This is a genomic window from Gilliamella sp. Pas-s95 (assembly GCF_009795795.1).
GTDB lineage: Bacteria > Pseudomonadota > Gammaproteobacteria > Enterobacterales > Orbaceae > Gilliamella > Gilliamella bombicola.
Genome location: NZ_WTFC01000002.1, coordinates 1 through 57671 on the forward strand (window position 1 = coordinate 1; position 57671 = coordinate 57671).

Consider the following 57671-nt stretch of genomic DNA (forward strand, 5'->3'; position numbering starts at 1 on the left):
CAAAAACGAGCAACATGAACAACTACGCTGATGCGGGCTTCGTCAACAACAACTACTGGACGAGTGACGCAACAGGTAGCAATGGCTTCAATGTCAACTCGAACAACGGCAACGTTAACAGCAACAGCGCTTCCAACAGTAATTACGCTGTTTGCACCGAGGCCTTATTACAGTGTGCTCTGCTATGAGTGAATTGGAGTTAATAGATGTAAACGGTTTTCTGTTTTGTAGGACAATTATGCACAATAAATTACCTAACTTTACTCAATCAACTTTTGTTCAACCTAAAATATTTAATGATTTAGTGACATTATACCAATGCTATTGGCAAACGCATTGCCACTTACCAAAGTCCTTTAAATTTACCACTGGCGAAGCGATATTGACCGAGCTAACTGAGGCAATTCGCTCTGCAGTATTATCTAATATAGTTGACCGAGATAACATCAAAGAATGCCAATCCGCCATTAAACAGTTACAACATATTCGCGCCTCGTTAGATGTTATCAAAGGGCTATTGTGTGTAGGTTGGAAAATGAAAATGATATCACACGGTGCTTTTGCTTCATTCAACCAATCTATCGACAACATCCAAAAGCAGACCACTGGTTGGCAACATTGGTTTATGGCGCAAGTGAATGATGAGGATTTAAGCTAAGGCTAAATCTAAAACAAAAACAAAATTAAAAAAGCGCATTAATTTAAACGTTTTTATTTCACAAAAAAACACCTTATTTACTCACAAAAAGCGGTCAGAAAAGGTATTGATTTTATTAAAGTTTTTCTGGCTGTTTTTTTAACAAAAACCGCCTAATAAAAACACAACAACCTTCCCAAAAACGATAGTTATGTTGTTTGTCCTATTCCGGCGTCAGAATGTGCCGACAACAGAGCGAGGTTAGCACGCCAAACAGGGATGTTTGGCGAGGCTATGCTTCGCCGGGAGCGAATCATAGCCGGTGCGTTAAGACCGAGCGGCGGCGGAGGGCAGCCGAAGGCCACATTCTGCAGCCAAAGCGTGGGTTGTTAGGGAATTCGCTTTAAATTCCCTAACTCGGACGTGGTCACTGTAGCTATTTTGTCCACCCAAGGTCAAAACGTCCGAAACCACCGCACCTAATTCATTCTATCCACAAACCCCAAAAGGCCTGATTTTCCGCTCAAAAATCGGTCAGAAAAGGTATTGATTTTATTAAAGTTTTTCTGGCTGTTTTTTAACAAAAACCGCCTAACAAAAACACAACAACCCATCCTTCAATATAAATATTTTTTATAACCTCAAAAAAAGATTGAAATCATTTGGTTGTTAAGTAACCATATGAACGTAATACCCATTTTTGCTAACGATAAAGCAAAACCAGATAAACTACATAATTGATGATAAGGATCCAACATGTTTAGTAACAAGATGGCTATTGCCGAGTACGATAAAGAACTGTGGGATGCGATAAAAGGTGAAGAACAGCGTCAAGAAGATCACCTTGAATTGATCGCATCAGAAAACTATACCAGCCCACGCGTAATGCAAGCACAAGGTTCACAATTAACCAATAAATATGCCGAGGGTTATCCCGGTAAGCGTTATTATGGTGGTTGTGAGTATGTTGATGTGGTCGAGCAGTTGGCAATTGATCGCGCTAAAACTTTATTTGGTGCTGATTATGCCAATGTACAACCTCATTCAGGTTCGCAGGCGAATTTTGCGGTTTATATGGCGCTTTTAAATACAGGCGATACTGTTTTGGGTATGAATTTGTCTGAAGGTGGTCATCTGACGCATGGTTCGCCGGTTAGCTTTTCTGGCAAGCTTTATCATATTGTGGATTATGGCGTTGATGATTCAGGACGTATTGATTATGACAAGTTAGCTAAAACAGCCCAAGAGTCTAAACCGAAAATGATTATTGGTGGTTTTTCGGCTTATTCTGGTGTGGTGGATTGGAAGCGTATGCGCGAGATCGCCGATAGTGTGGGTGCTTATTTATTTGTGGATATGGCGCATGTGGCTGGTTTGGTGGCCGCAGGTGTTTATCCAAACCCTGTTCCTTATGCTCACGTTGTGACTACAACCACCCATAAAACCCTTGGTGGCCCACGTGGGGGCTTGATTTTAGCTAAAGGTGGCAGTGAAGAATTATATAAAAAGTTAAATTCGGCTGTCTTTCCTGGGGCGCAAGGTGGGCCTTTAATGCATGTGATTGCCGCTAAAGCGGTGGCATTAAAAGAGGCAATGGAACCCGCTTATAAAGAATATCAACAGCAAGTGGTGAAAAATGCCAAAATGATGGTTGAAGTGATTATGCAGCGTGGTTATAAAGTGGTTTCTGGTGAAACACACAATCATTTGTTTTTAATTGATTTAGTCGATAAAAATATCACAGGTAAAGAAGCCGATGCGGCTTTGGGTAGTGCCAATATTACGGTTAATAAAAATAGTGTACCGAAAGATCCACAAAGCCCGTTTGTGACATCAGGCGTGCGGATTGGTACGCCGGCTATTACTCGCCGAGGCTTTAAAGAAGCCGAATCGCGAGATTTGGCTAATTGGATTTGTGATGTTTTAGATAATATCGATGACGAGCAAACTATTCAAGCTGTGAAAGAAAAGGTGCTTGCAATTTGCCGTCGTTTGCCGGTTTATCAGCATTAATGATCGTTTCATTTCGCCGACGATTGTCGGCGAAATGGTTTGTTGCTTTTATTTGCCAATATTGGCATTTGTGTCAGTTTTATTTTGGGTTTGTTGTTGTTTGTGCTGTTCTATATAGTGGTCAAGGTAACCTTCATGCCATAACCAGCCTCCTGTCGCTCCAATACCAAGTAAAATAGCTAACCAAAAAATGATAGCCAATTTGTGGTGGCGTTGTTTCATTGGATCTCGTAAGTTGCGTTTTGCATTGGCTGGAAGTTCTGCTTTGCTGGTGAGTAAGCTACCTAGCATTAAGTTGATTTTGACTTGTCCGTTAATTGCCCAACCTGATGCTTCTAGCAGTGGGCCAAGGGTTCTTCGACGCAATTTTAACCATGCCAAAATAACAGAAGGGCCAGAAATAATTAGGAATAATCCAATAAAAACCAAAGGCAATTGCCACCAAGCTAGCGCAAAAATAGCTTGGAATAGTGTGGCTAATGCCGTGCCGATTGCGCCAATGGCTAGGCCAATTGCGGCAAAAATACCTACGCTTTTGCCAATATCAAATTTATTGGCTGGGTTTTGCAATGCTTGTTCACTTGATTTTGCAACATCGGCATCTTTGCTGCTTGCCCATTTGTTTATCTGTTCGGTAATTACGCGCCCCATTCGTTGATAAGGTGCCCAGATTGCTTGTTGTATGCTGATAGGTTTGGTAATGATTTTGACGACATTGGCATCCCAGTCGTTGCCGTCGTTGTCAATAAATACGCCATTACGACCTTCAATCAGTAAATCACCTTTCCCCGCTGTCATAGCGGCAGCAATGAGTTGTTTTTGCCCGTGTCTGGTGCATTCACAATAGAGTAAGCAGAGTTCAGAGTAGTTTGCCATGGTGGCGTGTTTGGCAATATTATCAACTGCAACGCAAAGGGTTGCACAGCGTCCATCAATGTAGAGTTTGCCAAGCTGAAAGGCCGCTCGGGTTTTTAACGAAAAGAAGTCAGCAAAAGACACAAAGTTGACCAATAAGCGGTAAAGGTGTTTGTGGAATAGGACTAGCTTTTCTAATACGAGGACGTCGGATGAGGATATCGGGGTTTTGTTGTCTTGTTCAACCATTTGTGTAAATTCGTCCAGCAATTCACTGTTGGCTAAGTGGGCGATAGTGTTGCTTGGAATATCTTCTATGCTGGCAGATGGCGCGATTTCAACTTTTATTTGTGCTATTTCGGGTTTAGTGCTTATTAATGTGGTGTAAGTTTTTAAGCTGTGTTGGATGTTTTGCCATTCTTGCTCGGTTAGTAAGTCAGGATTGGCTAATGCTGGGGCGATGAGCGTTTTGAGTCGATTGACTTTGGCTTTCCATAATGGATTAAGCCCATTGACTAAGTCAAGTGCGTTGGTTGTGTCTATTTTTGATAGCGGTAATTGTGCTAAGGCGTCATCAGAAAGTAGCCCATTTTGGGTAGGGACGATGTACTTTTCGTCAACATTGAGGGCCGTTTGTGCTTGTGGAGCGTATTGTGCCAGTTCAACACGTAAAAAATAGTCGTCAATTTTGGGTTTGAGTTGTTGGATTAATTTCCATGTCTCGGCACTATTTTCACCAAATGGGGTTGGGGTCTTGCTTATTTGAGTTTGCCATTGTAGCCATGTTTTTAGGTTGTCGACAAAGGTGGTGGCTATATTTAGGTCAATGCCATCTTGTCCGCTCATGTCTTTTTGTGCACCGGTGGTGTTGATGGCGGTTTGGATGAATGTTTGCATGTCGGGCGATAATTCGCTTGATACAGGGAAGATTAAGTCACCGTTGTAAAGTTTGCTAGCGTTGATTTTTATTGATTGTTGAACGTCATCTTGCGTTAAGTAATTTACGTTGTTTTTATTTAAGCTAGCTAAGATGCTGTGAGCGGTGATCGATAGCTTTTCCCCTTGTGGGGTCGAGGTGTTTATTTGTGATAGTGACAGTGTTTCGCTTGAGCTTAAAATGCTGTCAAATGAGGTGATTTTGTCTTGTGTCCAGCTGATGGCATCAAGAATGTCAGGTATGCGAATTCGTCCATCTTTGTCTGAGTCGAGTAGTGCTAAGGTTCGCTCATCAAAATCTAGCCCTGTGGTCGGGCAACTTAAAGCTACCCATAATTTAGGGTCTAAATCAGGTAAATTAATAATGTCATTGGCATTTTTAAATACCACTTGATCTAATCCACCTACGCGCTGAAATGTCCACATGTGACTCATAGTTATCTCCACATCAAAATCTAAATAATATTTTGTACATTAATATAAACAGTATTTGTTTTTTTTGATAGAACAGAACAGTGATTTCTAATATTTGTGAGGCCTATTAACGTATCTTTGGTATTTGGTTTAGTTGCCTTGGGCAACTTTATGATAGAATAATGCCTTATTATTTAATATCAAAAAAAATCACTAATATGTCATTAATTAATCTTACCAATGCTTATCTTTCCTTTAGCGATGCGCCATTGCTTGATCATATCGATATGTCTATTGAACCAAACGAGCGTGTTTGTCTTGTTGGACGTAATGGTGCTGGCAAATCAACGTTACTTAAAGTGTTAAATAAAGAAGTGCCATTAGATGAAGGGCAAATTATTTATGAAAATAATGTGATTGTTTCACGCCTGCAGCAAGATCCCCCGCGCGATGTGCAAGGCAATGTGTTTGACTTTGTGGCAGAAGGATTACACGAACAAGCACAGTTACTACGAGATTATTACGATTTAGCTCATCGTGTTGAACACGATCCATGCGAAAGTAACTTGGCTAAATTAGCAAAAATGCAAGAGCAGTTAGATCATCAAAATGGCTGGCAATTAGATAGTCGTATTCGTAATGTTATTTCGTCGTTGTCACTTGATGGTGATGCCTTGTTATCTTCGCTATCTGGTGGCTGGCTTCGTAAAGCTGCATTAGCCAAAGCATTAGTTTGTCAACCATCGGTTTTATTGCTTGATGAACCAACAAACCATTTAGATATTCAAACCATAAAATGGTTGGAAGAGTTTTTGAAAAGCTTTAATGGCAGTATTGTGTTTATTTCTCATGACCGTTCATTTATTCGTCAAATGGCAACGCGTATTATTGATTTAGATCGGGGTAAAATTGCCTCTTGGAGCGGTAACTACGATAACTATTTACTTGGTAAAGAAGAAGCCTTGCGCGTTGAAGAGTTGCAAAATGCGGAATTTGATAAAAAATTAGCTCAAGAAGAGGTTTGGATTCGCCAAGGTATTAAAGCTCGCCGTACACGTAATGAAGGGCGAGTACGTGCATTAAAAGCAATGCGCCAAGAGTATAGCGAGCGTCGCCAAGTGATGGGCAGTGCCAAAATGCAAATTGAGGAGGCGTTACGTTCAGGAAAAATTGTTTTTGAGCTTGAAAATGTGACCTATCAGATTGAAGATAAGTTGCTAGTTAATGATTTTACTGTGCAAGTATTACGTGGCGATAAAATAGCTCTAATTGGTCCTAATGGTATTGGCAAAACGACGTTGTTAAAACTAATGTTAGGTAATTTAGCGCCAACATCAGGTAGCGTACATTGTGGTACAAAGCTTGAAGTGGCTTATTTTGATCAATATCGATTAGAGCTTGATCCTGAAAAAACCGTGATGGATAATTTAGCTGAAGGTAAACAAGAGGTGATGGTTAATGGACGATCACGTCATGTTCTTGGTTATCTGCAAGATTTTCTATTCCCGCCAAAACGCGCCCGAACACCTGTTCGTGCATTATCAGGTGGTGAGCGTAATCGTTTATTGTTGGCTAAACTATTTTTAAAACCTAGCAATTTATTAATACTTGATGAACCGACCAATGATCTTGATATTGAAACGCTGGAGTTGTTAGAAGAGTTGGTTAATGATTATCAGGGAACAGTTTTGTTAGTTAGCCATGATCGGCAGTTTGTTGATAACGTCGTTACCCAATGTTGGTTTTTTGAAGAAAAAGGACATATTGGTGTTTATGCTGGTGGTTATGCCGATGCTTTGCAACAACAGCAACAAGCACAACCGGTTAAGGTAGCGGCAGTTAATGATGTTAAACAGCCTAAAAAGGCGTTAAGCACGACGAATAACAAAAGCAATGATCAAGCCACTAAAAAGAAGGTTAAGCTGAGTTATAATGAGCAACGAGAGTTAACACAATTACCAAGCAAAATAGAGCAGTTAGAATTAGCCATTGCTGATTTACAAGCACAGATTGGTCAAAGTGACTTTTTTAATCAACCCCACGAGGTTACGGGACCAATCTTACAATCTTTAACCGATAAAGAAGCTGAATTAGAATCTGCTTTTGAACGCTGGGAACAGTTAGAGTCTTTAAGTAAATCATAATGTAAGGGTGTTATTTTTCAGCATTATTTATTGGGGTATATAATAAATAATGCTGTTTCTGAGCGTTAAGATTTTTATAAAATGGTTTTATTATTCCACAACTTTCTAGAACAAAGGCAGAAAAATAATAAGGCAATGATGACAAAAATTGCACCAACAAAACCAATATCTTCCTTTGATAGTAAAATTAATACTTTACTGCCTATAAAAGCGCCCCCGCCGATTCCAATATTGTAAATTCCTGAATAGACCGATGTAGCAATATCGGTTGCATCGGGCGCTGCATCAATCACTTTGCTTTGCATGACCATGCCAATAATGGTAATCGAAAGCCCCCAAATCAAACATTGAATGATTGCGGTATAAAGCGTGAATGAACAGACATAAAGCGATAATAAACAAATGATCAATGACAACATAGGCATCACTAATATGGCGGTTGGATTTTTTTCGGCATATCTTGCAAAAATAATACTGCCAATCATGCCTGAAAAACCGACTACTAACAATAAAGCGACGATAACATTTTGATTAAATCCGCCAACATCTTTCATAAATGGCGTGATATAAGTATAAGCAGTAAAGTGGCCAGCAATAATAATGGCTATTAATAGATAAATGTTAAGCAGTATTGGCCGTTTTAATACCGTTGGAATATCTTTGATAGAAATAATATCCATGCTTGGTACAGTAGGCAATAAGCGGAGCAGTAGTATCATCACGCAAAAAGCGATACCAGCAATACATAAAAAAGTCACGCGCCAGCCAACGAGTTGCCCTATGATGGTACCAATTGGGATCCCTAGGATGGTTGCCATCGATACGCCAATAACAATAAAGCCCATTGCTTTAGCTTTTTTACCATTAGGCGCTAATCGAACTGCAAGCGGTGTTGTAATTGCCCAAAATACCGCATGTGCACAAGCAATGCCAATTCTTGCTGCCATCAGACTGTAAAAATTCCACGCAAATCCGGCTAAAATATGGCTACCAATAAATAGGCAAAATAGAAAAATTAGTAGTTTTCTTCGCTCCATTTTTGACGTTAATACTGTGAGTGGCAATGATAATAACGAAACAGACCATGCATAAATGGTGAGTAATAATCCAGCATGAGCAACATCCATTGAGAAGCTTTCAGCAATATTAGGTAATAGTCCAACAGGTACAAATTCCGTTGTATTAAAAATAAATGCCGCAAATGCAAGGCAAAGAATTGATGACCAAATACGAGATCGGTTAATACTATTATTCATGATTAAGATTATGGAGGAGGTATGTTTTTATTGGATTATAACTGAATAATTTTGTCTATTAAATAGCTGCTATAAATAAATCTTAAAGTAAATCATCGCCACCACTGTTGGTAGAGGATGGCGATGTATTATTGCTTTAATTTATGCTAATGCTTTAGCCGCCGCTAGGGCTTTGTCATAATCGGGCTCCGAAGATGTTTCTTTAACATATTCGACATAAGCAATTTTGTCATTTTTATCAATGACAAATACAGCGCGGGAAAGTAAGCGTAGCTCTTCAATAACAGTGCCATATTTTAAACCAAAATCCAGATCTTTATGGTCAGAAGTGACTTTGACAGCATCAATGCCTTCAGCTGCACAATAGCGATTTAATGCAAAAGGTAAATCAACACTAATTGAAAATATCACGGTATCTTTTAGTTTTGCTGCTTCTACATTGAAACGGTGAACTTGGGCACTACATACGGAAGTATCAATGGATGGTACCGAATTAATAATCCTGATTTTACCTTTAAAATCGGATAATTTAATGGGTTTCATTGCTAAATCTTGCACGATAAAATCGGGTGCTATGTCACCAACGTTGATTTTGGGACCTAACAAAGTAATAGGGGCTCCACGCATAGTAACTTCATTGACTCTTTTTTGCATAACTGTTTCCTTTGGGGGATAATAATTGTGTTGTAATAAATTTAAGTGTTGATAGGATAACGACGTTCAATGCATTAAAGATTTTGCACCTATTGGCGTTGATTTAATATAGACCTAAATAGGCTACTGAGCAATAGCGCTATCATGTTTTTCGTGATGAATTAGCCAATTTCAACTATTGTTAATAATATTGTTTTTTTAATGTAATTAAATTATTTGTATTTTGTATGTTTATTAGACAATGGTATATAATGCCAACACCTTTCTTTACTCTTATATCAACATTATGAATCAATTATTTATTACTGTCTGTTTACTGACTTTTAGTAATATTTTTATGACTTTTGCGTGGTATGGGCATTTGCGGTTTTTACATAACCAAGTTTGGCTAGTGGCGGTGTTTGCTAGCTGGGGGATTGCGTTATTTGAGTATTTATTGCAAGTGCCTGCTAATCGCATTGGTTTTCAAGTTGCCAGCGCAGGTCAATTAAAGATTATTCAGGAAGTAATTAGTTTGTCTGTTTTTATCCCTTTTTCAATTTATATTTTAAAAGAGCCGTTTAAGACAGACTATATTTGGGCTGGTTTGTGTCTTTTAGGTGCGGTATTTTTTATGTTCCGCGATAAGATTTTTGCTTAAATTCATGCTAAAACCGTGATAAATGTTGAGCATATTTGTCATGGTAATGCTCTAAATTAGCCTTTCAAATATTCCACATATTGCGCGCCTGATTGTTGTGATGTTATGCCAAATTAATCATAAAATATCAATAGCATTGGCTGTTGTTGACAGCCAAGCTTATTCTTTAGTTATAGCGCCTTAAATGAAATATCCGGTAAAATTGCTTCGCCTTGCCAATATAGCTCACTGGCAATGCGCCCAGCAATTTGGCAATAAAGTTGGGTAAATTCGCTATCAGGGTGGCTAATAATAGTAGGTTGTCCTGTATCGAGATCTTGGCGTAACATTTTATGAAGTGGCATTTGTCCGAGCAATTTTGTTTGATATTGCTCAGCTAAACGCTGTGCTCCACCTTCGCCAAAAATAGCTTCGTGATGACCACAATTTTCGCAAATGTGGTAACTCATGTTTTCAATAATGCCTAGTGTTGGGATGTTGACTTTATTAAACATGGTCATGCCTTTTTTGGCATCAATTAATGCGATGTCTTGCGGTGTACTGACAATGATTGCTGCCGTTACTGGAATACTTTGCGCTAGGGTTAATTGGATATCCCCAGTTCCTGGAGGCATATCAATAACCAAATAATCAAGTTCAGGCCATAATGTATCTTGTAATATTTGTAGTAATGCCTTGCTTGCCATTGGTCCACGCCATACCATGGCGCTATCTGGATCAACTAAATAACCAATAGAGTTACTGGCTAATCCGTGTGCCATAATTGGGGTCATGTGTTTATTGTCAGGTGTTAAGGGTTGCTGCTTTTCTGTGCCCAACATGGTTGGAATTGAAGGTCCATAAATATCCGCATCTAAAATGCCTACTTTGGCGCCTTGTTTTTGTAAGGCTAGTGCAAGATTAACAGCTGTTGATGATTTGCCCACGCCACCTTTGCCTGAACTTATGGCGATAATATTTTTGACATTGTTAATGGCATGTTGGTCATTAGCGCGTTTTAATGTGGCAATTTTATAGTCAATGTGCCAATTAACGTCATTAATGCCGTTAAGCTTTAGTAATTTTGGGGTGGCTATTTTTTTTAACTCGTCAAAAGCGTTTTGCCAAGCGAAGGGCATGGTTAAATTAATGGATAAATGCTGATTAATTATTTCGCATTTAGTGACTGTGTTAAGTTCAAGTAAATTTTTTTGTAAGGTTGAATGAGTAAAATTCTCAAGAATCTTTTTTACTTCAATGTTCATTGCTGTTATCTCTTTATGCATTGATATTTATACTTGGTTCATTTTTAATACTCCCTCTTAAAGAGGGTGGAAAAATTATAATAATTTACATTCTTTAAAAAGGATTATTTGCCATTTGCAAAGTGAATAGAGTATAGAAATTTTATCAAATTATGGCATAAATCTAGCGATAATCCCACGATTGATGTACTATTTCTGCCATTATGTAATAAAAGGTAATAAATCAACATGACAACTCAACGCAAAATATTGGTGACTTGCGCACTGCCTTATGCCAATGGTGCAATTCACTTAGGTCATATGCTTGAACATATTCAAGCTGATGTATGGGTGCGTTATCAACGTATGCGTGGTAATGAGATCTATTTTATTTGTGCCGACGATGCACATGGCACGCCAATTATGCTTAAAGCGCAACAACTTGGCATTACGCCTGAACAGATGATTAGTGAAGTGAAAACTGAGCATCAGCGTGATTTTGCTGGATTTAATATTAGTTATGATAATTACCATTCAACTCATAGCTCAGAAAACCGTGAAATATCAGAGCAGATTTATAAGCGTTTAAAAGCCAATGGTTATATTAAAACCAAAGTCATTTCACAGCTATTTGATCCTGAAAAACAGATGTTTTTACCTGATCGCTTTGTAAAAGGCACTTGTCCACGATGTAAAGCACCAGATCAATATGGCGATAACTGTGAAGTGTGTAGTGCAACTTACAACCCGATTGATTTAATTAATCCGAAGTCTGTGGTTTCAGGGGCGACGCCAATTTTAAAAGAGTCAGAACATTTCTTTTTCGATCTGCCGGCTTTTTCAACTATGTTACAGGAGTGGATTCGCTCAGGGACACTGCAAGAGCAAGTCGCTAATAAAATGCAAGAGTGGTTTGAATCAGGCTTACAACCGTGGGATATTAGCCGTGATGCTCCTTATTTTGGTTTTGAAATCCCCGATGCACCAGGTAAATATTTTTATGTCTGGTTAGATGCACCAATTGGTTATATGGGCTCTTTTTTAAACTACTGCAATACACAAAATAAACCAATTTTTGATGAGTTTTGGAATAAAGATTCAAGCACTGAGCTTTATCACTTTATTGGTAAAGATATTGTTTACTTTCATAGTTTATTTTGGCCGGCAATGCTAGAGGGTAGCGAACATCGCAAACCATCGAATATTTTTGTGCATGGTTATGTAACTGTTGATGGCGCAAAAATGTCTAAGTCGCGAGGTACTTTTATTCAAGCAAGTACTTATCTAAAACACTTAGATCCTGATTGCTTACGCTATTATTATGCCGCTAAGCTGTCACCACATATTGATGATATTGATTTAAATTTAGAAGACTTTGTGCAACGTGTAAATAGCGATTTAGTTAACAAAGTTGTTAATATTGCTTCACGTTCGGCTGGGTTTATTTATAAACGCTTTGACGGTAAATTATCGGATAATGTAGCTGAACCAGCACTTTATGCGTATTTTGTTGAAAAGTCTCAAATCATTGCTGATTATTTTGAGCAACGTGAATCAGGTAAGGCGATTCGTGAAATTATGGCACTTGCTGACGAAGCTAACCGCTATATTGACGAAAAAGCGCCATGGGTGGTTGCTAAACAAGAAGGGCAAGATCAAACATTGCAAGATATTTGCTCAATGGGTATTCACCTATTTCGTATTTTAATGACCTATTTAAAACCAATAGTGCCTTCATTAGCTGAGCGAACAGAAGCATTTTTAAATAGCAAATTAGAATGGAATACTATTGCTAATGCGTTAACTGGTCATAAGATTAATCAGTTTAAAGCCCTATTTAATCGTATTGATATGGATAAAATTACAGCCATGATTGAAGAAACAAAAGAGCAAGCTGCCCTAGCAACACCAGCTAAAACAAATGTTGCTGAACCTATTGCTGATACGATTAATTTTGACGATTTTGCCAAAGTTGATATGCGTGTTGCTTTAATTAAACATGCTTGTTTTGTTGAAGGATCCGATAAGTTACTCCAGTTGACGCTCGATATTGGTGATGAAACTCGTAATGTATTTTCTGGCATCAAGCAGTTTTATCCTGATCCAGAAGTGCTAATTGGGCGTTTAACCATTATGATTGCCAACTTAGCGCCTCGTAAAATGCGTTTTGGTGTTTCAGAGGGTATGGTGCTTTGTGCCAGTGGTAAAGATGATGGTGACGGCGTGTACTTGTTATCGCCAGATAGTGGTGCTAAACCGGGAATGCGCATTTCGTAATTTTTATTCTTATCATGTAAAAAGTGCATCTTAACAAGTTAATGTGCTTGTTAAGATGTTTCAGGAAATTATGCATTTTATTATAAAATTTTCTGATTCGATGAATAATTGTAGCGTTAGTTTTTTTGGGGCTGTTTTTTTATTATAAATGTTTAGCTAACCAACTATCGTGCAACTATTTTTGAGTTTGCCTTTCTACTCTAAAAAATCCCATTGCACTTTGATAGGGTGCAATGAGTGTCAAAAAATAGAAACCATTATTTAAATCAAGACATTTTATGTTTATACCTGCTCAGGTTGAAGACGATACAACAACTATTTGTTATACTTTTCTTTTACGTTAAAACTAAGTTAAGTTCATTATTAAGCAATAATTTTTGATTTATCGGGTAATTAAATAAATCCCAGCTAACAAAACTGGAGGATTTGTGTTCTAGCCATTAATTAGCTTTATGATCTATTTTTAATATGGGTATTTTATTATTTTGCTTATCAATTGATGGCTTTATTAAGTTTATTATTGATAGGTTTTTATTAATATTTTAGTAAGCATTTTTTAGGATAAACATGATAAAACCGATATCTAATATTACATTAAAACCGCTACCTAAAGGTAAAAGAGGTAAAATTAGTTCGCTTGTTGAGGTTGATGGTGTTTGCTATGCTGAAAAACTAGAAGGCCGCTTTTTAGAAATGGCTTTTAGCTATGATGACTGTTATATTTTAATTTTTGTGACGCAAGATGGCGGTCCTTGGGAAGAGACTTTATTCATCTATCTACTTGATTCAAAAAATCAAAATATCATTGATAGTGCCAGAATTGGCGGTGGTGCATATGCTTGGCTTAGTGCTTGTGGTCTTTGTAATATTAAAATTTTATCTGACCATACGGTAAGTTTTGAATTTATGTCGTTTGAGGGTACTGATGGTTGGTTACTTAAACTGTTTAAAAATCCTATAAAAACCTTTCCGTTTACACTTAGAAACCTATTTCATATCTGGCGCCCAATTTCATTTAAACGCCATTTTTTGATCGAAGTAAATAAAACTTCACTTTAAATCAATATGCTATGATTCTCTTTTTATCCTGAAATTTGGCAATCAAAATAACGACTGCCAAAGTTCAATTTTGTTAAAAATCATATTTTGCTGTTTGATTTAACATTGCATGTAAATTCGCTATTGCATTATTTTTGATTTTCTGACGGATTTCCTGAATAAGGAAATATGCTGTCTTTTAGTGAAAAAGAGAAATCTTTTGTATTAATCTCACCAATAACTTTGTTGCTATCGTATAAAGCCAGTAAAAAATCGGCCATTTGCTTTGCTGTATGGTACTTGGTAAAACTTGCATCATAATTGTAGTTACTGACATTATTGGCTTTTTCACCAAATTCTGTTTTTGTTGCAGCCGGAGCTAACACTTTTGCGGTTAATTGGGCGTTAGCTTGCTTTAATTCCTGTGCTAGCCCTTCGGTAAAGGCATTGACATAGAATTTTGTTGCGCAATAGGTTACCGCATTAGGAACCAGCGTATATCCACCACGGGAGGATATGTTTATTAGTTGTGTCCCTGATTCATTTTGATATTTACGTACATACAGTGTTGAAAAAATTGTTAGGACTTCAATATTTAAATGAAGCATTGATTCAATTTTTTCTAAATCTTGATCGCTAACACTGCCGTAATGACCAAAACCGGCATTATTAATCCATGTTTCAATAAAATAGCTGTCTAAATCATTAAAAAGGGAATAAGCGTTGGTTGGTTGTGATAAATCACAAAGTTTTATAATTACTTCTAATGCTGGGGAAATTTTTGCAATTTCTTGTTGTAAAAGTGCCAAATTTTCTTGTCTTCTTGCAATAACAATAAGGTTTTTATTTCGTTTTGCAAAAGCAATAGCTGTTGCATAACCTATGCCTGAACTTGCGCCGGTTATGACGGTATATTTTTTATGTGTATTGGTCATTTTTATTTCCTCTAATATTTCAAATATCTGTATTTAATTAAAACCATTCAAACTATTAAATATATGATAAATATAACTTTATTCTACTGGAAGGTGGACTCATTTTGGTCTTTTATATTTTTTATTGGTTATTTGTTTGCCATGAATTATGTGGTACTTCAACTTCTTTAGAGGCTTGAGCTAAAGCATCATTCAATCCTTGACGGCTTAAAGGTATGCAATATGCAGGCTTTGCACGTTCAAACCGCCAACTGTTTGATAAAGCGCCTACATCAACATAATCATAACCAATACTTTCCAGAAGAGTGAAAACAATTTGTTTGGCAGCTAAGTCATCTCCAGCTATAGGAATTGCTCTTCTATCTGATTTATCATTAGGCTTTGCATCTTTAATAACATCTTTTGCGAGAATTGCATTAAAAACTTTAACTACTCTAGATTTATCAAGATGTTTAGCGACTAACTCGCTGGTTGTTGTTTCATGATTATCTAATTGTCCTAAATGACCATCGCGGGCAGGATAATAGTTAGTGGCATCAAGTACTATTTTTCCGCTGAGTAGCTCTGCTGGTAATTGTGTATAATTGATAAAAGGAATAGCAACGAGAATTATATCACCAAATTTAATGGCTTCTTCTTGGCTCCCAATTTGGCAGTTTAAGCGTGTGGCTACGCTAAATAACGTCTTTTTATCTCTAGAATTACTTAACATAACTTGATAACCTGCGCGCATAAATAATGTTGTGTAGGCTTGACTTACAAATCCTGCCCCTATAATGCCGATTTTTTTCATATATTTACTCTGTTTTTATTTGTTTACTGGATTTGCGTTATAATATTTATAAAATAAAAGATAGTAAATGGCTTTAAAATTGTTTTATTAACAACTGGAGATTGGTAATATGGATCTTTTTAGAAGTATGAAGGCTTTTGTATTGACTGTGAAGACAGGTTCATTTGCATCGGCATCTATCTCATTAAATACCTCTCCACAAATGGTTGCGAAATATATTCTTTTTTTAGAAACTCAATTAGGGTTAAAGTTACTTAATCGAACAACACGTTCACAAAATCTTACCGAATTTGGTAAGCAGTATTATGAGCGCTGTGTGAGTATTTTAGGTGAAGTTGAAGCCACTTCTATGCTTGCGCAACAGTTTTTAGATAAACCTAGTGGTACGCTTAGAATTAGTGCACCATTTACTTTTGGTAATTTTACTTTAGTGCCATTAATTAGTAGTTTTATGAAGTGTTATCCCCAAATTAGTGTCGATATACAGTTAAGTGATCGTTATGTCGATTTAATTAAGGACGGTTTTGATATTGCTTTTCGGATTGGTGATTTGAGTGATTCAGGGCTTATTGCTCGTAAACTTAATCCTCATCAACTTATTTTTGCTGCCTCACCAGATTATTTAGCGCAATATGGTGTTCCATCAATACCTGATGATTTGAAAAAGCATCAATGCTTGATTTACCAATATGTGAATCAGAATAAAAAAGATCATGTTTGGCCGTTTATGATTAATGGTGAAATAGTTAATATTCCTATATCAGGGACATTTCAAAGTAATCAGACTTCAGCGTTAGTGATAGCTGCGATTGAAGGATTAGGTATCACAATGTTGCCAGAATCTATGTTACAAGAGCCAATTAAGCAGAAAAAATTATTTCCCATATTACAAAAATTTTTACCACCTGCCAAGCCGCTTAATATGCTTTATACTGCTGATCGTCAGCAACCACCAAAATTAAAAGCATTTATTGAATTTGTGTTGAATGCAATATCGTAATAAGTGTATTTTTTTATACATAATAAAAAAGGCGAGCAAATCGCCTTTTTTAACAGTTGTAATAAAAGAACCAATGGTTATTTTATCGTCACTAAAGTACTCACTTCTTTACCTAACATATTGTTTAGATAAACTAAATCGTTAGCAGTTAAGGTTCCTACTGCATATTTTAATTGGAGTAAGCTAGTTAGATAATTATATTTTGCATCTGATAAATTTCGTTTAGAACTGTAAAGCTGAGTTGTTGCATTTAATACGTCAACGATTGTTCTTGTTCCAACTTGATAACCAGAATTAGTTGCTTCTAATGAGCTTTGTGCTGAAACAACTGCTTGTTGATAAGCTTTGATTGCGCTAATCGATGATGAAATATTGTTGTAGGATGAACGTACTTGGTTAATCACGCCACGATTAGTACTTTCTAGTTTTTCACTGAAACTTACGTAATTTTGTTGTGCTTGTTCAACTTTCGATACCGTTGCACCACCAGAAAAGATTGGTAGGTTTACACTGACACCAACATAGTTATTTCCTGAATACGATTTACCACTATGAGCACCTGCCGCTACGTTATTACCATATCTATCAGTTTTATTTAAATTAGTTGATGCATCTAAACTGGCCGTAGGTAAATGACCTGCTTGTGAGAGTTTGATCTGTTCACGTGCAATGTCTTGGTTCAATTTCATTGTTAATAAATTCAGATTAGATGATTCAGATTGTCTTAATAATGTGCTTATTTGTTCTGGCGATTCTGTTTTAAAGGTGTTAGTGTTAACGCTGGCTAAATTAGAATAAAAACGACCGCTTACTTGGCGTAAATCCTCGATTGCGTTGTTAAGATCGTTTAATGTGTTAACTTGTTGTGCAACTGTTAGGTCGTAATTTGCTTGCGCGTTTTGTACGTCAGTAATGGCGACTAAACCGACTTGGTGTTGTTGACGAGTCTGTTCTAACTGACGGCCAATAGCATTTTTTTGTGCATCAATAAAACTTAATGCATCTAGCGCTTTTAGCACATTAAAATAAGCGACAGAAGTATTTAAGATTAATGTTTGACCTTGGTATTGATAAGCAATATCGGCAATACTTGCTTGTTTTTTAGTAATATCTAAGGCCTTCCAATTTGAAAAATTAAAAATGCTTTGCGATACGGCTACTTGATATAAGTTTCCGCTTTTAGATTTTACTCCACTTGTATCACGTCGACCATGAGTTACACCATAAGAAGCACTTAAACCAACCTGCGGTAGCAAACTTGCTCGAGAACCAGAAATTGCCGCGTATGCTTTATTTTTTTCAGCTAATGAACTGCGTAGATCTGGATTGGTTTCTTTTGCTTGTTCATAGACTTGAATCAAATTTTCAGCAAATACAGATTGACTTAATGCTAAGCCAATTAAAAAGGTTAAAGTTTTTTTCATTAATCTTCTCTTTAAAAATCATTAAAATATAGTAGTATTTTTAATGGCGTAATTTTAACAGATTATTAGTATATAGTAAGCATAGTTTGTATGCCATTCGCACTTTTTATTCAAATTAAGTTTAACATCGAGATCTTATATGAAAATAAAACATAATCCGGTACATTTTGACAAAAATGATGTGTTTAATCTAACTAAACGAATTTTGTATAAAGGTTTTTTTTCTTTATTTGAATATCGTTTTCAATATCGTAAATTTGATGGTTCAATGAGCGAGGTTGTAACACGCGAAATTTTAGAACGTGGACATGCAGTTGTACTTTTAGCATATGATGCAAAACGTGATGAAGTTGTGCTAATTGAACAAATCCGGATTGCCGCTATTGAAACGCAAGATAGTCCTTGGATGCTAGAACTCATTGCAGGCATGATGGATCATGAAAATGAATCATTTGAAGAAGTAGCAAAACGTGAAGCAATGGAGGAAGCTGGAGTCGTTATTGGTCGATGTAAACCTATCATCAGTTATTTAGCATCACCCGGTGGGTTAACAGAACAATTGCATATTTTAGTGGGTGAAGTCGATTCATCAACAGCCAAAGGTATTCATGGTCTTGATGAAGAAAGCGAAGATATTAAAGTTCATGTTGTCAGTCGTAATCAAGCTTATCAATGGATCAAAGATGGAGTAATTAACAATGCTGCATCAATTATTGCACTGCAATGGTTAGAACTTAATCATCAGTTATTAAAGAAAGAGTGGGAATAACCTTTTTAGTATTCATATTTAATTATTTCTTTCATAAAAGTGTGATCTATTTTACACTTTTGTATAACGCTAAGATTTACAATAAAAATTGTATTTCCTGTCACAATGTCTATTTTATTGCTGACATTATTAACCATGATTATAGATTGATAAATAATTGGGGTGAATTTTGAGGTCATTGTTAAAACTTCCAATTCGTAATAAAAATTACGGTAAAATATTACATATAACTGATACTCATCTTTTTTCTGAGGACGATGGTTCATTGCTTGGTGTGAATTCTAATGCAAGTTTCCGATCTGTTATAAATGAAATTGGAAGTAGTAATAAGACGTTTGATTTGATTGTGGCAACGGGTGACTTTGTGCAAGATGGTTCTAAAAAAGCTTATGCTCGTTTTGCTGAGCAAATCAACAAGTTTAATACGCCTTGTGTGTGGTTGGCTGGCAACCATGATAATTATGAGAGTATGCAAGATGTGTTTGCAGATTATCAACTGGCCGATAATAAAATAGTGCAGTTAGGAGATAACTTGCTGATTGTTTTATTAAATAGCCAAGTTATTGGTCAAGCATATGGTTTTTTACCTAAATCTGAACTTGAATTTTTACATAATGCTTTAACCGAGCATTCTGATCGAAATGCATTAGTTTTTTTACACCACCATCCAATTAATTCTGGATGTCATTGGTTAGATCACCATATTTTAAAAAATAGTGATCAATTAGAGCAAATTATTCAAAAACATTCTAATGTAAAAGGGATAGGTTGGGGACACATTCATCAAAAACAAGATTATGTTTGGCATCATTGTCATGCGTTTTCAACCCCTTCAACATGTTTTCAATTTAAGCCTGAATGTTATGATTTTCAAGTATCAACTGAAGATGCGCCTGGTTGGCGAGAAATTACGCTTAATACTGATGGTTCTATCGAGAGCGAGGTTTATCGTTTAGCTGATAATCAGTTTTTACCCGATGTTTCTCAAAATGGTTATTAGCAAGCCGTAATATATTTGTTTGTAATCATAGTTAGCGTGAACTTAAAACTTGTTACAATAATTATAGTAAAGGTGCAAAAAAGTAAAACAGCCGTTCAACTATGCGTTGCCATATTGGACGTTGATTCCATTCTTCAGTTTTTATGCTATCTGAATTAGATAAATATTTTTGTAAGAGCACTGACAGCGATTTAGCAAATTCTACGTCATCAATTACAGTTGTAATTTCAAAATTAAGCCATAAGCTGCGCATATCCAAATTAACAGTACCAACAAGACTTAACTGGTTATCTATTAGGACGCTTTTGGTGTGTAATAAGTTATCATTGAATTGATAAAGTTTTACACCACCGTTTAATAATTCGGAAAAAAATGCTCGACTTGCCCATTTTACCATTAGTGAGTCATTATTTTTGGGAACGATAATGATGACTTCTACCCCCCTTTGAGCTGCGGTGCAGACAGCATGTAGAATATCATCACTTGGTACTAAATAAGGTGTCGTAAAAATAATTTGTTCTTGTGCTGAATAAATTGCCGTTAATAACACTTGGTGGATCATGTTTTCCATATAACCCGGTCCAGATGCTATTAGTTGCATTATGTGTTTTTTATCTTCTGGTGGTTCGGCAAAATCAGTAATTTTTGGTAGTGCTAAATGTTTGCCTGTTTCTAGTTCCCAATCACTAGCATATATAGCGCTCATAAGCGTTGTTACCGGTCCATTCATTCTGACCATGATATCAACCCATTCACCGACATGTTTATTTTGTTTGAAAAAACGAGGATCAACAATATTCATGCTGCCTGTATAAGAGATGTAGTTGTCGATAATGGCAACTTTTCGGTGTTGTCGTAAGTCCAATCGCCTAAACATGAATCGAAGTAAGTTTACTTGTAACGCTTCGACAATAATTATACCAGCATCACGCATTCTTTTACTGGCATTCGTTTTAATAAAATGTCGGCTACCGGCAGAGTCAACCATTAATCGACAAGTTACTCCTCGCTGTGTTGCTTGAATGAGTGCTTGCTCGACTTCGTCAGCCCGACCACCTTCATTCCAGATATAAAATACCATTTCAATATTAGACGTCGCTTTATTGATATCGTCAATTAAGCGGTCAAAAATTTCGTTAGTTTCGCTTAGTAGTTCAATGTGATTGCCGTTAATTCCATCAAGGCCTGTTTGGTGTTTGCAAAGTTGAAAAATCGGCTTGCTAACTAGGCTAACGTTATTGGTGAAAATATCAGGAAATTCACTTAGACGGTTAATAAATTTTGAAATAGTCGGGCGCATTTTTTGTGCCCGTTTAACTCGTTGTTGACCTAAGTGCGCTTCGCCCAAGGCAAAATAAAGGAATACTCCGACAAGTGGTAAGATATAAATGACTAACATCCATGCAATAACATAAGTGGTTGGTCTTCGTTTGAAAACAATTCGTAATGTTGTTGCAACAATGATCAACCAATAAGTAAGAAAGATCAAAGTGCTGATTAATGCATGAAATGAGGTAAATTGCATACTTAATTAACTATTAGTTAGGTTTAATTTAGTTATTGGGTCTTGAGTGTAATCATAATTCTGAAATGTTTCAGGTAATGGTTTGGGGTTATTGTGTTTATCAACTGAAACATAAGTGAATACGGCATCTGTAATACAAAAGCGCTGTGTCGTATCAGATGTATCAATGACTTTTTTAATCCACACTTCAATGCCAATAGTGATAGATGTTTTCCCTGTTTTGATGCAATGTGCATAGCAACAAACAACATCCCCGACCATTGCTGGTTTGTAGAATGTAATGCTGCTAGCATTTACTGTTACAACTCGATTTCTCGCGATCTCTTTTGATAAAATACCGCCTGCAAGATCCATTTGAGACATGATCCACCCACCAAAAATATGTCCGTGAGGATTGGTATCAGCCGGCATTGCAAGCGTTCTAAGTACTAATTGACCTTTGGGGGTTGTATCTTGTGTCATGCTAAAATACTCCTTTGTTATAACTTATTGTTTATTATCTATATCTTTATTCATGTTTTTATAGATATAGATACCCGATATCAACGATAATAGTAACGATGCACCAGGTAAAATAAATACTTTAAATATCCAAAAGAAATCATCAGTCGTGTAGTAGGTTGCACCTAAACTAATGGCGCCACACAATATAAAAAAGAAGATCCATAATAAATTTAGTTTATTCCAAATAGAAATATCGAGCTGTATTTCTTTGCCTAGCATTTTTTGAAGTAGATTTTTTTTAAAAATAAATTGGCTAACTAATAAGGCTGTGGCAAATAAAAAATTAATAATAGTGACTTTCCATTTGATTATATTCGGGTCACGCAAATAAAGTGTAAATCCACTAAAAATCATCACCATTAGATAAGAAATCAACTCTACTTTATCTACTTTTCTATATAGAACAAGAATGAGAAGAAAGCATACTGTTGCGGCGATCATTAGTGCTTGAACGCCAACAAAGACATCATACATGGTTAGAAAAACAAAAAAGAATACAAGTGGAATAAAGTTTAAAAGTTGTTTCATTAAATTATTAACCTAGCAAAAAGATGAGTGGATATATTTTAAATAAGTAAAAAGCCTATTGGAATAGGCTTATTTTTTGTGATGAAGCTCAGGATGTTTTTTACAATTACCTGATTGGCAATGTCCATAAAGATATAAACTATGAAAAGTTAATGTCATGCCATATTGTTCAGCAATTTCTTTTTGTCTGGCGTTAATGATATCATCACGAAACTCGAATACTTCACCACAATCTAAGCAAATTAGGTGATTGTGGTGTTGCTGAGTTGCTAGTTCAAAAACAGCTTTCCCACCTTCAAAGTTGTGGCGAGTAACAATTCCTGCATCGTCAAATTGATTCAAAACACGATAAACGGTTGCAAGTCCAATTTCTTCTCCCATATCCAGTAGTTTTTTATAAAGGTCTTCTACTGTGATATGTTGGCATGAAGGATCTCGTAATAATTCTAAAATTTTCAATCGTGGTAACGTAACCTTTAAACCAGCGCTTTTTAGCGCCGCATTATTATCATTATCATGATTTGTCATATTACTTCCCATTAAGTTATTAATATTTATCCATTATAGGAACTATATATGGTAAATAAAAGAAATCGTTTTAATAGATTAAATTTTCATTTCAGTTTTGACTTGATTGACCCAATTATTAATACGTTCTTCAGTTAATTCAGGTTGACGATCTTCATCAATTGCTAAACCAATGAAATGTGTGTCATCGACTAAACTTTTTGACGCTTCAAAGCTATAACCTTCGGTTGACCAGTGTCCAACAATTTTTGCACCTTTAGGCTCGATAATATCGCGAAGTGTTCCCATGGCATCACAAAAATATTCGGCATAGTCTTCTTGATCACCACAACCAAAAATAGCCACAGTTTTACCGTTAAAATCAATTTTTTCTAAATTAGGAAAAAAGTCATCCCAGTCTGCTTGTGATTCGCCGTAGTACCAAGTTGGAATGCCAAAAAATAGATAATTGTATTGTTCGATGTTTTCTTTAGTGGCTTTTGCAATGTCAAAAAGCTCGGCGTTGTCACTACCTAAAATGAGTTGGATTTGCTTAGCTACATTTTCTGTGTTGCCAGTGTCACTACCAAAAAAAATCCCAACTTGTTTCATATTTGTACCTTTATTATTTTCGATATTAAAATATTCTAGAAGTATATCATTGTCACTTACTATCAGCAATCATCCTAACTAACCCCAAACATAAGTTATTATTTGCTATACAATTTATTTATCTTGCATTAGAATTATCACCTGTTTTTATATTAATTTAGGCTGTGGAATTTCTTTATGAACTTGCATGAATATCAATCTAAATATCTTTTTAAACAATATAATTTGCCTGTACCTGAGGGGTATGTTTGTAATTCAATTAATGAAGTACAAGATACGTTATCTGAATTATCTTCACAGGCAGATTCAGGCCTTTGGGTTGCTAAATGTCAGGTTCATGCAGGAGGACGAGGTAAAGCCGGCGGCGTTATTTGCACGCAAAGCTATAATGAAATAAAGCAATTTGCAGAAAAATGGTTGGGGCAGTATCTTGTTACTTATCAAACAACTGATAAAGGTCAGTTAGTTAATAAAATTCTAATTGAAAAAGCGTCTAATATTCATAAGGAACTTTATTTAGGGGCGGTGGTTGATCGTAGTTCTAAACGTGTTGTGATCATGGCTTCAACTGAAGGCGGCGTTGATATAGAAAGTGTTGCCGAAAAATCACCACACTTAATCCACAAAACTTCACTCGATCCTTTAACAGGACCTTGTTCATTCCAAGGTCGTGAGCTTGCATTTAAGTTAGGATTAACAGGCAAATTAGTGAATCAGTTTACAAAGCTATTTGTTAATTTTGCAAAACTATTTTTAGAAAACGATGTTTCATTAGCCGAGGTTAATCCATTAGTTATTACCGATTTAGATGAACTCATTTGTTTAGATGCAAAAGTTGTTTTAGATGATAATGCGCTATTTAGGCACCCAAACTTAACCATTTTAAGAGATACAACTCAAGAAGATGAACGTGAATCAATAGCTGCAAAACAAGGTATTAGCTATGTATCATTGGATGGCAATATTGGCTGTATGGTTAATGGTGCAGGTCTTGCAATGGCAACTATGGACATTATTAAATTACATGGAGGTGAACCTGCAAACTTTTTGGATGTAGGTGGTGGCACGACGAAAGAGCGCGTTGCTGAAGCATTTAAGTTGATATTATCTGACACAAATGTGAAGGCAATTTTGGTTAATATTTTTGGTGGTATTGTTCGTTGTGATTTAATTGCTGATGGGGTTATTAGTGCAATTAAAGAAATAGGTCTTAATGTTCCTGTTGTTGTTCGTCTTGAAGGTAATAATGCTAAGCTTGCGCAAGAAATTTTGGCTAAAAGCAAATTAAATATTATTACTGCAGAAAGTTTAATCGATGCGGCTCAAAAAATTGTTGCTGTTGTCTAATGAAGAGGCGTGTGGAGAAGGGTTATTATGTCAATTTTAATCAATAAAGAAACCAATGTCATTTGCCAAGGATTTACGGGGGGGCAAGGTACTTTACACTCACAACAGGCGCTAGCTTATGGTACTAAATTAGTTGGCGGTGTGACACCTGGTAAAGGGGGAACAGTCCATTTAGGTTTACCTGTTTTTAATACTGTTAAAGAAGCGGTTGAAGCAACCGGTGCAACTGCAAGTGTTATTTATGTACCAGCAGCATTTGGTAAAGATTCTATTTTGGAAGCGATTGATGCAGGTATTAAATTAATTGTCTGTATTACTGAGGGTATTCCAACTTTAGATATGTTAGTTGTTAAAGAAAAATTAAGGCTAAATGATGTCGTAATGATTGGACCTAACTGTCCCGGTATTATTGTCCCAGATGAATGTAAAATAGGTATTATGCCGGGTCATATTCATCGAGCAGGAAAGGTGGGAATCGTTTCTCGATCTGGAACACTAACTTATGAAGCAGTTAAACAAACAACGGATATTGGCTTAGGACAATCAGTATGTGTTGGCATCGGCGGTGATCCTATTCCTGGTAGCGATTTTATCTCTATTTTAGCCTTACTTGAGCAAGATCCTAAAACTGAAGTTATTGTGATGATTGGTGAGATTGGTGGTAGCGCTGAAGAAGAAGCTGCTGAATATATTAAAAAACACGTAACTAAACCTGTGATTGCATATATTGCTGGTGTTTCTGCACCATCAGGAAAACGTATGGGGCATGCAGGTGCGATTATTTCAGGTAATAAAGGTACAGCAGTAGAAAAATCAAAATCATTGCAATCTGCGGGCATTACGGTTGTAAAAAGTCTTACGGATATTGGAGATGCTGTAAAAAAACAAATTAAGATATAGTTTTTTTGATATATATCAATTTTATTCTGTCATTATCGGTGTATAATAGCCGTCAATAACATAAAAATTTGTGAGTATTTAAGGATTAGAGGGAGCGCTTATGTTAGATATAGTAGAACTTTCACGCCTCCAGTTTGCACTTACTGCAATGTATCATTTTATTTTTGTTCCATTAACGTTGGGTTTAGCGTTTATGCTAGCAATTATGGAAACGGTGTACGTTGTTAGTGGTAAGCAAGTCTGGAAAGATATGACAAAGTTTTGGGGCAAACTGTTTGGTATTAACTTTGCAGTAGGTGTCGCAACTGGCTTAACCATGGAATTTCAATTCGGTACTAACTGGTCTTATTATTCACATTATGTGGGTGATATTTTTGGTGCGCCGTTAGCCATTGAAGGTTTAATGGCATTCTTCTTAGAATCAACTATGGTAGGTTTATTCTTTTTTGGTTGGGATAGATTAAGCCGTGGTAAGCATTTAATGGTGACTTGGTGTGTTGCATTTGGTTCTAACCTTTCGGCACTTTGGATCTTAGTTGCTAATGGTTGGATGCAATTCCCTGTGGGATCTGAATTTAACCCAGTTAATTCACGTATGGAAATGGCGAGCTTTTTTGAGCTGATTACTAATACTGTTGCTCAATATAAATTTGTTCATACCGTTGCTGCAGGTTATTTAACAGGTGCTATTTTTATTTTAAGTATTAGTTCTTACTATTTGTTGAAGAAGCGTGATGTTGCCTTTGCTAAACGCTCTTTTGCTGTGGCCGCGACATTTGGGTTTATTATGTCGATTGCTGTTGCTCTAATGGGGGATGAAGCTGGGCATGAAATGACAACTGTCCAACCAGCCAAACTTGCTGCCATTGAAGCTGAATGGGAAACTCAACCGGCACCAGCATCATTCAATGTCATTGCTTTTCCATCACAAAAAAATAAAGAAAATTTATTTGCAATAGAAATTCCTTATGCAATGGGCATAATGACCACTCGTTCATTGGACACGCAAGTAACTGGATTAAGAGATATATTAGCGAATAATGAAAAGAGAATTCGTAAAGGTATTTTGGCTTATACAAATTTAGAAAAAATTCAAAAAGGTAATCAAGATCCTGATGTCCTTAAAGCATTTGAGGATAATAAATCTGATTTAGGTTATGGTTATCTGGTTAAACGTTTTACCGATCGTGATAATTTAACGATTCCTCAAGCGACAGAAGAGCATATTAAAGCTGCTACTGAAGACTCAATTCCTACAGTATGGCCACTATTTTGGGCTTTCAGAGTGATGGTAGGTCTTGGTGTGTTAATGATTTTGGGCACTGGCTTTGCTTTATGGACTACTTATAAAAATAAAATTGGTGAGAAACGTTGGTTACATCGTTTGTTAGTTTTGTTTTTACCATTCCCTTGGCTTGCATGTGAATCTGGTTGGTTTGTTGCCGAGTATGGGCGTCAACCTTGGGCAATTCAGGATATTTTACCGACAGGAGTAGCAAATTCATCATTAACTGCAGGTGAAGTGCTATTCACTATGGTACTTATTTGTGGCCTTTATACATTATTCTTAGTTGCTGAATTATTCTTAATGTTTAAGTTTGCTCGTTTAGGACCTAGTTCTTTAGGTACGGGCAACTATCATTATGAAAAAACACAACCGGTAACAGAATAGGGCATAGGGAGTATACACAATGATTGATTATGAAATTGTACGCGTCATCTGGTGGGTACTAATTAGTGTTGTTTTAATCGGTTTCGTTGTCACCGATGGTTTTGATATGGGCGTGGGTATTTTATTACCTTTTATCGGTAAAACAGATACAGAACGTCGAATTATGATTAATGCAATTGCTCCCCATTGGGATGGCAACCAAGTTTGGTTGATCACTGCTGGTGCAGGAGTCTTTGCTGCGTGGCCTATGGCATATGCTGCGTCATTTTCAGGCTTTTATATTGCTATGATTTTAGTGCTTTGTGCACTGTTTTTTAGACCAATTGGTTTTGATTATCGTAGTAAATTAGAAAATTCAAAATGGCGTAATTTATGGGATGCTGGCATTTTTGCTGGTAGCTTTGTGCCTGCATTGGTTTTTGGGGTCGCTTTTGGTAACTTATTAGAAGGTGTTCCTTTTAGATTTGATAACTCTTATCGTGTGTTTTATGATGGTAACTTCTTTGGTTTGCTTAATCCATTTGCACTGTTGACTGGTGTTGTTAGCTTAATGTTATTTGTAGCTCATGGTGGAGCATGGTTACAGCTGAAAACATCAGGTGAACTTTATTTAAGAGCTAGAAAGGCTACACAAATTGCCAGTTTAGTCATGTTAATTGCATTTGTGCTAGCTGGTGTTTGGGTGACATTTGGTATTCATGGCTATGAAGTAACTAGCGTGATTGATTATAATGCTTCATCTCATCCACTAAGCAAGACCGTATCTATAAATACGTCATGGTTAACTAACTATATGAATTGTCCTATTTTATGGATAGTACCTGCTTTAGGTGTTTTGTCGCCGCTATTGACTATTCTTTTTTCTAGTTTAAATAAAAATGCATTAGTGTTTGTTTCATCAGTATTAACAATTGCATGTGTTTTATTTACCTACGGTATTGCAACTTTCCCATTCATTATGCCTTCAAGCATTATGCCAAATGCAAGTTTGACAATATGGGATGCATCATCAAGTCAATTAACACTTAATATTATGTTTGTTGTTGTTCTTATCTTTTTGCCTATAGTTCTTTTGTATACTATTTGGTCTTATATCAAAATGTTTGGGCGATTGGATAAAAATCATATCGAAAATAATAAACACTCACTTTATTAAGGAAAAGTTATGTATTACGTTTTATGGTTTATAGGACTTATGGCTGCATGTATGCTATCCGCTGTAGTTGGCTTATGGATTGAACGCGATAGTAGCGAAAAAGAATCTAATAACAAATAATACTAATTAAAAAATAATAAAAAGGTGGCAAATCGTCACCTTTTTAATTGTTAAATAGAGTTGTAAAGAATAAAATGTAAATGATAATTTTTTTCATTTGTGTTTTTTATATCATAGTGCAGTGAATTTTATATTCAGATATAATAGCACTAAATTTAATTAGTATAATTCGGGTATGAGACAATTCAATTGGAATGCAAGAGTTTATTATGAAGATACGGATGCTGGTGGTGTTGTTTACCATGCTAGGTATCTTGCTTTTTATGAACGAGCAAGGACAGAAATTTTAAGGCAGCTTGGTATTAGCCAACAAACATTATTACAAGAAGGTATTGCTTTTGTTGTAAAAAAGATGGATATTAGCTACCAATTTCCAGCCCGTTTAGATGATATGCTAACTATCAGTTCTGAGGTTGAACAAGTTCGTAAAGCGTCTATTATTTTTAAGCAAACTATTTTTAATCAAAATAAACAAATTATTAGTACAGCAAGTGTTCTTATCGCTTGTGTTGATATTATTAAAATGAAGCCATGTGGGCTTCCCAAGTTATTAGTTTTGGAGTTTATATAAGTGGAAAATCTGAATATTATTGCTCTGTTTTTGCAGGCTGGCTTGTTAGTACAAGGCGTTATGTTATTGCTACTTGCTTTTTCCGTTATGTCGTGGGCTATTATATTTCAACGAACTATGATTTTAGGTAAAGCTAAAAAACAGATTGAGCAATTTGATAATAGTTTTTGGGCTGCCGATGATTTAAATGTTTTGTTTGATAAAGCAAAATTTCATAAAGAAGAAATTAGCGGTACAGAGCATATTTTCTATTCAGGTTTTAAAGAGTTTTCACGGCTATATCAAATTAACCCAAATATGGCTGAATCGGCTTTAGATGGTGCATCGCGCTCTATGCGCTTAGCAATGAATCGTGAGCTAGATATTCTAGAATTACATATTCCTTTTTTAGGGACGGTGGGTTCTATAAGTCCATATATCGGTTTGTTCGGTACTGTTTGGGGAATTATGCATGCATTTATTTCGTTAGGTGCTGTTAAACAAGCAACGTTACAAATGGTCGCACCAGGGATTGCTGAGGCGTTAATTGCAACTGCAATTGGTTTATTTGCTGCTATTCCTGCGGTACTTGCATATAATCGCTTGTCATTGGGGGTAAGCCGAATTGAACAAAGTTACCTTAACTTTATTGATGAATTTTCTGCAATTCTACAACGTCAAGCTGTTGCTGTTAGGAAGTAATTATGAGCAGAAACAGGCGTTCACGTTATTCAACTAAATCTGAAATCAATATAGTCCCTCTACTGGATGTACTATTAGTATTAGTGCTTATTTTTATGGCAACAGCGCCAATTATTAGCCAAAGTGTTGAAGTTGACCTGCCAGAGGCGTCGGAATCAAAAACGGTTTCGTCTTCAGAAAATAAACCAATTATTATTGAAGTATCTGGTGTGGGGATATATGCACTGATTATTGATCAGGATCGTCAATCTAACTTACCACAAGAGCAGATTGTCGCAGAAGTGAAGCAACAAATGTCACTTAATGACAAAGCTGTTTTTTTAGTCGGTGGGGCTAAAAATGTGCCCTATGAAGAAATTATAAAAGCCTTGAATTTACTACAATCTGCGGGCGTTAAGTCTGTAGGATTAATGACTCAACCAATTTAAATAAAATAATATAGCAAGATGTCAGCAATGTCTTATAAGCCAAATTCAAAATTAAGTATAGCAATTATAATATCCATTATATTACATGTGATTTTAATCATCATTTTGGGGTATCGGGCTCTGCATGATAATGATGCTAACTATGGTAGTGTTAATGGGAATTCTATAGACGCTATTATGGTTGATCCTTCTGTGATGACCGAACAGTACCAAAGACAACTAAAAACGCAAGTTAGTCAAAAACAAGCTGAACAACAAAGACAGCAACAAATAGATAATCAGGCTCGTGAGTTACAAGAGCAACAGCTAGCTCAGCAACAGAGGCTTAAAGAGTTAGAAAGAGAGCGCCTAAGAGTAGAAGAACTACAAAAGAAAGAAGCAGAAGCCGCGGAGGCTGCAAGGGTTGCGAGACAAAAAGAAGAAGCTGATCGCAAAGCGAAAGAGCAGTTAGAAGAACAGCAAAGGCAAGCGGAAAAACAGCGTTTAGAGCAACAGCAAGCTGAGTTAGCAAAACAAAAAGCAGAGCAAGAAGCTAAATTAAAAGCAGAACGAGAATTATTAGAAAAACAGCGCGAAGAAAATCAGCGAAAACAAGAAGAATTAGCGAAACAAAAAGCCGAACATGAAGCTAAAGCAAAAGCTGAACAAGAACTTCTTGAAAAACAACGAGCTGAAAATGAACGTAAACAAGCAGAACTAGCTAAGCAAAAAGAAGAACAAGCAAAAAAGCAAGCAGCTGAAAAAGCCGCTGCAGAAAAGGCTGCGGCGGATAAAGCTGCTGCTGATAAAGCTGCAGCCGAAAAAGCAAAAAAAGCAGCACAAGCAAAAAAAGATAAAGAACTTGATAATTTGCTAGGTGGGCTAACATCGGGCTCACCCAGTCCATCAGGTGGTGCAGCTAGCCGCAAAGGTGTTTCAAATGGAGAACTCGATAAATATAAATCTTTAGTTCAAAATGCTATCAGCAATAAATTTATTAATCCTAATAAATTATATAGTGGTCGAAATTGTATATTAGAAATTCAAATAGCGCCGGATGGCTTATTGCTGAGCGTTAGTGCAAAAGGTGGTGATGACGCACTATGTCGAGAGGCGCTTGCAGCGACTAAGCAAGCAGTAATTCCAAAGCCTGCAAGTGCGTTTTATAATCAAGTAAAGACGATGACAATTGACTTTCAACCGAAATGATTTTTATACGTAAATACGATGTTTTCTAAAAAATTTTTATAATAAATTACCTATATCTGTAAATGTAAATGTTGAAATCACATTAATCATCCCAATATATCCTCTATTCATTCCGAATCAAGTTATTTAAGTAAAAGAAGGAGCAGAACATGACAACAATTGTCAGTGTCCGTCGTGAGGGGCAAGTCGTTATCGGTGGTGATGGCCAAGTCACGTTAGGCGAACGTATTATTATGAAAGGTAATGCTCGTAAAGTTCGTCGTTTATATAATAACAAAGTGATTGCAGGTTTTGCTGGTGGTACTGCTGATGCTTTTACTCTATTTGAGCTATTTGAGCGAAAATTAGAAATGCACCAAGGACATTTAACCAAAGCTGCTGTTGAACTAGCTAAAGATTGGCGAACTGATAGAATGCTGCGTAAACTAGAAGCGTTACTTGCTGTTGCTGACGAAAGTGCGTCACTGATTATTACAGGGACTGGCGATGTTATTCAACCAGAAGATGATTTAATTGCTATTGGTTCTGGTGGTCCTTATGCGCAAGCAGCGGCTCGGGCTTTATTAGATAATACCTCACTTTCTGCACATGATATTGTGCAAAAATCATTATCGATTGCTGGTGATATTTGTGTTTATACTAATAACTTCCAAACAATTGAAGAACTTAATTATTAATCTGATTTAAGAGAAATTTAACTATGTCTGAAATGACTCCTCGTGAGATTGTAAGCGAATTAAACCAACACATCATAGGACAAGATAAAGCCAAACGTTCTGTGGCTATAGCATTGCGTAATCGCTGGCGTCGGATGCAGCTAGATGAAACATTGCGTCATGAAGTTACTCCTAAAAATATACTTATGATTGGTCCAACTGGGGTGGGTAAAACTGAAATTGCAAGACGATTAGCAAAATTGGCACGAGCACCATTTATTAAAGTAGAAGCGACTAAATTTACTGAAGTTGGTTATGTGGGAAAAGAAGTAGATTCAATTATTCGTGACTTAACCGACTCAGCGGTAAAAATGATTCGCCAGGAAGCAATGGAACGAAATCGTAATCGAGCGGAAGAACTTGCTGAAGATCGTATTTTAGATGTGCTTGTGCCGCCAGCTAAAGATGGTTGGGGACAAGTTGAAGATAATCATAATTCAACAGCAAGACAAGCTTTTCGTAAAAAATTACGTGAAGGTTCACTTGACGATAAAGAGATAGAAATTGAGTTAGCTGGTGTGAATATCGGTGTTGAAATTATGGCTCCTCCAGGTATGGAAGAGATGACAAACCAGTTACAATCAATGTTTCAAAATTTAGGTGGACAAAAAACTAAACCACGTAAAATGAAGATTAAAGATGCGTTTAAACAGCTTATCGAAGAAGAGGCTGCTAAATTGGTTAATCCTGATGAACTTAAGCATGAAGCGATTGAAGCGGTTGAGCAAAACGGAATTGTTTTTATTGATGAGATAGATAAAGTTTGTAAACGAGGTAACTCTTCAGGGCCAGATGTTTCACGTGAGGGTGTGCAACGAGATCTTTTACCATTGGTTGAAGGTTGTACTGTATCGACTAAACACGGGGCTGTTAAAACAGATCACATCTTGTTTATTGCATCAGGTGCTTTTCAAACTGCCAATCCATCTGATTTAATACCTGAATTGCAAGGTAGATTGCCAATTAGAGTGGAATTACAGGCACTGACTAGCGAAGATTTTGAACGTATTTTAACTGAACCGAACGCTTCACTTACTGTGCAGTATAAAGCGCTAATGGCAACGGAAGGCGTTAATATCGATTTTACTCCTGATGGTATTCGTAAAATTGCAGAATCAGCATGGCAAGTGAATGAACAAAATGAAAATATTGGTGCTCGTAGATTGCATACTGTATTAGAGCGTTTGATGGAAGAAGTTTCATTTGAGGCTAGTGAACTTGATGGACAAACTGTCACAATTGATGCTAAATATGTTGGCGATCATTTAGATAAACTTGTTGCAGATGAAGATTTAAGTAAGTTTATTTTATAAATAGCTTAGATATTAGGTATATAAAGGTGAGTTTTTCTCATCTTAAATTGCTATAAACCCCGAGATAATTCGGGGTTTATTTTTTTATTTTAATTTTACAATTTTGGGGCAAGATAACCTAAAAAAACTATAAAAATAGCTTTATTGTTTTTTTATATTTTGAATAGGGTTACTACAAGTCAACTAACGAAAATCCAATACTATCGATATCTACTTAGTTATTAGCAAATGACAAACGGGAACTATCTAGTATCAAACCCATATAAGGATGTAAGATGAGCAGATCACAAGGATATGTGTGTATCTGTATTGTGCTTATTCAATGTTGCATAATAAATAATTTTTTCATAAATAAAAAAATTAAATAAAATCAATACCTTTTCTGACTGATTTTTGTTGGAAATAAAACCGTTTTTTATCAGGTATAGGTAATTATTGAGTTTGATTCGGCTGGGATTAGAGCTTTTGAGCTTGTTTGCTAGATTTTATGTTAAAAAAACTTATTAAGGCTATAAAAACAGAGTTACTAGTTCACAAATAAATTTAAAATTAATGGCTTTATAATTTTACGGACAAAATGCTTTTGATTGTTTTTTTGTTTAATAGTTGAATCAAAAACTCGCTAAAAGCGAGTTTTTGATTAGTAAGCAATTTGAATTTTTTATTATTACTTTTTGAGCAATCCATCTAATATATCAATGGCTTTGGATTTAGATTTTGAGTGATCTTTAGCATCACGATTTTCTAATTTATCACGAAGTTTGTCTAATCGCTCTTGTAATTTATCGCTTAGTATATCTGTGATTAATTTACCCATATCTATTTGGTAACGAAGATTAGCAAATTGCCCATAAATACGTAATGGTATTGTCAACTTTTGCAGTTTTCCAATTGTTTCGCTTTTGCCGTTCCAACCGCCAAACATTTTTAAATTCAAATTAATATCCAAATCTCGATTTAATATTCCAACCCTTCCTGAGCCATTAATGACATCAAGTGTCTCAGAACTCGCACTTAGTGTAGAAAATTCCAAGTTACCTTGTTTCAAGTAGGCATTGGTAGAAATTTTATGAAATTGCGTATATTTTTCTTGATTTTCAGGTGTTATGACATCTTTTGAATATTGTGCTGCTGCATTTTGGATAATACTTTGAATATTCAGATTTTTTAGTTTTGCATTGGTCACAACAATATCTAGATTTCCTTGTAAGTTGGCTAACAGTTTGGAACTCGATAAACTGTTACTTTCTAAATCTCCAGTAGCGTTAAATAAACCATCTAGATCATTTTCGGTATTTATTTGATTAAAAAATGTGTTTAAATTAATATTTGTTATCTTAGAATTAAGCTTGATTAGCGTATTTTTTTGTTTACCATTTGCTACACCAGTTGCATCTATATGGCCGTTAGCAAAATCTAAACTAATATTTTTAAATATTGCAATACCGTCATTATTAGTAATATCAACGTCAATGTTGTTTAATGTTATTTTGTTGGCATTGAACTGTTTGATATTTAACTTAGCTTTAGCATTAAAAGTATTTAGAAAGCTTAATTCATTAGTGGTTTTTGTGATATTTGATACCACGGGTGATGTTTGTTGGTTAGCTATCTTTTCATTCGATTTTTCATCTATTTCCAAAATCGAAGAGAGATCGATTTTATCTGAATTTAACTGCAAATTGATATACGGTTTATTAGCTAAATCGGCATTGATAGTACCAGTAACATGATTTTCATTAATTGAAAAAGATAAATTTTGGCTGTTTAATAACATTGGAGTCTGTTGGTAGTTAAATACACCATTAATACTACCTTTTAACTCTTTTGCTGAATTAGTAATGCCTTTATAGGTAAAATCTAACTTTTTTAAGTCGATTGTAGTTTGTTCTGGAAATTGATTTAAATCAACAGAAGCGTTAGCTATATAATATATATCTTGTTGATTTTTATCTATATTTCCTTTTAGATTGATAGAGATGTTTTTATCTTTGTTTTGTTCTATTACTAAATTAATATTTCTAAAGTTAATAAGATCATCATTATGTTGCAATACTACAGTGCTATCAGCAATTTCAAATTTATTTAGGTTAAATTCCCAATTAGATGAACTTTTTTGATCTTTTAAATCAGTAGGCCCATTAGTGATAGTATTCGAGGGTTTTTCAACTTTGTTTTTTGCAATATTACCTTTACTTTCATCGGTAATGTTGATGATTGCTGATTTTATAAATACATTTTTAACTGATAATTTTTTTGAAAAAAGAGGCAGTAATTCAACATCCAATCTCATATTATCTGCGGTTAAAATGGGTTTTTGAGAGCCATTATCGGATAGTTTTACTGAGTCAGTTAAAATACTTACTTGTGGCCATATGTGCCAGCGCAAGTTACCATCAATAGATAATTCATAACCTGTTTTATCTTTTACTGTATTGGAAATAAACCCACGAAAATTGTTAGGATCGACAAAAACAATAAGAGAAATAATACTAATTGTGATAACTAAAATTAAAATAAGTAAAGTAACCAATATTTTTTTGATCATATTAATATTCCTTTTTTAAGGTTATAAACCATCTAGTCTTTATCAATACGACTGGCGACAGCACCATGTTGGTCTTTATATTTAGCATCTTGTCTTCGGTTATATGGTCTTGAAGCAGGTCCTGTTAGTGTTTCAAAGCTAAGCGCGCCGATGGTCATTCCTGGTCTAAGTGCTAATGGAATTTTTCCTGAATTGTAAAATTCTAATACAATTTGTCCTTGCCAACCGGGATCGATTCGATGGGCGGTAACGTGAACCATAAGTCCTAACCTAGCAAGCGATGAACGTCCATCTAACCAGCCAACCAAATCGTCAGGAATAGTGACTGATTCTAATGTTACCGCTAATGCTAATTCACCTGGATGTAAGTAAAATGCATCACCTTCGGGTAATACCATTTCTTCACTCATCACACGTTCTAGTACTGCAGATACTTCTTCTTTAGGTCCACTTAAATCTATATAAGGTGTAGTATGTTCTCGAAAAGTTCGAAATTGGTTACCTAATCTAACATCAACGGTTGCACCATTAATACAGCTAGCTGCCGGTTGTGGCGTTATTTTTAATTTACCATTTTGTAAATACGCTTCAATATCTCGGTCGCATAATCTCATGGGTGATCCTTAATTCAACTCGTATTGTGTTATTTTAACAGGTTCTTCTAATGGCGTCGATGCTAGTCGTTTAAGGTTTGATCACCCATGCACGGCCATAGTGGTTATAATACCCAGCTAATTTACCCGCTTTATCGCCAATACCTAGATAAAGGTCAAAATGGTGTCCTTTAATTGCGCCTCCTACATCAAGAGCAACCATTAAACGAGTCTCTCTTCTACCGTGATATTGTCCATCGTTATCAAGGAGGGGGACATCAACTAATACCACCGAACCAATTGGTATTAGTGATTTATCAGAGGCGACAGATGCATTAGCAACTAAAGGTACTGCAGCAGCCCCTTTTACTTCAGCATTGTGTTGTGGTTTAAAAAAAACAAATGAGCGATTTTGAATTAATAGTTCTTTCAGTTTTTTTTCACTTTTATTTTTAGCCCAATCTTTGATAGCTTGTATCGACATTTTTTCTTTTTCGATTTCACCTTGTTCTACTAGTAATCTTCCAATGCTTGAATAGCCATGACCATTTTTACCACCATAGCTGAAGAAGACTAAAGGAGAACCATCTTCGAAATCAATATAGGCACTGCCTTGCACTTCCATGATGAAGTTATCCATTAAAGAGTTACTATAAGCGATTTCCAGCCCTTTACCTGACAATGCTCCATTATAAATTTGTTCACGGCTTGGTAATCTTCCTTTTATTGTTTTGGGGGGCATTTTATAAATTGGGTATTTGAATTCTGCAGTAGGGGTATGTCTTGCTTTAATCACAGGAGTGTAATAACCCGTTAAATGTACGTTACCATAGCCGTCTTGCCCAGCCATTTCATAGCTATTTAATCCGACTTTTTTAAATTCACTGGTGCTTAATGAGCGGTTAATCCAAGCATCGATAGCTTTATATATATGCTCATTTTTTTGATATAAAGATGGTGATATTTCTTTAATTTTTGAAACTTGGATAATATAGTCAGAAATGTTAATAGGGGAGGACAGTTGTGGATGGCTGATATTGAGAGGTAACGGTAATTTTCCATCTCTATATTGCTTTCCTTCATTTTTGTTGCTTTGACAACCGCTCAATAGCGATAACATAATAAAAAAGCATAAAGCATAAAAACGATAGTAATGGCTGTTTTCTTTCATCTTAGTCATTAATTATAATAAGTTATAAAACATAGAATGCTATGCTACAAGATTCTATTATAAGAAACTACAGATAATTATTACGAATCTATAAAAAGTTTTCATAAAGATTCAGCTTGCGATTTTATTTTATAGACTTTATAGTCCTATACTCTTAGAAAATCGAGAAATTGTGAAAAAAAAGGAAATAATAGCGATGAGCATTACATCCTCAAAGCATGATCTAAAGCGTAACCTTTCTAACCGTCATATTCAATTAATTGCAATTAGTGGTGCAATTGGTACTGGCTTATTTATGGGATCAGGAAAGACAATTAGCCTTGCTGGACCTTCTATTATTTTCGTGTATATGATTATTGGTTTTATCCTTTTTTTTGTTATGCGTGCGATGGGTGAAATCCTTCTTTCTAATTTGAAGTATAAGTCTTTTAGTGATTTTGCCAACGATCTTTTAGGTCCTTGGGCTGGATTTTTTACTGGTTGGACTTATTGGTTTTGCTGGGTGGTTACAGGAATTGCGGATGTTATTGCAATTGCTGGATATGCGCAACATTGGTTTCCTGAACTGCAATCTTGGATACCAATGTTATTGACTGTTGTCTTGCTATTAACTTTAAATCTATTAACCGTAAAAATGTTTGGTGAGACAGAGTTTTGGTTTTCAATGATTAAGATTGTTGCAATTTTAGCACTGATCGGTATTGGGTTAATACTTATTATAACTGCTTTCCATTCCGAACAGACAGATACTACAGCAGCATTTTCGAATCTATGGGAGTACGGAGGCTTTTTTCCTCATGGTACTATGGGCTTTTTTGCTGGATTTCAAATTGCTATTTTTGCTTTTGTGGGGATTGAATTAGTTGGCACAACGGCGGCCGAAACAGTCGATCCGAGCAAAAATTTGCCTCGTGCTATTAACTCTGTGCCAGCACGTATTATCTTTTTCTATGTTTTTGCTTTAATCATTATTATGAGTGTCACACCTTGGACGTTAATTTCCCCAAATAAAAGCCCATTCGTTGAATTATTTACTTTAATTGGTTTACCAGCGGCTGCAAGTATTATTAATTTCGTAGTACTTACATCAGCTGCATCTTCCGCTAATAGCGGTATTTACTCAACAAGCAGAATGCTGTTTGGACTTGCTAAAAAACAAGATGCGCCAGAGCCTTTTGGAAAATTATCTAGTCGTTCAGTGCCAGCTAATGGTTTAGTATTTTCGTGTGCTTGTTTATTTGGTGGTGTAGTTTTGATTTACTTAGTACCTAATGTCATGGAAGCTTTTACTATAGTAACCACAATTTCGGCTATTTTATTTATGTTTATTTGGTCGATGATTCTTATTTCTTATATTGCTTATCGTTGTAAAAAATTAAACTTGCATGAACAATCCCAATTTAAAATGCCCGGTGGTATTTTGATGTGTGTTGTCTGTTTAGCGTTTTTTGCTTTCGTGATTGTGTTACTTACTTTCGAGGCAGATACCCGCCAAGCATTAGTGGCAACACCTATTTGGTTTGTTGTTTTAGGTGTGAGCTATTTTATTCGCTCGTTAAAACGTTAATAAATCTGAACTTAAAATGGCAGGGACCCTGCCATTGTTATTGCTATTATTGAGCTTTATTCTTTTCTGTCCATATAATACTAGCAATAATACCCAAAGCTAGTATGCCTAAAACGATATAAAGACTTGTGCTTGGATCGATATCAATACCATATCCAAATAAATGCTTGCTTGCATTTAAAGCTAATTTTCCGGCAATAAAAAAGAGTAAGCAGATAACCGCTTTACCAAGGTGAACTAAATACTGTTTCATGGCTTGTAAAATAAAGTACATAGTTCTAAGACCTAAAATAGCAAAAATCATAGCGCTATAGACTATTAATGGTTCTTGGCTGACAGCGATTACTGCAGGAACTGAATCAAAGGCAAACATAACGTCACTTAATTCGATTACAATAATACATAAAAACAGTGGTGTAGCATAAAAAGTACTTTTAGGTATTGTATTAATTAAATTTTTGTTTTCAGGTTTTGTAAGCTCTGTATCAAGTTGTTTTTGAGACAATAAAAATTGATGGCCGACAATTTTGGGATAAGATGGAAAAATACGTTTGGCTATGCGGAAAGCAAAGTGATTTGAGTAATCTTTGATATCTTGGTCATTGTCTTGATTTTTTAACATCATGATTCCCGTGCAAGCAACTAAGATCGAAAATACAAATTCCATCCAAGGACCCAAATATAACAAACCTGTACCAATTACGACAAATATGGCGCGAAATATAATAGCACCAATAACTCCCCAATAAAGTAAGCGGTGACGATAGTTATTTGGTACTGCAAACCACGAAAAAATAGCCATAATCACAAATAAATTATCAACAGATAATGCTTTTTCAAGGACATAACCTGTAATAAATAAACTGGCTATAGCACTGCCATGATGAAGGTACAAATATAGTGCAAACACCAATGCAACGATTATCCAAAATAGTGACCAAACAATGGCATTGCTTAAACTAATTTGTTTATCGTTATGGTGAGCATATAAATCAATAATAATTGCGGCCAAGGCTAGCCCACTAAATACTAATATAGTTTCTATTGGAAAGCCTAATGAATCTTGAATCATAATTATATTACCTAATATTAATAGCTATATGGAGTGAATTTTGTGTTTTGGTTATATTGAATTATTCAATAGATAATAATTATAAAAGTGGTTGAGTATATATTGCTAGCTAAATCAAAAAAAGTTATATTTGCAACTTATATTTAACTGTTTTAAGTTAATACAATTTTGAGCTAAAATTCATGACAAAATTTAAAATAATTATTTTATTTCTTTTTCCTTTTTTTACAGGATTCTTGCATGCTCTCTCGGTAGAGCCCTATATATCTTCTTTGCCTCAGGGAAGCGATTTATCTATTTTGGTTCAATCTGTAGAAAGTAAACCTAAGACTTTAGCAAAATATAAAAGTGATCAGTTCAAACAGCCTGCAAGTACTCAAAAAGTGATAACAGCCTTAGCCGCAGAGCTTGAATTAGGACGTGATTTCCGATTTATAACTCGTATGCAAACCAATGGTTCAATAAGTAATAAACAGTTAAATGGTGATCTTATTATTCAATTAAGTGGAGATCCAACATTTACCCGAGAAAAATTAAAAAATATGATTGTTGAACTGCGTAAAAAAGGTATTGAAAAAATTGCAGGAAATTTGATTTTAGATACTTCAATATTTACTAGTCATGATAAAGCTGAGGGGTGGTCGTGGAATAATTTAACAGCTTGTTACAGTGCTCCGCCATCGGCAGCGATTATTGATGATAATTGTTTCTATGCATCAGTGATACCAGGTAAAATCGGGGGACAAGCTACGATATCTACGTCGTCTAATATTCCTGCCCAGGTGACGGGAAATGTGAAAACCATAGCTAAAAATAGTAAAGATCTTAATGATAAGTATTGTGAGTTAGATGTTACCTATTCAGATAAAAATCGTTACCATCTATCGGGATGCATTGCTGCAAGCCCAGATAAAACAGCGTTAAAATTTGCGGTAATTAACGGGGTGGAGTATTTTTCTACTATTTTAAAAAATGAGCTTAAACAGCAAAAAATAACGTATACAGGTTCACTTTTAGAACGTAATCAAAGAACTAATACTCAGTTGACTTTATTAGCATCTAGTCAATCAGAACCGCTTTCTGAGTTGTTAACGGTGATGCTTAAAAAATCAAATAATTTATATGCAGATGTCATTTTTAGAACGTTAGGTGCTCATTATTATAACGTTCAAGGTACATGGCGTAATGGAGGTGATGCTGTTAAGCAAATTTTACGCAAAAAAACAGGTATTAATCTTGAGAACTTAGTTATTGTTGATGGTTCTGGGTTATCTCGATTAAACTTGGTAAGTGCTGACAAATTAATGGAAATTTTGCAATACATTGCTGCCCATAATACGCAATTAAGAATTATTGAAATGTTACCAATTGCCGGGGTCGATGGTACGTTACAAAATCGTAAGAGTTTTAATCAAGCGCCTTTTAAAGAGACAATACGAGCCAAAACTGGTTATATTCAAGGATGCTATAATTTAGCTGGATTTATCCAAAAATCTGATGGTAAATATGTGGCTTTCGTGCAGTTACTATCAGGTTATCACGCCGACAGTCAAAGTGAACCCCAAAACAGTGCCATTATGCGTTTTGAATCGGAGTTTTATAAAAATTTTATTAATTAATAATTCTGTAAGAAGGACACATAAGTTTTATCTAAAATGAATATGTGTCCTAAAAATTATTTACTAGTAAAGCATAAAATTAGATATTAGCTGCTAAAAATCCGCCGCTTTGATGTTTCCAGAGTTGTGCATATAATCCATTTTTCATAAGTAACTCTTGGTGTGTTCCTTGCTCAATGATTTTTCCTTGATCTAGTACGACTAATCTATCCATTGCTGCAATGGTTGATAGCCGGTGAGCAATGGCAATAACGGTTTTACCTTCCATCAAAGTGTATAAGCTTTCTTGGATTGCTTGTTCAATTTCAGAATCCAGCGCACTTGTTGCTTCATCTAATAATAAGATAGGAGCATTTTTTAGGATAACGCGAGCAATTGCAATACGTTGTCTTTGCCCGCCAGATAATTTTATGCCTCGCTCACCAACAAATGCGTCATAGCCAGTTCTACCTTTTGCATCAACTAGTGTTTGAATAAAGTTATCAGCATGTGCTTTTTGAGCTGCTTCAATCATTTGCTCTTCGGTTGCGTAATTGTTACCATAGAGCAAGTTCTCTCGCACTGTTCGATGCAATAATGAGGTATCTTGTGTCACCATACCAATTTGGGCTCGTAGGCTTTCTTGGCTAACAGTCGTAATATCTTGTCCATCAATAACAATCTTGCCACTTTGTAAATCGTAAAAGCGAAGTAATAAATTGATAAGTGTTGATTTACCTGCCCCTGAACGACCAACTAATCCTATTTTTTCACCAGATTTAATTGTTAAATCTAAATTTTCAATGACTGAATGACTCTGTTTTTTGTCATAGGAAAAATAAATGTGTTTAAATTCAATTTTTCCTTGAGTAACATTAAGTGATGTTGCATTGGGTTGATCAACAACTGTTTTAGTTGCTGAAAAAGTATTAATACCGTCTTTAACAACCCCAATATTTTCAAATAGGGCAGCCATTTCCCACATGATCCAGTGTGAAAAACCATTTAAACGAAGTGCAACAGCCGTTGTTGTTGCAATTGCACCAACACCAATGAACTGATTTATCCATAACCACAATGCAACGCCTGTTGTGCTTAGTACTAACAAAATAGACAATAGATGATTAACAATTTCAAAACTACTGACTAGGCGCATCTGTTTGTTTACTGTAACTAAAAACTCATCCATTGATTCTTGCGCATATTTTGCCTCATTGCCTGCATGAGAAAATAGTTTTACGGTCATTATGTTGGTATAGGCATCAGTCACTCGCCCTGTCATCGTAGAACGAGCATTAGCCTGCATACTAGCGACTTTACTTAATCGGGGAATAAAATAATACATGGCAATGCCATAAATCAGACACCAACACATAAATGGCATTAATAACCAAATATCTAATTGGCCGATGATTGTTGCCATAGTAATAAACGAGATTAGGACATAGATGAAAATATCTGCCACTAAGAAACACGTATCGCGAACCGCTAGTGCTGTTTGCATGACTTTTGCTGATATTCTTCCAGCAAATTCATCTTGAAAAAAGCGCATACTTTGGTTAAGTACTAACCTATGTAGATTCCAGCGCATTCGCATTGGAAAATTTCCTGCTAGGCATTGATGTTTAATAATAGTTTGTAGTCCAATGATAATTGTACTGGATAGGATGATTAAGGTTAATAGTATTAATGTTGTTTTTTCTTGTTGCCAAAATTTGCTAGGTTCAATAATCGCAAGCCAATCAATAACTTTACCGAGAGCTGCGTATAAAAAGGCTTCAAAAGCTCCACCTAACGCGCTAAAAATAATTAATAGTAGTAAAAATAAACGAGTTCCTTTAGTTGATTGCCATATGAAACTAAAAAAATTTTTAGCCATAGGACGAGGTTCATCTGTCGGATAAGATGACACCAATTTTTCAAAAAATCGATACATGTTAGGCCTAATTAATAATAAGATTATTTATTGATAATATTATAAATAATATAGAAAAAAGGAGGTAATGCAAATAACTATAAGTTATTTTTACACTAATATGCTACATGAAATTTAAAAAACATAAATTAACTATTTAGCTGTTATTATTTAAGTTATAAACATCAAAGAAATTAGTAGGGAATAAAATGTTTAATATTCCCTCGTTTTTTTATTATATCTCGAAAGTTGATATATAGCGATTAAAGACATTAATAAATATCTTTAATGATAAGTACAACACGACCAACAATATGGTATTTATGAAAGTCTGCTTTTGGTACTTCAATTGTAGGGTGTTGGCTATTGTTACAAATTAACAGCCACCCATCGAGAGTTAAACGTACTTTTCTTAAGAAAGTAATATCTTCATATTCAATTAAATAGATTGCTCCATCAACGATATCACTCACTTCGGTGTTAAGGATTAGACCGTTATTATTTTTTATTTCTGGTGACATTAAATCACCTTTGGCCCAATATATAATTAATTTTTTAGCATCTAAACCACGGTGTTTAACCCAACCTTCAATAATAGGATAATTCATTACCGGAGGGGTTTCTCTAACAAAACGTTCTTTTTGTGCCTCTTCTTTTGTTGGTAGCTGTTTTTTATAAACAGGAATACGATAAATATTTTCATTGTAAACATCTTCATCATTTTTGGAGTCTACAAATTCTAGTCTATGTCCCGTAGCAAGCCAATTAAAAGAAACATTACATTTTTCAGCAATAACTTCTAAGCGTGTCAGTGATGGGTATGTTTTTCCCGATAAATAATCTCGGATTACTGTTTCTGACATATCACATTTTTTAGCGAAAGCAGAAACAGATAAACCTTGCATTGAGCTATGTAATCTATCTTTGAAAGTTTTAACATTATTATTTTTAATTGTGTTCATCTTTGACTCATTATTTCTTGCATAAGTTGATTGATTATAGTGTATTTTAAAATAATTTTGTACACATCCATAATATAGAAAATTAATGAAATTCTTTTTATTTTTTTGTTTCTGTGAATTGTTTAAAAAAACATAACTTGATGTTTTTCTGTTTTTGTTGCGTGCTTTTTCATCCTTATTTGTTTATTTTAATGTTTATATTTATTTTTTCAAGTTAATGTTGATATTGATCAAATGTTGTATTTTTTGTTTATTTATTTGTTTTTATTTAATTTGTCTGTTTTTGGTTATGCTGTAGCTAAATAAATTAAAAAAATAAAAACGTTGACTAATGAGAAAAAAAACGGATAATAAGAAGGGTAAGGATTTTTCATTGTTTTCTTTCCTTATATTCCTTATATTTCATGTTGGCCTGTATAGTTTTATACAGGTCTTTTTTTTTGTTCTTGAACTATTCATGAAATCCCATCATAAAAAGAGTATAATAATATGCTATAAAATCTGTTTTAAGGCCTATCCTAAATAGAGACTTGTATTTATTGAGAGGAGTTTATTATGTCTTTTAGTATTCCACATCTTTTAGTGTTTCTTGCTGTAGTTATTTTATTATTTGGTACCAAAAAATTACGTAATTTAGGTTCAGATCTTGGTTCAGCATTGAAAGGCTTTAAAAAAGCGATGAATGATGACGAAGTGGAATCAAAAAATGATGATAAGTTAGATAATAAATAGATGTAATTATTGGTATGAATATTCAATTTGATGTGGCAATTGTAGGTGGAGGGTTAGTGGGGTTAGCGACAGCCTGCGCACTTAGTCAATATGCACTAAACATTGCAATTATAGATGCTAAAATTCATCGGCATGCATCATTGTCACATAGTGAAATAGGTATTAGAGCCTCAGCTATTAATGGCGCAAGCCAACGGTATTTTTCGCAAATCGGTATATGGGATGATCTGTGCGCTAGTCGACGTGTACAAGAGTTTACCGAAATAGGTGTATGGGAAAAATATGGTCAAGCTCATTTGTCTGCTCATGCTAAAGATTATGGTTATTCAAATCTTGGATATATAATCGAAAATAATGTTATTTCTCATTATCTTTACCAATATGCTAAAAAGTGTTCCAATATTCATTTTTATAGTTTTGAAGCAATTGATTGTACATTTAATGACGATTTTGCCTTTTTGACACTTGCAGATAAAACTGTTTTACAATCTAAATTAATGATTGGTGCAGATGGTGCTCATTCTTGGGTACGTAGATGCAAAAATATTCCTGTTTTTGAACGCGATTATCTTCATCATGCTGTTATTACAACTGTTGAAACTGAGTATCCACATCAATCTTGTGCTAGACAAGTGTTTTATCCTAATGGGATTATCGCTTTTCTTCCGCTTTGGGATGCCAATAAAAGTTGCTTAGTTTGGTCGACTAAACCAGATAATGTGGCAAATTTAACCACGCTTTGTGAATCTGAATTTTCAAATCAATTACTAGCGTTAACGGGCGATAAAGTAGGCAAGTGCCAATTAATTAATCCGCGCATGGTATTTCCATTAAAAGCGCGTTTTGCAAAACAATTTGTTAGACATCGCTTAGTTCTGATTGGTGATGCTGCACACACTATTCATCCTTTAGCTGGACAAGGCGTGAATTTAGGGTTTCAAGACTCCGCTTTATTAGTTTCGACCATTGAACAATTAATTGATACACAAAAAGATATTGGACTTGTAAATAATTTAAAGTCATTTGAGTTTAACCGTCGTAAAGATACGTTAGTGATGCTCACAGCCATGAGAACAATTCAAGATATGTTTAATGGTGATAATGTGCTGAAAAAGACATTAAGAACCATTGGCATGAATGCTATTAATCACAGTTCACTATTAAAAAAACAATTGATCAAATACGCTATGCATATTTGATTTAGGTTAACATTTAGTTAATGTGATTTTTGTCAAAAAGTTTCAAGTAGAAATGAGTTTTAGTATAAAAAAGCCAGCACATGATACCTAATATTGCTAAAGATATGCTTGCAATGATTATCGCTATCCATCCGTAATGACTAAATAAATAGGTCGAACCCACAGATCCTAGCATTCCGCCAATAAAATAGCATACCATATAACCTGTATTCATTCGGCTGCGTGCTTCGGGTCTGATTTGATAAATAGCATTCATATTCGACACATGGGTAACTTGTACGGCTAAATCTAACAAAATTACGCCGAAAATTAAGGCGAAAATTGAATATTGCGCTAACGATAGGGGTAACCAAGCTAACAGCAATAAACATAATCCAATAGTGGTTGCAATAAAACCTTTGCCTTTGTCTGATAATTTTCCCACTATTGGTGATCCCATTGCACCAGCCGCACCAGCAAGTCCAAATAAGCCAATAATAAAATCAGAATAGTGGTATGGTGCATTAGTTAGTAAGAAAGCAAGAGGTGTCCATAATAGTGAAAATAATGCAAACGATATAATGGCTAATAGTGAACGAATTCTAAGTGCTGGCTCTTGTTTATATAATAAAGCAATCGACCATAACAGCTTAAAATAATTAATGTTAATATCGCAACGGTAACTGGGTAGTGAAGCCCAGAGTAATAGCGTCACAATGGCCATAATACCTGTTGCAATCCAATACACATCATGCCAATCGGCAATGGTTGAAATGGCACCCGCAAAGGTTCGACCCAATAAAATACCTAGTAACATACCACTCATTAATGTGCCCACGATTTTACCACGATGTTCTGGTCTTGATAATGTAGCTGCAAAAGGAATTAAGACTTGTGCTACCGTTGAAAATAACCCTGTCATAGCTGTGCCTATTATAAGCATTTCTATATTTTGAGATAAAGCGCTTACCATAAGTCCACAAGTGGATAATATCATTAAAATAATAATCAATCTTTTACGCTCTAGTTTATCACCAAGTGGTGTGATAAAAAGTAAACCCACAGCATAACTAAATTGTGCTGCCATAATGATTGATCCTGCATTTTCTACTTTTATATGCAGATTATTTGTAATCGAATGTAATAGCGGCTGAGCATAATAATTGCTAGCTATAGTAATACCAATAGCAAATGCCATTAAAAACACTAAGTAGCCAGATAAGCTTTGATGTTGTTTGCTTTGCATAACTTAATAGAGTAAAAAATAATGAGTAATTATATACTAAAAATAATGTAGATTCTGATAAATAGGCGTTAATAATTTGTTTGTTTTAATAAGTTATAAACAGGCGTTGCTAAGCCTATTTTTGCATTGTCAGAGTTAAGATTATACCAATAGCCACAAGATTCATCCCAACATTTTGTATAATTAGTGATAACACAATGGATAGGAATAATGTCTAAGTGAAAATGGCTAAAGGTGTGGCGAAAAGCAACAAGTTGCTTTGGTTTTGTTGTTTCAATGCCTTGTTTTTTTAACCAGTCAGTTAATGCTTGCTTACTTGAAAACTGAGGTAAACAATATAGTCCTCCCCAAATACCCGATGGTGGTCTTTTTTCTAGCCAAATAGCTTGATGATATTCAAGCATTAAAAAATAGGCTGTTTTTTCAGGAATAGTCTTTTTAGGTTTTGGGGCTGGATATTGTTGCCAAGTTTCATTTTTATAGGCAAGGCAATGATTATGCAATGGACATAAAGTGCACTTAGGTTTAGTGCGAGTACAAACCATTGCGCCAATATCCATCATGGCTTGATTAAATTTTGCAACCTCTTTTTGAGGGGTAACTTGCTCACTTAATTGCCAGAGTTTATTTTCAACAGTTTTAATACCCGGCCAGCCTTCAACTGCAAAATATCGGGTTAAAACACGTTTTACATTGCCATCTAAAATTGGATAATGCTGATTTTGTGAAAGTGATAAAATTGCTCCTGCAGTTGAGCGCCCGACACCGGGTAGGGCGATGACATCGTCAAATTGTGTAGGGAACACGCCATTAAACTGTTCGGCAATCATTTGTGCTGCTTTATGTAAATTCCGTGCCCTTGCATAATAACCAAGTCCTGTCCAAAGATGTAATACATCGTCAATTGGTGATTTTGCTAGGTCAGTTACCTTGGGAAATTGTTCAATAAAACGGTTAAAGTAAGGGATTACCGTTGCAACTTGAGTTTGTTGCAACATCACTTCTGATAACCAAACGTGATAAGCGCTTTTTTCGATTTGCCAAGGTAGCGATTTTCTACCGTACAGTTCATACCAGTTAAGTACAGCTTGCGAAAACTGTTGCATAGTCATAGTTATTTACATTACAGCAACAATGGAATCACTTGGATAGCATCCGAGCACCTTGGTATATAATGTCATTGTTGCTAGTTCTTTGAGTGCTGTTTGCATTTCATAAGAATGGATATTGCCTTGCAAATCAATATAAAACATTTCTTCCCATGGTGTACCATGAATTGGACGCGACTCAAGTTTAGTCATGACGATATTATGATTACGTAATACTAATAGCGCATCAACTAAAGCACCTGCTTGTTGACCGGTCTTCATTAAAATTGTGGTTTTAGCTGGAATTTGATCCGAAACCTCAATAGGATGACGAGCCAGCACAATAAACCGAGTAATGTTTTCTTTTTGATTGGCAAAGTTATGTTCAAGGACTTGCAGTCCATATAATTCACCGCCATCTTTATTACCCATTGCTGCAACATTAGGTTGATTCAATTTTGCAACAGTTTCCATTGCTGACGATGTACTATCGCAGTATACAATCTTCCAATGTGGATAGCTTTCTAGAAAGTTACTGCATTGTTGGAATGGTTGTGGATGGCTATAAATGGTATCAATTTGTTCAATTTTTGAATTTGGCCCGGCAAGAACACAATGATCAATAGGTAAAGAAAGCTCACCAATAATGTGTAAATTGGTTTTTTGCAGTAAATCATAAACTTCATTAATTGAGCCCGAGCTAGAATTTTCTATTGGTAAAATGCCATAATCTACAGCACCATTTTCGACTTGTTCAAAAATGTCTTTAAAGGTTGAACAGCTTAATTCAATCATTTCATCTAAATGAGCGCTTGCATAATGGCGTGCTGCGGAATGAGAATAAGATCCTTTTGGCCCTAAAAAAGCAACTTTGGCCGTGACAATAGTGCCGCGATTAAGTTTTTCTTGTAAGATTTTTTGTTGTAATAATACAGAATCTTCAATAATTAATTGATATAAGCGTTTAATGAATAGATCATCAAGATGGTAATTTTTGCCTTGATTGATTAAAGCTTTTATGAGTAAACGCTCACGCTCAATATCACGTACTGGAATGTTTGCTTCAATTTTAGTATAAATTACTTGCGTTGAGAGTTTGCGACGTTCAGCAATAAGTTCTAATAACGTTTTATCTAGCTCATTAATCTTATCTCGTAAAGGTAATAAAGGGTTTGTAGTCATTTTTATTAAATATTTAAAAAAAGATAGTTTGTATTATAACAAGCAAAAAAATAAAGGCACCATTAAAGTGCCTTTTTATTAAATTGAAAAAATAAATTAATTAAATTTCTTCTTCTAATATTGCATCTTTTATACTGTTAGCCGCACGGCGAGCTTTTTCTTTATGTTGCAACTTATTAAGTTGTTTTTCAAGTTTATCAATAAGATCATTAATTGCGGCATACATATCAATATGTTTGGCAGATGCAACTAATGGCGTTCCTTTAGTGGCAATTGTTGCATCAACAATAAATCCGTCAGGTTCTTTGGATAAAATAAAATGAGGGTTGATTAGTTGCGCTCTCCATTTATCTAATTTCGAAAACTTATCTTCTAGATAGCTACGAATAGCAGGGGTAATATCCATTTGTTTACTGGTAATATTTAAAGCCATAGTTGACCTCCGCTTTTTATCAATAAATCTAACCTTTTTAAAATTGTTATCACTACATTGGCAAATTATTTTATTTTCGTCAATAAGATATTTATTATTGTTCACATTTTTGTGAATTTAATTTAAAAATAGATTCTATTAATTTGCTATTGCATAACAGTGGGGCTGAAACTGATTTTACTATATACTGTGTCAATAAGTATTTAGTTTATTCTGCGTTATAAGATATTTTCAATGAATGAGGATAATGTGAGTTATTTAGATAATGTAAAGATTGTTTTGGTTGAAACATCTCATACAGGTAATATGGGATCTGCCGCAAGAGCAATGAAAACAATGGGATTAACGAATCTTTGTTTAGTTAATCCCGTCATCAAGCCTGATTCTCAATCGATTTCGTTAGCGGCAGGTGCGAGTGATATTATTAAAAATGCACAAATTTTTTCGTCGCTTGAACAAGCCATTGCTGATTGTACTTTAGTGATTGGCACTAGTGCCCGCTCCCGTAGTTTGCAATGGCCACACTTAACCCCAAAAACATGTGGTGATAAGATTATTCAAGAAGCAACTAAGAGCTATGCCCAAGTTGCTTTGGTGTTTGGGCGTGAACGTGTCGGTTTAACGAATGAAGAATTGCAAAAGTGCCATTATCATGTTGGCATTCCTGCTAATCCTGATTATAGTTCTTTAAACCTTGCCATGTCGGTGCAAGTTTTGTGTTATGAAATTCGTATGTCAATGTTAAACCTTGAAAATAACATATCAGAGCAAAAAAATGGGAATATGTCAGAAACTGAATTTCCTATTGATGCCGATATAGAGCGTTTTTACCAGCATTTAGAACAGACTTTATTACACACAGGCTTTATTAAGGCCAACCATCCAGGGCAAATTATGGGGCGTTTACGTCGATTATTTACACGTGCACGTATTGAACAACAGGAGCTGAATATTTTGCGAGGTATTTTAACTTCGATTGATAAAACGTTACAATAATCACAAAAAATAACACCCTCGGGGTTGTGGGTGTTATTTTTCAATCGACAATGTTTAATGCGCTATTTATTCATCAAACTTTTTATTTTGATAATATTAACTTTTTTTCCGCCATGTTGTACCATTCGCGCCATCTTCAAGCACAATATTCATTGCATTTAATTTGTCGCGAGCTTCGTCGGCTTGTGCCCAATTTTTGCTTGCTCTGGCTTCGTTTCGTTGTTTAATTAACGCTTCGACTAATGCAATATCAACATCATCTTGCTGATTACTTTGTAAAAATTTTATGGGATCTTGCTCTAATAGTCCAAGTACTGCTGATAAATAACGTAATTCAGCAGCTAATTCATTAGCAAGTGACATATTATTATCTGCTTTGGCTTTATTTATTTCACGAGCTAAATCAAAAAGAGTTGAATAAGCTTCTGGCGTATTAAAATCATCATTCATTGCATCACAAAATTGGCGATAATAATCGCTGTCAGGCGTCATGTGTGGATGAGTTGGATCCGTATCTCGTAGTGCTGTATAGAGTCTCTCTAGTGCCATTCTTGCTTGCTTTAAATTATCTTCACTATAGTTGAGTTGGCTTCGATAATGGCCTGATAGTAAAAAGTAACGCACTGTTTCGGCATCATAATGTTTTAATACATCGCGAATTGTGAAAAAATTATTGAGTGATTTTGACATTTTTTCTTGGTCTATCATAACCATGCCGGAATGCATCCAATAATTGACATATTGACCATCATGCGCACAGGTTGATTGGGCAATTTCGTTTTCATGATGTGGGAACATTAAATCTGAGCCGCCACCGTGAATATCAAAGTGATTACCTAACTGATAACTATTCATCGCAGAACATTCAATGTGCCAACCTGGGCGACCTTTACCCCACGGTGAGTCCCAACTTGGTTCATTCTGTTTTGACATTTTCCATAACACAAAATCCATTGGATTACGTTTAACATCAACCACATCAACACGAGCGCCAGCTTGTAGCTGTTCTAAATTTTGTCGCGATAAAACACCATAATTAGGATCACTGTCTACTGAAAACATTATATCGCCATTATCGGCAATATAAGCATGGTTTTTGGCAATTAATTTTTCAACTAATTGGATGATTTGTGGCATGTGATGAGTAGCACGTGGTTCTATATCAGGGCGTTTTATATTCAGCGCATCAAAATCTGCATACATTTCTTGTAGCATTCGATCGGTAAGTTGCTCGCAACTCTCGCCATTTTCGAGTGCACGTTTGATGATTTTGTCATCCACATCAGTAATATTACGTACATAAGTTAAATCATAACCTAAAAAACGTAAATAACGGGTGACAACATCAAATGCAACAAAAGTACGCCCGTGACCAATATGGCAAAGATCGTAAATGGTTACTCCACAAACATATAGTCCAACTTTATTTGGGATAATAGACTGAAAGACTTCCTTTTCTCTAGTTAATGTGTTGAATATTTTTAACATTATAATCTACAAGTTGAAATTGATGGGTTTAAGTAAATAATATAACAAAATTCTGGGTATGACGAAATTACTTATTACGAACTTTGAACTAAAAAGGATGATATATCTAAGCGTATAAAACTTAAGAGTTAGTTAAATTGGCGGGAAAACCGCCAATCTAACGGGAAATAAATTATTTTTTTATGTGGCGATAGATATAAATGAGTATAATCGAACCAAGTACTGAAATTAACAAACTAGGAAAGTTAAAGCCAGTCACACTACCCCAACCAAAGAAGGTGCTAATATAGCCACCAACTAAAGCCCCTGCAATGCCTAATAAAATAGTTTTAATTACACCTACACTTCCTAGTGGCATAAAAAACTTAGCAATCCAACCGGCAATTAAACCTAGAATTACCCAACTTAGAATACCCATAGTAATTTCCTCTTGTTATTGAAATTAATTTTAGTTTACTTCAATTAATTAAAAAATCTAACAGAAGTTAATGTTCAATGTAATAGCTTTAATCAATTAATTAAGAGTAATAAATGATATTGAAAATATATTAATAAGTAGTACTGTTAAAGAAAATAGAGATGTAATCTAAAAACTCATTACATGAATAAAATCTTTTAATTTTATTTCTTTTAATAATGTTTTGCTATGTTTTCGTGCTTTTAACATATATTAGAGTAAAGATAAGTGGATGATTAGAAATAAGTATAAGGGAGATTAAATCTCCCTTATAAAATTATTGTTCAAAAATCGCGTTATGTAGAATTTTAATAATTGATTCTGCGTCATTGCTTTTTGCTAATAGGCAAAGATTGTGAGTACTTGCCCCATAACAGCAAAGTCTAATAATAAAATCATCTAATACACCAAACACCTCTTTTGCTATCCCTTGTGTTGAAGTTAGGTTATTTCCAATAATAGCAATTAGTGCTAAGTCTTCTTCAACTGTGACATGACACACGGTTGATAGTTCATCAAATAATGCTTTTGTTAATAAACTGTTACCGTTAGTGTTAGTGCCTGTGGTATCAATAGTTAATGCGATACTGACTTCTGATGTTGTGACTAAATCAACCGAAATATTATGTTTGGCTAATATCGTAAACACATTAGCTAGAAAACCTTGTGCATGTAGCATGTTTAAACTTGTAAGTGTTAATAATGTTTGTTTGCGACGTAGTGCTAACGCTCTAAATACTGGTAATTTAGATGTAATGCTATTAGTGTTGTAAACAATAGTTCCTCCTTTCTGCGGTGCCTTACTTGAACCAACAAAAACAGGGATATTGCTACGCACTGCTGGTACAAGTGTAGCTGGGTGTAGTACTTTAGCGCCAAATGTAGCCATTTCGGTTGCTTCAGCAAAAGATATTTCATCAATACGTTTAGCCTCTGGTGTAATACGAGGATCGTTAGTATAAATTCCTGCAACATCAGTCCAAATGTCAATTTGAGTGGCATTTAATGCTTCACCTAATAACGCTGCGGTATAATCGCTTCCCCCACGGCCTAAAGTGGTGGTTTTGCCAGAACTTTCACTACCGATAAATCCTTGTGTTACAATGATGCTATGACTGTTTAGTGATTTTAAATGCGCGCAGCAAAGCTGTTTAATATCTTCAATTTTAGGTGTGGCTTTACCAAATTTATCATCGGTGCGCATAACTTTACGGACGTCAAACCATATGGCATTTTTTTGTTTTTCTTTCAATATTTCGACAAACAGTTTTGAAGACATAATTTCACCGTGACTAACGAGCTCGTCTGTTAATGCAGATGATGTAGCCAAACTTGCGGCTTCAGACAAAGAGGCTATATTAGCAATGATTTTGTCAATTTCAGTTCGTAGTTCAATATTTTCAGGTAATTGTTCTAAGATGTTGTATTGGATTGATTGGATTTTGGCAATATGTTGAGAGCGAACTTCGGCATTACGACCTTCAGCTAATGCGACTAATAAATTTGTCACGCCTGCAGAGGCCGATAGTACCACAACTTTTACGTTAGGGTTAGTTACTACAATATTGGCACTGTTTACCATTGAAGAGTAATCGGCGACGCTAGTGCCACCAAATTTAGCAATTACGAATGATGTTTCCATGGATTCCTCATATTAAAAATTTTTATTTTTAACAGAGTTAGAGCGGGTGTGTTCTATTTACAATTAAAAAAGTACAAACCATGAAGTGCTCCACCTGTTAAGGTGACAACCCAAGGGATTCAGCCCTTGCAGTCGATTTGATTGCTTCTGGATAGGTAATCAAACCTCGGCATTACATCCCCTCAATCATTTATTAATGGTTCCAGTCCCTAAAATGATTTACCTGAGTAATGCGCCTCTTCGTTTTGCAACTTCTGTAACGAAGTCAGCGTTATATAAGATTAACGATTTTATTAATTGTGTCAATAGGTTAAATGTTAAAAATTATTAGCTGTAATACGGGGAAATTGCAACCACTATAATTCTCGTTCAAACAATTCGATAATGGTTTGATATAATTTTTTTACTGTACACTCTTTAGTTGGTGTACTAAAAATTGTATCGTCTCCAGCAATTGAACCTAAAATACCTTCTGATTTACCAATTGAATCGAGTAATCGAGCAATGAGTTGGGCTGCACCTGGGCTGGTGCGTATCACCACCATTGAACTATTAAAATCAATATCAATCACTAAATTTTTCAATGGACTACTTGTAGTTGGTACGCTGATTTCAGCAGGTAAACAATAGACCATTTCGGATTTTGCATTGCGAGTTCTCACTGCGCCAAATTTGGTTAGCATACGTGAAACTTTTGATTGATTGATATTATCAAAACCTTGTTCTTGTAGCGCTTGTACGATTTCTACTTGCGAACTAAACTTCTCTTGAAGAAGCATCTCTTTAAATATTTTAGTGAGATTAGCTTGTTTCATAATATTCCTCGGCTTTTACTTTGTTACCGTTTTTTCTAATACATGAAGTTATAATACGTATAATAAAATTTTCTTGTTATTTAAACAAAAATAACTCCAATTATTTTAAATGCATCAATAACAATTATTGTATACATAATTATGCATTAAATTTGTATAAAATTAAAGTGTTGATTTAATTGCATCTTTAGGACGAAAAGACTTAACTATTTGATCATGGGTTTCAATGTAAGGACCTTCTAATAGCTGTATACAATAGGGGATGCTGGCAAATATACCATTAACAATTACATTTCCTTGATTGTCTTTAACGCCTTCAAGTGTCTCTTTGATTGATTTTGGTCTACCTGGTAGGTTTATGATTAAACACTTTTTGCGAATAACACCAATTTGCCTTGATAAAATCGCGGTTGGTACAAAATGCAAACTGATTTGACGCATTTGTTCTCCATATCCTGGCATCACCCGATCGGAGATCGCAAGTGTTGCATCAGGTGTTACGTCTCTAATTGCAGGACCAGTGCCTCCGGTGGTTAAAATTAAGTGGCAATGTAGATTATCAACCAGCTCACATAATGTTTGTTCAATGACAGCTTGCTCATCAGGAATAATACGCCTTTCGGTTACAAAAGGTGTTTTCAATGCAGTTTGTAACCATGAAACTAATGATGGAATGCCTTCATCTTGGTAAACGCCACTTGAAGCTCTATCTGATACTGAAACTAACCCAATTTTAAACATGCTACTTATTCCTTCAACGATAAAGGCACACAGCTCGAAAATTAAAACTACACTGTTTGTGCCTAATCAATAATAATATGCGTTATGATTTTACAATGATAATTTATTCGCATTGATATAAATAAAATTAAAAAGACCTGTACATTGATTGATTTTATTGTCAATTGATTTAACATGATATCATATTATTTAAATAGCAATTGATTCACTTAGGATATATTTATGCCATCAATTCCTGCACTTGAGCTAATATCACTCAAAAAAATTTATAAAAATGGTATAGAAGCATTAAAAGGTATCGATTTAACTGTACAAGCTGGTGATTTTTATGCCTTGTTGGGACCTAATGGTGCGGGGAAGTCAACAACTATAGGCATTATTAGCTCATTAGTCACCAAAACAGCGGGACAAGTTAAAATTTTTGGTTATGATTTAGATACAGATGTTGTCAATGCTAAAAGACAATTAGGG

The 57671-nt window shown here is 35.2% G+C and carries 53 protein-coding genes, 1 pseudogene and 1 riboswitch (1 of these 55 running past the window's edge); of the genes and pseudogenes, 27 read left to right on the forward strand and 27 right to left on the reverse strand.

What is annotated here, in order from left to right; translation table 11 throughout:
* The 3 genes and pseudogenes from GQ598_RS00700 to glyA all read left to right on the forward strand — a co-directional run.
* Positions 1 to 188, forward strand: a pseudogene (locus tag GQ598_RS00700) (hypothetical protein); the annotation flags it as partial.
* Between the two features lie 50 nt (positions 189 to 238).
* Positions 239 to 658, forward strand: a complete 420-nt coding sequence (locus tag GQ598_RS00705; protein WP_160401910.1) for a four helix bundle protein — start codon at positions 239 to 241, stop codon at positions 656 to 658.
* Positions 659 to 1393: 735 nt separating this feature from the next.
* Complete coding sequence (gene glyA, locus GQ598_RS00710; protein ID WP_160401911.1) at positions 1394 to 2650, forward strand: serine hydroxymethyltransferase; 1257 nt, start codon at positions 1394 to 1396, stop codon at positions 2648 to 2650.
* 48 nt (positions 2651 to 2698) lie between these two features.
* Here glyA and GQ598_RS00715 read toward each other — a convergent pair whose 3' ends face one another.
* Positions 2699 to 4876 carry a phage holin family protein gene (locus GQ598_RS00715; RefSeq protein ID WP_160401912.1) on the reverse strand — a complete coding sequence of 726 codons (2178 nt, stop codon included), beginning with the start codon at positions 4874 to 4876 and terminating at the stop codon, positions 2699 to 2701.
* 197 nt (positions 4877 to 5073) lie between these two features.
* On the opposite strand from GQ598_RS00715, the gene GQ598_RS00720 reads away from it, so the two are divergent.
* Complete coding sequence (locus GQ598_RS00720; RefSeq protein ID WP_160401989.1) at positions 5074 to 6999, forward strand: ABC transporter ATP-binding protein; 1926 nt, start codon at positions 5074 to 5076, stop codon at positions 6997 to 6999.
* Between the two features lie 74 nt (positions 7000 to 7073).
* On the opposite strand, the gene GQ598_RS00725 is transcribed toward GQ598_RS00720, so the two are convergent.
* Complete coding sequence (locus tag GQ598_RS00725) at positions 7074 to 8255, reverse strand: sugar transporter (protein WP_160401913.1); 1182 nt, start codon at positions 8253 to 8255, stop codon at positions 7074 to 7076.
* Between the two features lie 141 nt (positions 8256 to 8396).
* Positions 8397 to 8909, reverse strand: a complete 513-nt coding sequence (gene tpx / locus GQ598_RS00730; RefSeq protein WP_160401914.1) for a thiol peroxidase — start codon at positions 8907 to 8909, stop codon at positions 8397 to 8399.
* 286 nt (positions 8910 to 9195) lie between these two features.
* Here tpx and GQ598_RS00735 point away from each other — a divergent pair, with 286 nt between their 5' ends.
* The gene (locus GQ598_RS00735) at positions 9196 to 9549 is read left to right on the forward strand and encodes a DMT family protein (protein WP_160401915.1); all 354 of its coding nucleotides are present in this window, start codon (positions 9196 to 9198) and stop codon (positions 9547 to 9549) included.
* A gap of 170 nt (positions 9550 to 9719) precedes the next feature.
* On the opposite strand, the gene apbC is transcribed toward GQ598_RS00735, so the two are convergent.
* Positions 9720 to 10793, reverse strand: coding sequence for an iron-sulfur cluster carrier protein ApbC (gene apbC, locus GQ598_RS00740; protein WP_202112623.1), 1074 nt, complete (start codon positions 10791 to 10793; stop codon positions 9720 to 9722).
* Between the two features lie 228 nt (positions 10794 to 11021).
* Here apbC and metG point away from each other — a divergent pair, with 228 nt between their 5' ends.
* Together metG and GQ598_RS00750 are read left to right on the forward strand one after the other, a co-directional pair.
* Positions 11022 to 13049 carry a methionine--tRNA ligase gene (metG, locus tag GQ598_RS00745; protein ID WP_160401917.1) on the forward strand — a complete coding sequence of 676 codons (2028 nt, stop codon included), beginning with the start codon at positions 11022 to 11024 and terminating at the stop codon, positions 13047 to 13049.
* A 567-nt stretch (positions 13050 to 13616) separates the two neighbouring features.
* Entirely contained in the window at positions 13617 to 14108 is a 492-nt protein-coding gene (locus GQ598_RS00750) for a hypothetical protein (protein WP_160401918.1), read from the forward strand.
* Positions 14109 to 14236: 128 nt separating this feature from the next.
* Here GQ598_RS00750 and GQ598_RS00755 read toward each other — a convergent pair whose 3' ends face one another.
* Positions 14237 to 15022 carry an SDR family oxidoreductase gene (locus GQ598_RS00755; protein WP_160401919.1) on the reverse strand — a complete coding sequence of 262 codons (786 nt, stop codon included), beginning with the start codon at positions 15020 to 15022 and terminating at the stop codon, positions 14237 to 14239.
* Between the two features lie 121 nt (positions 15023 to 15143).
* Positions 15144 to 15815, reverse strand: coding sequence for an NADPH-dependent F420 reductase (locus GQ598_RS00760; RefSeq protein WP_160401920.1), 672 nt, complete (start codon positions 15813 to 15815; stop codon positions 15144 to 15146).
* Between the two features lie 127 nt (positions 15816 to 15942).
* On the opposite strand from GQ598_RS00760, the gene GQ598_RS00765 reads away from it, so the two are divergent.
* On the forward strand, positions 15943 to 16815 hold the full coding sequence (locus GQ598_RS00765; RefSeq protein WP_255471284.1) for a LysR family transcriptional regulator: 873 nt from the start codon (positions 15943 to 15945) through the stop codon (positions 16813 to 16815).
* Positions 16816 to 16892: 77 nt separating this feature from the next.
* Here the strand turns inward: GQ598_RS00765 and tolC are convergent, their stop codons facing one another.
* On the reverse strand, positions 16893 to 18239 hold the full coding sequence (tolC, locus tag GQ598_RS00770) for an outer membrane channel protein TolC (protein WP_160401922.1): 1347 nt from the start codon (positions 18237 to 18239) through the stop codon (positions 16893 to 16895).
* A 139-nt stretch (positions 18240 to 18378) separates the two neighbouring features.
* Between tolC and nudF the strand changes: the two genes are divergently transcribed.
* Positions 18379 to 19008: an ADP-ribose diphosphatase gene (gene nudF, locus GQ598_RS00775; protein ID WP_160401923.1), complete on the forward strand. Its 630-nt coding sequence runs from the start codon at positions 18379 to 18381 to the stop codon at positions 19006 to 19008.
* A 178-nt stretch (positions 19009 to 19186) separates the two neighbouring features.
* Positions 19187 to 20008, forward strand: a complete 822-nt coding sequence (cpdA, locus tag GQ598_RS00780) for a 3',5'-cyclic-AMP phosphodiesterase (RefSeq protein WP_160401924.1) — start codon at positions 19187 to 19189, stop codon at positions 20006 to 20008.
* Between the two features lie 61 nt (positions 20009 to 20069).
* Here cpdA and cls read toward each other — a convergent pair whose 3' ends face one another.
* From cls to fldA, 5 genes are all read right to left on the reverse strand, one after another.
* On the reverse strand, positions 20070 to 21533 hold the full coding sequence (gene cls, locus GQ598_RS00785; protein ID WP_160401925.1) for a cardiolipin synthase: 1464 nt from the start codon (positions 21531 to 21533) through the stop codon (positions 20070 to 20072).
* Between the two features lie 6 nt (positions 21534 to 21539).
* On the reverse strand, positions 21540 to 21995 hold the full coding sequence (gene yciA, locus GQ598_RS00790; RefSeq protein ID WP_160401926.1) for an acyl-CoA thioester hydrolase YciA: 456 nt from the start codon (positions 21993 to 21995) through the stop codon (positions 21540 to 21542).
* 24 nt (positions 21996 to 22019) lie between these two features.
* The gene (locus GQ598_RS00795) at positions 22020 to 22565 is read right to left on the reverse strand and encodes an inner membrane-spanning protein YciB (protein WP_160401927.1); all 546 of its coding nucleotides are present in this window, start codon (positions 22563 to 22565) and stop codon (positions 22020 to 22022) included.
* Positions 22566 to 22634: 69 nt separating this feature from the next.
* Positions 22635 to 23093: a ferric iron uptake transcriptional regulator gene (fur, locus tag GQ598_RS00800; protein ID WP_160401928.1), complete on the reverse strand. Its 459-nt coding sequence runs from the start codon at positions 23091 to 23093 to the stop codon at positions 22635 to 22637.
* A 78-nt stretch (positions 23094 to 23171) separates the two neighbouring features.
* Positions 23172 to 23684 carry a flavodoxin FldA gene (gene fldA, locus GQ598_RS00805; protein ID WP_091347682.1) on the reverse strand — a complete coding sequence of 171 codons (513 nt, stop codon included), beginning with the start codon at positions 23682 to 23684 and terminating at the stop codon, positions 23172 to 23174.
* A gap of 177 nt (positions 23685 to 23861) precedes the next feature.
* Here fldA and sucC point away from each other — a divergent pair, with 177 nt between their 5' ends.
* The 11 genes from sucC (at position 23862) to hslU (ending at position 33776) form a co-directional block, all read left to right on the forward strand.
* On the forward strand, positions 23862 to 25031 hold the full coding sequence (gene sucC / locus GQ598_RS00810; protein ID WP_160401929.1) for an ADP-forming succinate--CoA ligase subunit beta: 1170 nt from the start codon (positions 23862 to 23864) through the stop codon (positions 25029 to 25031).
* 27 nt (positions 25032 to 25058) lie between these two features.
* Entirely contained in the window at positions 25059 to 25931 is an 873-nt protein-coding gene (sucD, locus tag GQ598_RS00815; protein WP_160401930.1) for a succinate--CoA ligase subunit alpha, read from the forward strand.
* A 100-nt stretch (positions 25932 to 26031) separates the two neighbouring features.
* Complete coding sequence (locus GQ598_RS00820) at positions 26032 to 27603, forward strand: cytochrome ubiquinol oxidase subunit I (RefSeq protein WP_160401931.1); 1572 nt, start codon at positions 26032 to 26034, stop codon at positions 27601 to 27603.
* Between the two features lie 19 nt (positions 27604 to 27622).
* On the forward strand, positions 27623 to 28759 hold the full coding sequence (cydB, locus tag GQ598_RS00825) for a cytochrome d ubiquinol oxidase subunit II (RefSeq protein ID WP_160401932.1): 1137 nt from the start codon (positions 27623 to 27625) through the stop codon (positions 28757 to 28759).
* A gap of 9 nt (positions 28760 to 28768) precedes the next feature.
* On the forward strand, positions 28769 to 28879 hold the full coding sequence (locus GQ598_RS00830; protein ID WP_141683340.1) for a cytochrome bd oxidase small subunit, CydX/CbdX family: 111 nt from the start codon (positions 28769 to 28771) through the stop codon (positions 28877 to 28879).
* Positions 28880 to 29054: 175 nt separating this feature from the next.
* A complete protein-coding gene (gene ybgC / locus GQ598_RS00835; RefSeq protein WP_091347670.1) occupies positions 29055 to 29450 on the forward strand; it encodes a tol-pal system-associated acyl-CoA thioesterase in 396 nt (131 codons plus the stop codon).
* The gene (tolQ, locus tag GQ598_RS00840) at positions 29451 to 30131 is read left to right on the forward strand and encodes a protein TolQ (protein ID WP_160401933.1); all 681 of its coding nucleotides are present in this window, start codon (positions 29451 to 29453) and stop codon (positions 30129 to 30131) included. It abuts the gene before it with no gap.
* A 2-nt stretch (positions 30132 to 30133) separates the two neighbouring features.
* Positions 30134 to 30559 carry a colicin uptake protein TolR gene (gene tolR, locus GQ598_RS00845; protein WP_160401934.1) on the forward strand — a complete coding sequence of 142 codons (426 nt, stop codon included), beginning with the start codon at positions 30134 to 30136 and terminating at the stop codon, positions 30557 to 30559.
* Between the two features lie 27 nt (positions 30560 to 30586).
* Positions 30587 to 31747: a cell envelope integrity protein TolA gene (tolA, locus tag GQ598_RS00850; protein ID WP_160401935.1), complete on the forward strand. Its 1161-nt coding sequence runs from the start codon at positions 30587 to 30589 to the stop codon at positions 31745 to 31747.
* 149 nt (positions 31748 to 31896) lie between these two features.
* Positions 31897 to 32424, forward strand: a complete 528-nt coding sequence (gene hslV / locus GQ598_RS00855; RefSeq protein ID WP_025316169.1) for an ATP-dependent protease subunit HslV — start codon at positions 31897 to 31899, stop codon at positions 32422 to 32424.
* A 23-nt stretch (positions 32425 to 32447) separates the two neighbouring features.
* Positions 32448 to 33776, forward strand: coding sequence for an HslU--HslV peptidase ATPase subunit (gene hslU / locus GQ598_RS00860; protein ID WP_091347655.1), 1329 nt, complete (start codon positions 32448 to 32450; stop codon positions 33774 to 33776).
* Positions 33777 to 34443: 667 nt separating this feature from the next.
* Here hslU and asmA read toward each other — a convergent pair.
* From asmA to mltA, 3 genes are all read right to left on the reverse strand, one after another.
* Positions 34444 to 36324 (reverse strand): outer membrane assembly protein AsmA, encoded by a 1881-nt coding sequence (gene asmA / locus GQ598_RS00865; RefSeq protein WP_160401936.1) that lies wholly within the window; start codon positions 36322 to 36324, stop codon positions 34444 to 34446.
* A gap of 32 nt (positions 36325 to 36356) precedes the next feature.
* Positions 36357 to 36938: a dCTP deaminase gene (gene dcd, locus GQ598_RS00870; RefSeq protein WP_091347650.1), complete on the reverse strand. Its 582-nt coding sequence runs from the start codon at positions 36936 to 36938 to the stop codon at positions 36357 to 36359.
* Positions 36939 to 37008: 70 nt separating this feature from the next.
* A complete protein-coding gene (gene mltA / locus GQ598_RS00875) occupies positions 37009 to 38097 on the reverse strand; it encodes a murein transglycosylase A (RefSeq protein ID WP_237410285.1) in 1089 nt (362 codons plus the stop codon).
* Between the two features lie 160 nt (positions 38098 to 38257).
* On the opposite strand from mltA, the gene cycA reads away from it, so the two are divergent.
* Positions 38258 to 39655, forward strand: a complete 1398-nt coding sequence (gene cycA / locus GQ598_RS00880; protein ID WP_160401991.1) for a D-serine/D-alanine/glycine transporter — start codon at positions 38258 to 38260, stop codon at positions 39653 to 39655.
* A 46-nt stretch (positions 39656 to 39701) separates the two neighbouring features.
* Here cycA and GQ598_RS00885 read toward each other — a convergent pair whose 3' ends face one another.
* Entirely contained in the window at positions 39702 to 40727 is a 1026-nt protein-coding gene (locus GQ598_RS00885; RefSeq protein ID WP_160401937.1) for a TerC/Alx family metal homeostasis membrane protein, read from the reverse strand.
* Between the two features lie 182 nt (positions 40728 to 40909).
* Here GQ598_RS00885 and dacB point away from each other — a divergent pair, with 182 nt between their 5' ends.
* Positions 40910 to 42346, forward strand: a complete 1437-nt coding sequence (dacB, locus tag GQ598_RS00890) for a serine-type D-Ala-D-Ala carboxypeptidase (protein WP_160401938.1) — start codon at positions 40910 to 40912, stop codon at positions 42344 to 42346.
* Positions 42347 to 42425: 79 nt separating this feature from the next.
* On the opposite strand, the gene GQ598_RS00895 is transcribed toward dacB, so the two are convergent.
* Both GQ598_RS00895 and GQ598_RS00900 read right to left on the reverse strand, forming a co-directional pair.
* On the reverse strand, positions 42426 to 44261 hold the full coding sequence (locus tag GQ598_RS00895; RefSeq protein WP_160401939.1) for an ABC transporter ATP-binding protein: 1836 nt from the start codon (positions 44259 to 44261) through the stop codon (positions 42426 to 42428).
* 251 nt (positions 44262 to 44512) lie between these two features.
* Complete coding sequence (locus GQ598_RS00900; RefSeq protein WP_160401940.1) at positions 44513 to 45202, reverse strand: helix-turn-helix transcriptional regulator; 690 nt, start codon at positions 45200 to 45202, stop codon at positions 44513 to 44515.
* Between the two features lie 555 nt (positions 45203 to 45757).
* Here GQ598_RS00900 and GQ598_RS00905 point away from each other — a divergent pair.
* Together GQ598_RS00905 and GQ598_RS00910 are read left to right on the forward strand one after the other, a co-directional pair.
* Complete coding sequence (locus GQ598_RS00905) at positions 45758 to 45934, forward strand: Sec-independent protein translocase subunit TatA (protein WP_065637331.1); 177 nt, start codon at positions 45758 to 45760, stop codon at positions 45932 to 45934.
* A 14-nt stretch (positions 45935 to 45948) separates the two neighbouring features.
* Positions 45949 to 47133 carry an FAD-dependent monooxygenase gene (locus tag GQ598_RS00910; RefSeq protein ID WP_160401941.1) on the forward strand — a complete coding sequence of 395 codons (1185 nt, stop codon included), beginning with the start codon at positions 45949 to 45951 and terminating at the stop codon, positions 47131 to 47133.
* Positions 47134 to 47146: 13 nt separating this feature from the next.
* Here GQ598_RS00910 and GQ598_RS00915 read toward each other — a convergent pair whose 3' ends face one another.
* The 4 genes from GQ598_RS00915 to raiA all read right to left on the reverse strand — a co-directional run bounded on the left by GQ598_RS00915 (position 47147) and on the right by raiA (position 51061).
* Complete coding sequence (locus GQ598_RS00915) at positions 47147 to 48358, reverse strand: MFS transporter (protein ID WP_160401942.1); 1212 nt, start codon at positions 48356 to 48358, stop codon at positions 47147 to 47149.
* Between the two features lie 68 nt (positions 48359 to 48426).
* Entirely contained in the window at positions 48427 to 49470 is a 1044-nt protein-coding gene (mutY, locus tag GQ598_RS00920; RefSeq protein WP_160401943.1) for an A/G-specific adenine glycosylase, read from the reverse strand.
* Between the two features lie 6 nt (positions 49471 to 49476).
* Complete coding sequence (gene pheA / locus GQ598_RS00925; RefSeq protein ID WP_160401944.1) at positions 49477 to 50628, reverse strand: bifunctional chorismate mutase/prephenate dehydratase; 1152 nt, start codon at positions 50626 to 50628, stop codon at positions 49477 to 49479.
* Between the two features lie 100 nt (positions 50629 to 50728).
* Positions 50729 to 51061, reverse strand: coding sequence for a ribosome-associated translation inhibitor RaiA (raiA, locus tag GQ598_RS00930; protein ID WP_160401945.1), 333 nt, complete (start codon positions 51059 to 51061; stop codon positions 50729 to 50731).
* 234 nt (positions 51062 to 51295) lie between these two features.
* On the opposite strand from raiA, the gene trmJ reads away from it, so the two are divergent.
* Entirely contained in the window at positions 51296 to 52057 is a 762-nt protein-coding gene (gene trmJ / locus GQ598_RS00935; protein ID WP_160401946.1) for a tRNA (cytosine(32)/uridine(32)-2'-O)-methyltransferase TrmJ, read from the forward strand.
* Positions 52058 to 52153: 96 nt separating this feature from the next.
* Here trmJ and cysS read toward each other — a convergent pair whose 3' ends face one another.
* The 5 genes from cysS to mog all read right to left on the reverse strand — a co-directional run bounded on the left by cysS (position 52154) and on the right by mog (position 57200).
* Entirely contained in the window at positions 52154 to 53545 is a 1392-nt protein-coding gene (gene cysS / locus GQ598_RS00940) for a cysteine--tRNA ligase (RefSeq protein WP_160401947.1), read from the reverse strand.
* A gap of 172 nt (positions 53546 to 53717) precedes the next feature.
* A complete protein-coding gene (locus GQ598_RS00945; RefSeq protein ID WP_160401948.1) occupies positions 53718 to 53963 on the reverse strand; it encodes a GlsB/YeaQ/YmgE family stress response membrane protein in 246 nt (81 codons plus the stop codon).
* 316 nt (positions 53964 to 54279) lie between these two features.
* Positions 54280 to 55644, reverse strand: coding sequence for a lysine-sensitive aspartokinase 3 (gene lysC, locus GQ598_RS00950; RefSeq protein ID WP_160401949.1), 1365 nt, complete (start codon positions 55642 to 55644; stop codon positions 54280 to 54282).
* Between the two features lie 75 nt (positions 55645 to 55719).
* Positions 55720 to 55893: riboswitch (Lysine riboswitch) on the reverse strand.
* 107 nt (positions 55894 to 56000) lie between these two features.
* Entirely contained in the window at positions 56001 to 56459 is a 459-nt protein-coding gene (gene argR, locus GQ598_RS00955; RefSeq protein WP_160401950.1) for a transcriptional regulator ArgR, read from the reverse strand.
* 162 nt (positions 56460 to 56621) lie between these two features.
* Complete coding sequence (gene mog / locus GQ598_RS00960) at positions 56622 to 57200, reverse strand: molybdopterin adenylyltransferase (RefSeq protein ID WP_160401951.1); 579 nt, start codon at positions 57198 to 57200, stop codon at positions 56622 to 56624.
* A gap of 222 nt (positions 57201 to 57422) precedes the next feature.
* Between mog and GQ598_RS00965 the strand changes: the two genes are divergently transcribed.
* A protein-coding gene (locus GQ598_RS00965) for an ABC transporter ATP-binding protein (RefSeq protein WP_160401952.1) crosses the window boundary here: on the forward strand, positions 57423 to 57671 show its 5' portion. Its footprint extends 696 nt past the window's final position; 249 of the gene's 945 nt are visible here — the first part of the coding sequence; its start codon is at positions 57423 to 57425; the stop codon falls past the right edge of the window.

Bases quoted from the DNA above. Each gene is read 5' to 3' on its own strand.
- GQ598_RS00705 (WP_160401910.1), top strand. From the start codon at position 239: ATGCACAATAAATTACCTAACTTTACTCAATCAACTTTTGTTCAACCT.
- glyA (WP_160401911.1), top strand. From the start codon at position 1,394: ATGTTTAGTAACAAGATGGCTATTGCCGAGTACGATAAAGAACTGTGG.
- GQ598_RS00715 (WP_160401912.1), bottom strand. From the start codon at position 4,876: ATGAGTCACATGTGGACATTTCAGCGCGTAGGTGGATTAGATCAAGTG.
- GQ598_RS00720 (WP_160401989.1), top strand. From the start codon at position 5,074: ATGTCATTAATTAATCTTACCAATGCTTATCTTTCCTTTAGCGATGCG.
- GQ598_RS00725 (WP_160401913.1), bottom strand. From the start codon at position 8,255: ATGAATAATAGTATTAACCGATCTCGTATTTGGTCATCAATTCTTTGC.
- tpx (WP_160401914.1), bottom strand. From the start codon at position 8,909: ATGCAAAAAAGAGTCAATGAAGTTACTATGCGTGGAGCCCCTATTACT.
- GQ598_RS00735 (WP_160401915.1), top strand. From the start codon at position 9,196: ATGAATCAATTATTTATTACTGTCTGTTTACTGACTTTTAGTAATATT.
- apbC (WP_202112623.1), bottom strand. From the start codon at position 10,793: ATGAACATTGAAGTAAAAAAGATTCTTGAGAATTTTACTCATTCAACC.
- metG (WP_160401917.1), top strand. From the start codon at position 11,022: ATGACAACTCAACGCAAAATATTGGTGACTTGCGCACTGCCTTATGCC.
- GQ598_RS00750 (WP_160401918.1), top strand. From the start codon at position 13,617: ATGATAAAACCGATATCTAATATTACATTAAAACCGCTACCTAAAGGT.
- GQ598_RS00755 (WP_160401919.1), bottom strand. From the start codon at position 15,022: ATGACCAATACACATAAAAAATATACCGTCATAACCGGCGCAAGTTCA.
- GQ598_RS00760 (WP_160401920.1), bottom strand. From the start codon at position 15,815: ATGAAAAAAATCGGCATTATAGGGGCAGGATTTGTAAGTCAAGCCTAC.
- GQ598_RS00765 (WP_255471284.1), top strand. From the start codon at position 15,943: ATGAAGGCTTTTGTATTGACTGTGAAGACAGGTTCATTTGCATCGGCA.
- tolC (WP_160401922.1), bottom strand. From the start codon at position 18,239: ATGAAAAAAACTTTAACCTTTTTAATTGGCTTAGCATTAAGTCAATCT.
- nudF (WP_160401923.1), top strand. From the start codon at position 18,379: ATGAAAATAAAACATAATCCGGTACATTTTGACAAAAATGATGTGTTT.
- cls (WP_160401925.1), bottom strand. From the start codon at position 21,533: ATGCAATTTACCTCATTTCATGCATTAATCAGCACTTTGATCTTTCTT.
- yciA (WP_160401926.1), bottom strand. From the start codon at position 21,995: ATGACACAAGATACAACCCCCAAAGGTCAATTAGTACTTAGAACGCTT.
- GQ598_RS00795 (WP_160401927.1), bottom strand. From the start codon at position 22,565: ATGAAACAACTTTTAAACTTTATTCCACTTGTATTCTTTTTTGTTTTT.
- fur (WP_160401928.1), bottom strand. From the start codon at position 23,093: ATGACAAATCATGATAATGATAATAATGCGGCGCTAAAAAGCGCTGGT.
- fldA (WP_091347682.1), bottom strand. From the start codon at position 23,684: ATGAAACAAGTTGGGATTTTTTTTGGTAGTGACACTGGCAACACAGAA.
- sucC (WP_160401929.1), top strand. From the start codon at position 23,862: ATGAACTTGCATGAATATCAATCTAAATATCTTTTTAAACAATATAAT.
- sucD (WP_160401930.1), top strand. From the start codon at position 25,059: ATGTCAATTTTAATCAATAAAGAAACCAATGTCATTTGCCAAGGATTT.
- GQ598_RS00820 (WP_160401931.1), top strand. From the start codon at position 26,032: ATGTTAGATATAGTAGAACTTTCACGCCTCCAGTTTGCACTTACTGCA.
- cydB (WP_160401932.1), top strand. From the start codon at position 27,623: ATGATTGATTATGAAATTGTACGCGTCATCTGGTGGGTACTAATTAGT.
- GQ598_RS00830 (WP_141683340.1), top strand. From the start codon at position 28,769: ATGTATTACGTTTTATGGTTTATAGGACTTATGGCTGCATGTATGCTA.
- ybgC (WP_091347670.1), top strand. From the start codon at position 29,055: ATGAGACAATTCAATTGGAATGCAAGAGTTTATTATGAAGATACGGAT.
- tolR (WP_160401934.1), top strand. From the start codon at position 30,134: ATGAGCAGAAACAGGCGTTCACGTTATTCAACTAAATCTGAAATCAAT.
- tolA (WP_160401935.1), top strand. From the start codon at position 30,587: ATGTCTTATAAGCCAAATTCAAAATTAAGTATAGCAATTATAATATCC.
- hslV (WP_025316169.1), top strand. From the start codon at position 31,897: ATGACAACAATTGTCAGTGTCCGTCGTGAGGGGCAAGTCGTTATCGGT.
- hslU (WP_091347655.1), top strand. From the start codon at position 32,448: ATGTCTGAAATGACTCCTCGTGAGATTGTAAGCGAATTAAACCAACAC.
- asmA (WP_160401936.1), bottom strand. From the start codon at position 36,324: ATGATCAAAAAAATATTGGTTACTTTACTTATTTTAATTTTAGTTATC.
- dcd (WP_091347650.1), bottom strand. From the start codon at position 36,938: ATGAGATTATGCGACCGAGATATTGAAGCGTATTTACAAAATGGTAAA.
- mltA (WP_237410285.1), bottom strand. From the start codon at position 38,097: ATGACTAAGATGAAAGAAAACAGCCATTACTATCGTTTTTATGCTTTA.
- GQ598_RS00885 (WP_160401937.1), bottom strand. From the start codon at position 40,727: ATGATTCAAGATTCATTAGGCTTTCCAATAGAAACTATATTAGTATTT.
- dacB (WP_160401938.1), top strand. From the start codon at position 40,910: ATGACAAAATTTAAAATAATTATTTTATTTCTTTTTCCTTTTTTTACA.
- GQ598_RS00895 (WP_160401939.1), bottom strand. From the start codon at position 44,261: ATGTATCGATTTTTTGAAAAATTGGTGTCATCTTATCCGACAGATGAA.
- GQ598_RS00900 (WP_160401940.1), bottom strand. From the start codon at position 45,202: ATGAACACAATTAAAAATAATAATGTTAAAACTTTCAAAGATAGATTA.
- GQ598_RS00905 (WP_065637331.1), top strand. From the start codon at position 45,758: ATGTCTTTTAGTATTCCACATCTTTTAGTGTTTCTTGCTGTAGTTATT.
- GQ598_RS00910 (WP_160401941.1), top strand. From the start codon at position 45,949: ATGAATATTCAATTTGATGTGGCAATTGTAGGTGGAGGGTTAGTGGGG.
- GQ598_RS00915 (WP_160401942.1), bottom strand. From the start codon at position 48,358: ATGCAAAGCAAACAACATCAAAGCTTATCTGGCTACTTAGTGTTTTTA.
- mutY (WP_160401943.1), bottom strand. From the start codon at position 49,470: ATGACTATGCAACAGTTTTCGCAAGCTGTACTTAACTGGTATGAACTG.
- pheA (WP_160401944.1), bottom strand. From the start codon at position 50,628: ATGACTACAAACCCTTTATTACCTTTACGAGATAAGATTAATGAGCTA.
- raiA (WP_160401945.1), bottom strand. From the start codon at position 51,061: ATGGCTTTAAATATTACCAGTAAACAAATGGATATTACCCCTGCTATT.
- trmJ (WP_160401946.1), top strand. From the start codon at position 51,296: ATGAATGAGGATAATGTGAGTTATTTAGATAATGTAAAGATTGTTTTG.
- cysS (WP_160401947.1), bottom strand. From the start codon at position 53,545: ATGTTAAAAATATTCAACACATTAACTAGAGAAAAGGAAGTCTTTCAG.
- GQ598_RS00945 (WP_160401948.1), bottom strand. From the start codon at position 53,963: ATGGGTATTCTAAGTTGGGTAATTCTAGGTTTAATTGCCGGTTGGATT.
- lysC (WP_160401949.1), bottom strand. From the start codon at position 55,644: ATGGAAACATCATTCGTAATTGCTAAATTTGGTGGCACTAGCGTCGCC.
- argR (WP_160401950.1), bottom strand. From the start codon at position 56,459: ATGAAACAAGCTAATCTCACTAAAATATTTAAAGAGATGCTTCTTCAA.
- mog (WP_160401951.1), bottom strand. From the start codon at position 57,200: ATGTTTAAAATTGGGTTAGTTTCAGTATCAGATAGAGCTTCAAGTGGC.